Origin of the sequence: Lysinibacillus sp. FW12, assembly GCF_050817245.1 — a bacterium.
GTDB lineage: Bacteria > Bacillota > Bacilli > Bacillales_A > Planococcaceae > Lysinibacillus > Lysinibacillus irui.
The window spans coordinates 343186-400856 of the sequence record NZ_CP139094.1 but is presented as its reverse complement, the minus strand read 5'-3'; the positions used below and the strand labels follow the sequence as shown (position 1 = coordinate 400856).

Annotated in this window: 62 protein-coding genes (2 of these 62 only partly in view); 13 read left to right on the top strand and 49 right to left on the bottom strand. The window is 36.4% G+C overall.

Going from position 1 to position 57671, the window contains the following annotated elements:
- A protein-coding gene (locus tag SJW71_RS02105) for a MerR family transcriptional regulator (protein WP_274794859.1) crosses the window boundary here: on the bottom strand, positions 1–409 show its start. It extends 446 nt beyond the left edge of the window; only the first 409 of its 855 coding nucleotides appear in the window; its start codon is at positions 407–409; its stop codon lies beyond the left edge, outside the window.
- A gap of 86 nt (positions 410–495) precedes the next feature.
- Here SJW71_RS02105 and SJW71_RS02100 point away from each other — a divergent pair, with 86 nt between their 5' ends.
- Together SJW71_RS02100 and SJW71_RS02095 are read left to right on the top strand one after the other, a co-directional pair.
- Entirely contained in the window at positions 496–963 is a 468-nt protein-coding gene (locus tag SJW71_RS02100; protein ID WP_274794860.1) for a GNAT family N-acetyltransferase, read from the top strand.
- Positions 950–2296, top strand: coding sequence for an MATE family efflux transporter (locus SJW71_RS02095; RefSeq protein WP_431811696.1), 1347 nt, complete (start codon positions 950–952; stop codon positions 2294–2296). Before SJW71_RS02100 ends, SJW71_RS02095 begins: the two co-directional genes overlap by 14 nt.
- A gap of 229 nt (positions 2297–2525) precedes the next feature.
- Here SJW71_RS02095 and SJW71_RS02090 read toward each other — a convergent pair whose 3' ends face one another.
- Positions 2526–3578, bottom strand: a complete 1053-nt coding sequence (locus tag SJW71_RS02090) for an AI-2E family transporter (protein ID WP_274794862.1) — start codon at positions 3576–3578, stop codon at positions 2526–2528.
- Positions 3579–4008: 430 nt separating this feature from the next.
- Here SJW71_RS02090 and SJW71_RS02085 point away from each other — a divergent pair, with 430 nt between their 5' ends.
- A complete protein-coding gene (locus SJW71_RS02085; RefSeq protein ID WP_431811695.1) occupies positions 4009–4398 on the top strand; it encodes a RidA family protein in 390 nt (129 codons plus the stop codon).
- 113 nt (positions 4399–4511) lie between these two features.
- On the opposite strand, the gene SJW71_RS02080 is transcribed toward SJW71_RS02085, so the two are convergent.
- Positions 4512–5093: a TetR/AcrR family transcriptional regulator gene (locus SJW71_RS02080; RefSeq protein ID WP_274794864.1), complete on the bottom strand. Its 582-nt coding sequence runs from the start codon at positions 5091–5093 to the stop codon at positions 4512–4514.
- 305 nt (positions 5094–5398) lie between these two features.
- On the opposite strand from SJW71_RS02080, the gene SJW71_RS02075 reads away from it, so the two are divergent.
- Genes SJW71_RS02075 through SJW71_RS02065 form a run of 3 tightly spaced genes read left to right on the top strand, consistent with a single transcriptional unit; the run spans position 5399 to position 8627 of the window.
- Complete coding sequence (locus SJW71_RS02075) at positions 5399–6559, top strand: MFS transporter (protein ID WP_274797393.1); 1161 nt, start codon at positions 5399–5401, stop codon at positions 6557–6559.
- A gap of 21 nt (positions 6560–6580) precedes the next feature.
- Entirely contained in the window at positions 6581–7654 is a 1074-nt protein-coding gene (locus SJW71_RS02070) for an LLM class flavin-dependent oxidoreductase (protein ID WP_431811694.1), read from the top strand.
- A gap of 31 nt (positions 7655–7685) precedes the next feature.
- Positions 7686–8627 (top strand): alpha/beta hydrolase, encoded by a 942-nt coding sequence (locus SJW71_RS02065; protein WP_431811693.1) that lies wholly within the window; start codon positions 7686–7688, stop codon positions 8625–8627.
- 92 nt (positions 8628–8719) lie between these two features.
- Here the strand turns inward: SJW71_RS02065 and SJW71_RS02060 are convergent, their stop codons facing one another.
- The 6 genes from SJW71_RS02060 to SJW71_RS02035 all read right to left on the bottom strand — a co-directional run bounded on the left by SJW71_RS02060 (position 8720) and on the right by SJW71_RS02035 (position 12419).
- Positions 8720–9328, bottom strand: a complete 609-nt coding sequence (locus SJW71_RS02060; RefSeq protein WP_322605255.1) for a flavin reductase family protein — start codon at positions 9326–9328, stop codon at positions 8720–8722.
- Positions 9329–9342: 14 nt separating this feature from the next.
- Positions 9343–10281: a ring-cleaving dioxygenase gene (locus SJW71_RS02055; RefSeq protein ID WP_322605254.1), complete on the bottom strand. Its 939-nt coding sequence runs from the start codon at positions 10279–10281 to the stop codon at positions 9343–9345.
- Between the two features lie 76 nt (positions 10282–10357).
- The gene (locus SJW71_RS02050) at positions 10358–10951 is read right to left on the bottom strand and encodes an NADPH-dependent FMN reductase (RefSeq protein WP_274794869.1); all 594 of its coding nucleotides are present in this window, start codon (positions 10949–10951) and stop codon (positions 10358–10360) included.
- Between the two features lie 138 nt (positions 10952–11089).
- Positions 11090–11434: a YunG family protein gene (locus SJW71_RS02045; RefSeq protein WP_274794870.1), complete on the bottom strand. Its 345-nt coding sequence runs from the start codon at positions 11432–11434 to the stop codon at positions 11090–11092.
- A 23-nt stretch (positions 11435–11457) separates the two neighbouring features.
- On the bottom strand, positions 11458–11982 hold the full coding sequence (locus SJW71_RS02040) for a GNAT family N-acetyltransferase (RefSeq protein WP_312506568.1): 525 nt from the start codon (positions 11980–11982) through the stop codon (positions 11458–11460).
- 14 nt (positions 11983–11996) lie between these two features.
- Positions 11997–12419 carry an Lrp/AsnC family transcriptional regulator gene (locus SJW71_RS02035; RefSeq protein WP_431811692.1) on the bottom strand — a complete coding sequence of 141 codons (423 nt, stop codon included), beginning with the start codon at positions 12417–12419 and terminating at the stop codon, positions 11997–11999.
- A gap of 105 nt (positions 12420–12524) precedes the next feature.
- Here SJW71_RS02035 and SJW71_RS02030 point away from each other — a divergent pair, with 105 nt between their 5' ends.
- Positions 12525–12929 (top strand): carboxymuconolactone decarboxylase family protein, encoded by a 405-nt coding sequence (locus tag SJW71_RS02030; protein WP_274794873.1) that lies wholly within the window; start codon positions 12525–12527, stop codon positions 12927–12929.
- 115 nt (positions 12930–13044) lie between these two features.
- Here the strand turns inward: SJW71_RS02030 and SJW71_RS02025 are convergent, their stop codons facing one another.
- Positions 13045–13551 (bottom strand): cupin domain-containing protein, encoded by a 507-nt coding sequence (locus SJW71_RS02025; RefSeq protein ID WP_274794874.1) that lies wholly within the window; start codon positions 13549–13551, stop codon positions 13045–13047.
- A gap of 92 nt (positions 13552–13643) precedes the next feature.
- Between SJW71_RS02025 and SJW71_RS02020 the strand changes: the two genes are divergently transcribed.
- Positions 13644–13787: a hypothetical protein gene (locus tag SJW71_RS02020; protein ID WP_322605251.1), complete on the top strand. Its 144-nt coding sequence runs from the start codon at positions 13644–13646 to the stop codon at positions 13785–13787.
- Positions 13788–13806: 19 nt separating this feature from the next.
- Here SJW71_RS02020 and SJW71_RS02015 read toward each other — a convergent pair whose 3' ends face one another.
- The 4 genes from SJW71_RS02015 to SJW71_RS02000 form a co-directional block, all read right to left on the bottom strand.
- Positions 13807–14928, bottom strand: coding sequence for a serine hydrolase (locus SJW71_RS02015; RefSeq protein ID WP_431811691.1), 1122 nt, complete (start codon positions 14926–14928; stop codon positions 13807–13809).
- Positions 14929–15113: 185 nt separating this feature from the next.
- Positions 15114–15557 (bottom strand): SRPBCC domain-containing protein, encoded by a 444-nt coding sequence (locus SJW71_RS02010; protein WP_322605249.1) that lies wholly within the window; start codon positions 15555–15557, stop codon positions 15114–15116.
- A 124-nt stretch (positions 15558–15681) separates the two neighbouring features.
- Positions 15682–17130, bottom strand: a complete 1449-nt coding sequence (locus SJW71_RS02005; protein ID WP_322605248.1) for an Msr family ABC-F type ribosomal protection protein — start codon at positions 17128–17130, stop codon at positions 15682–15684.
- Between the two features lie 300 nt (positions 17131–17430).
- A complete protein-coding gene (locus tag SJW71_RS02000) occupies positions 17431–17475 on the bottom strand; it encodes an erythromycin resistance leader peptide (protein ID WP_112118014.1) in 45 nt (14 codons plus the stop codon).
- 203 nt (positions 17476–17678) lie between these two features.
- Between SJW71_RS02000 and SJW71_RS01995 the strand changes: the two genes are divergently transcribed.
- Complete coding sequence (locus SJW71_RS01995) at positions 17679–18518, top strand: YitT family protein (protein ID WP_274794879.1); 840 nt, start codon at positions 17679–17681, stop codon at positions 18516–18518.
- 51 nt (positions 18519–18569) lie between these two features.
- Here SJW71_RS01995 and SJW71_RS01990 read toward each other — a convergent pair whose 3' ends face one another.
- The 4 genes from SJW71_RS01990 to SJW71_RS01975 all read right to left on the bottom strand — a co-directional run bounded on the left by SJW71_RS01990 (position 18570) and on the right by SJW71_RS01975 (position 23539).
- Positions 18570–19478 (bottom strand): D-alanine--D-alanine ligase, encoded by a 909-nt coding sequence (locus tag SJW71_RS01990; RefSeq protein WP_274794880.1) that lies wholly within the window; start codon positions 19476–19478, stop codon positions 18570–18572.
- 4 nt (positions 19479–19482) lie between these two features.
- A complete protein-coding gene (locus SJW71_RS01985; RefSeq protein WP_274794881.1) occupies positions 19483–20934 on the bottom strand; it encodes a PLP-dependent aminotransferase family protein in 1452 nt (483 codons plus the stop codon).
- A 191-nt stretch (positions 20935–21125) separates the two neighbouring features.
- A complete protein-coding gene (locus SJW71_RS01980; RefSeq protein WP_274794882.1) occupies positions 21126–22571 on the bottom strand; it encodes a sodium/proline symporter in 1446 nt (481 codons plus the stop codon).
- Between the two features lie 86 nt (positions 22572–22657).
- Positions 22658–23539, bottom strand: coding sequence for a LysR family transcriptional regulator (locus SJW71_RS01975; protein WP_431811690.1), 882 nt, complete (start codon positions 23537–23539; stop codon positions 22658–22660).
- 139 nt (positions 23540–23678) lie between these two features.
- Here SJW71_RS01975 and SJW71_RS01970 point away from each other — a divergent pair, with 139 nt between their 5' ends.
- Together SJW71_RS01970 and SJW71_RS01965 are read left to right on the top strand one after the other, a co-directional pair.
- Complete coding sequence (locus tag SJW71_RS01970; RefSeq protein ID WP_274794884.1) at positions 23679–24374, top strand: L-2-amino-thiazoline-4-carboxylic acid hydrolase; 696 nt, start codon at positions 23679–23681, stop codon at positions 24372–24374.
- 5 nt (positions 24375–24379) lie between these two features.
- Positions 24380–25591 (top strand): Zn-dependent hydrolase, encoded by a 1212-nt coding sequence (locus SJW71_RS01965; protein WP_274794885.1) that lies wholly within the window; start codon positions 24380–24382, stop codon positions 25589–25591.
- A 46-nt stretch (positions 25592–25637) separates the two neighbouring features.
- Here SJW71_RS01965 and SJW71_RS01960 read toward each other — a convergent pair whose 3' ends face one another.
- From SJW71_RS01960 to SJW71_RS01940, 5 genes are all read right to left on the bottom strand, one after another.
- The gene (locus SJW71_RS01960; protein WP_431811689.1) at positions 25638–26159 is read right to left on the bottom strand and encodes a GrpB family protein; all 522 of its coding nucleotides are present in this window, start codon (positions 26157–26159) and stop codon (positions 25638–25640) included.
- Positions 26160–26165: 6 nt separating this feature from the next.
- Positions 26166–26360 (bottom strand): hypothetical protein, encoded by a 195-nt coding sequence (locus SJW71_RS01955; RefSeq protein ID WP_431811688.1) that lies wholly within the window; start codon positions 26358–26360, stop codon positions 26166–26168.
- Positions 26350–26862: a class I SAM-dependent methyltransferase gene (locus tag SJW71_RS01950; RefSeq protein ID WP_431811687.1), complete on the bottom strand. Its 513-nt coding sequence runs from the start codon at positions 26860–26862 to the stop codon at positions 26350–26352. Before SJW71_RS01950 ends, SJW71_RS01955 begins: the two co-directional genes overlap by 11 nt.
- 392 nt (positions 26863–27254) lie before the next feature.
- Positions 27255–28094 carry a hypothetical protein gene (locus SJW71_RS01945; RefSeq protein WP_274794888.1) on the bottom strand — a complete coding sequence of 280 codons (840 nt, stop codon included), beginning with the start codon at positions 28092–28094 and terminating at the stop codon, positions 27255–27257.
- Positions 28084–28608 (bottom strand): sigma-70 family RNA polymerase sigma factor, encoded by a 525-nt coding sequence (locus SJW71_RS01940; protein WP_274794889.1) that lies wholly within the window; start codon positions 28606–28608, stop codon positions 28084–28086. The genes SJW71_RS01945 and SJW71_RS01940 overlap by 11 nt, the downstream gene beginning before the upstream one ends.
- Positions 28609–28747: 139 nt before the next feature.
- Here SJW71_RS01940 and SJW71_RS01935 point away from each other — a divergent pair, with 139 nt between their 5' ends.
- The gene (locus tag SJW71_RS01935) at positions 28748–29530 is read left to right on the top strand and encodes an ABC transporter ATP-binding protein (protein ID WP_274794890.1); all 783 of its coding nucleotides are present in this window, start codon (positions 28748–28750) and stop codon (positions 29528–29530) included.
- The gene (locus SJW71_RS01930) at positions 29527–31149 is read left to right on the top strand and encodes a hypothetical protein (RefSeq protein ID WP_431811686.1); all 1623 of its coding nucleotides are present in this window, start codon (positions 29527–29529) and stop codon (positions 31147–31149) included. Before SJW71_RS01935 ends, SJW71_RS01930 begins: the two co-directional genes overlap by 4 nt.
- 58 nt (positions 31150–31207) lie before the next feature.
- Here the strand turns inward: SJW71_RS01930 and SJW71_RS01925 are convergent, their stop codons facing one another.
- The 26 genes from SJW71_RS01925 to SJW71_RS01800 all read right to left on the bottom strand — a co-directional run.
- Entirely contained in the window at positions 31208–31750 is a 543-nt protein-coding gene (locus SJW71_RS01925; RefSeq protein ID WP_431811685.1) for an AAA family ATPase, read from the bottom strand.
- A 41-nt stretch (positions 31751–31791) separates the two neighbouring features.
- A complete protein-coding gene (locus SJW71_RS01920) occupies positions 31792–32406 on the bottom strand; it encodes an ABC-2 transporter permease (RefSeq protein ID WP_274794893.1) in 615 nt (204 codons plus the stop codon).
- A 1-nt stretch (position 32407) separates the two neighbouring features.
- On the bottom strand, positions 32408–33265 hold the full coding sequence (locus tag SJW71_RS01915) for an ABC transporter ATP-binding protein (RefSeq protein WP_322610540.1): 858 nt from the start codon (positions 33263–33265) through the stop codon (positions 32408–32410).
- Positions 33265–33642, bottom strand: a complete 378-nt coding sequence (locus SJW71_RS01910; protein ID WP_274794895.1) for a GntR family transcriptional regulator — start codon at positions 33640–33642, stop codon at positions 33265–33267. The genes SJW71_RS01915 and SJW71_RS01910 overlap by 1 nt, the downstream gene beginning before the upstream one ends.
- A gap of 305 nt (positions 33643–33947) precedes the next feature.
- The gene (locus SJW71_RS01905) at positions 33948–34223 is read right to left on the bottom strand and encodes a transporter suffix domain-containing protein (RefSeq protein ID WP_274794896.1); all 276 of its coding nucleotides are present in this window, start codon (positions 34221–34223) and stop codon (positions 33948–33950) included.
- Positions 34224–34261: 38 nt separating this feature from the next.
- Complete coding sequence (locus SJW71_RS01900) at positions 34262–34963, bottom strand: YwqG family protein (protein ID WP_312506575.1); 702 nt, start codon at positions 34961–34963, stop codon at positions 34262–34264.
- 156 nt (positions 34964–35119) lie between these two features.
- Entirely contained in the window at positions 35120–36763 is a 1644-nt protein-coding gene (locus tag SJW71_RS01895; protein ID WP_431811684.1) for a DUF4179 domain-containing protein, read from the bottom strand.
- Positions 36750–37283 (bottom strand): RNA polymerase sigma factor, encoded by a 534-nt coding sequence (locus SJW71_RS01890; RefSeq protein ID WP_274794899.1) that lies wholly within the window; start codon positions 37281–37283, stop codon positions 36750–36752. Before SJW71_RS01890 ends, SJW71_RS01895 begins: the two co-directional genes overlap by 14 nt.
- 242 nt (positions 37284–37525) lie before the next feature.
- A complete protein-coding gene (gene tlp, locus SJW71_RS01885) occupies positions 37526–37762 on the bottom strand; it encodes a small acid-soluble spore protein Tlp (RefSeq protein ID WP_274794900.1) in 237 nt (78 codons plus the stop codon).
- A gap of 128 nt (positions 37763–37890) precedes the next feature.
- Positions 37891–39102, bottom strand: a complete 1212-nt coding sequence (locus SJW71_RS01880; RefSeq protein WP_274794901.1) for an MFS transporter — start codon at positions 39100–39102, stop codon at positions 37891–37893.
- 143 nt (positions 39103–39245) lie between these two features.
- Positions 39246–40244: a LacI family DNA-binding transcriptional regulator gene (locus tag SJW71_RS01875; RefSeq protein WP_274794902.1), complete on the bottom strand. Its 999-nt coding sequence runs from the start codon at positions 40242–40244 to the stop codon at positions 39246–39248.
- Between the two features lie 75 nt (positions 40245–40319).
- Positions 40320–41318, bottom strand: a complete 999-nt coding sequence (gene allD, locus SJW71_RS01870) for an ureidoglycolate dehydrogenase (protein ID WP_274794903.1) — start codon at positions 41316–41318, stop codon at positions 40320–40322.
- 15 nt (positions 41319–41333) lie between these two features.
- On the bottom strand, positions 41334–42341 hold the full coding sequence (locus SJW71_RS01865; protein ID WP_274794904.1) for a zinc-binding alcohol dehydrogenase family protein: 1008 nt from the start codon (positions 42339–42341) through the stop codon (positions 41334–41336).
- Positions 42329–43594, bottom strand: a complete 1266-nt coding sequence (locus SJW71_RS01860; protein ID WP_274794906.1) for a hypothetical protein — start codon at positions 43592–43594, stop codon at positions 42329–42331. The genes SJW71_RS01865 and SJW71_RS01860 overlap by 13 nt, the downstream gene beginning before the upstream one ends.
- A 13-nt stretch (positions 43595–43607) precedes the next feature.
- Positions 43608–45107 (bottom strand): UxaA family hydrolase, encoded by a 1500-nt coding sequence (locus tag SJW71_RS01855; RefSeq protein WP_274794907.1) that lies wholly within the window; start codon positions 45105–45107, stop codon positions 43608–43610.
- Between the two features lie 21 nt (positions 45108–45128).
- The gene (locus SJW71_RS01850; protein WP_431811683.1) at positions 45129–46394 is read right to left on the bottom strand and encodes an MFS transporter; all 1266 of its coding nucleotides are present in this window, start codon (positions 46392–46394) and stop codon (positions 45129–45131) included.
- 36 nt (positions 46395–46430) lie between these two features.
- A complete protein-coding gene (locus SJW71_RS01845) occupies positions 46431–47264 on the bottom strand; it encodes an SDR family oxidoreductase (RefSeq protein WP_431811682.1) in 834 nt (277 codons plus the stop codon).
- Positions 47248–48279 carry a zinc-binding alcohol dehydrogenase family protein gene (locus SJW71_RS01840; protein WP_431811681.1) on the bottom strand — a complete coding sequence of 344 codons (1032 nt, stop codon included), beginning with the start codon at positions 48277–48279 and terminating at the stop codon, positions 47248–47250. Before SJW71_RS01840 ends, SJW71_RS01845 begins: the two co-directional genes overlap by 17 nt.
- A gap of 9 nt (positions 48280–48288) precedes the next feature.
- Positions 48289–49353 (bottom strand): mannonate dehydratase, encoded by a 1065-nt coding sequence (uxuA, locus tag SJW71_RS01835; protein WP_274794911.1) that lies wholly within the window; start codon positions 49351–49353, stop codon positions 48289–48291.
- A gap of 12 nt (positions 49354–49365) precedes the next feature.
- Entirely contained in the window at positions 49366–49986 is a 621-nt protein-coding gene (locus tag SJW71_RS01830) for a bifunctional 2-keto-4-hydroxyglutarate aldolase/2-keto-3-deoxy-6-phosphogluconate aldolase (protein ID WP_274794912.1), read from the bottom strand.
- 12 nt (positions 49987–49998) lie between these two features.
- On the bottom strand, positions 49999–50952 hold the full coding sequence (locus tag SJW71_RS01825; protein ID WP_341387064.1) for a sugar kinase: 954 nt from the start codon (positions 50950–50952) through the stop codon (positions 49999–50001).
- 330 nt (positions 50953–51282) lie between these two features.
- Positions 51283–51975: a stalk domain-containing protein gene (locus SJW71_RS01820; protein WP_274794914.1), complete on the bottom strand. Its 693-nt coding sequence runs from the start codon at positions 51973–51975 to the stop codon at positions 51283–51285.
- Between the two features lie 743 nt (positions 51976–52718).
- Entirely contained in the window at positions 52719–54011 is a 1293-nt protein-coding gene (locus tag SJW71_RS01815; RefSeq protein ID WP_341387066.1) for a CitMHS family transporter, read from the bottom strand.
- 371 nt (positions 54012–54382) lie between these two features.
- On the bottom strand, positions 54383–55327 hold the full coding sequence (locus SJW71_RS01810) for a tripartite tricarboxylate transporter substrate binding protein (protein ID WP_431811680.1): 945 nt from the start codon (positions 55325–55327) through the stop codon (positions 54383–54385).
- Between the two features lie 48 nt (positions 55328–55375).
- Positions 55376–56053: a response regulator gene (locus SJW71_RS01805; RefSeq protein WP_274794917.1), complete on the bottom strand. Its 678-nt coding sequence runs from the start codon at positions 56051–56053 to the stop codon at positions 55376–55378.
- Positions 56054–56185: 132 nt separating this feature from the next.
- A protein-coding gene (locus tag SJW71_RS01800; protein ID WP_431811679.1) for an ATP-binding protein crosses the window boundary here: on the bottom strand, positions 56186–57671 show its 3' portion. The gene runs 113 nt beyond the window's last position; 1486 of the gene's 1599 nt are visible here — the last part of the coding sequence; its start codon lies off the right edge, out of view; its stop codon occupies positions 56186–56188.

Below are 57671 nucleotides of genomic sequence, written 5' to 3'. Positions count from 1 at the left end.
ATAGTGTTTCTTCAGGAAAATATTCAATTGTAATATCGTCAAAGTTAAGGTGAAGTGCTTCCTCGTTTGTTTTAATTTTGACATCAATGATATTTTCAATCATTTCTAGCTCTCGACGTTTCTTTGCTACGATTTCCTTTTGCTGATGCATTAATTCTAAAAAATTTTCTGGGGATTTCTCCGCCATATATTGCTGAATATCCTTTAATGACATACCAACTGCCTTTAATAATTCAATGACACCAAAAAAATCATATTGTGCAAGTGAATAATAACGATAATCTTTACTATCTTTCATGATGGGAGATAACAAACCAATTTGATCATAATAAATTAATGTTTGTTTATTAACCTTACATATTTTGGCAAATTCACCCGTTGTAAAATATTTTACATTTTTATTAAGCATTTTTTGAGTTTCCTCCCTTGACTATATAGTAACTATATACTTTAAATTGTACCTATTCACAATAAAAATAGAAAGGTTTTGACATTATGTTCACGGAGATTCGTGACATTACAGCTTTTAACAAGCAAGAAATTTTAGCATTACGTATCGCTGATAATCAGCAACATTTTATTGAATCAACAGACCAATGCTTAGCAGAGGCAGAATTGGATCAACGCTTTACCCCCTTAGGTCTGTATAAAGATAACATCGCAATCGGCTTCGCTATGTATGGTCTATTCCCCCACGAAGATCACAGTCAGCGTGTATGGCTAGATCGCTATTTAATTGATGAACGCTATCAACAGCAAGGATTAGGTAAACATTTTTTACAGCAACTTATTCAATACTTAGCGGTAAAGTTCAACTGTCGCCAAATCTATTTAAGTGTGTATGAAAATAACGCTGTAGCCATTCAACTATATAAACAATTTGGTTTTATGTTTAATGGTGAACTAGATGACAAAGGAGAAAAAGTAATGGTGCTGGAGGTATATGGACATGACAACCATTAATCCAATTGAAACAAGACCACTAAAACCATTGTTTTTATCGTACTTATTTCCAGCAATGATTGGTATGCTGTTGATGTCTGTTAATATTTTGGTGGATGGTATTTTCGTTAGTAATGGCGTGGGACCATCAGCATTAGCAGGGGTTAATATTGCCGTCCCCATTTTCTCAATTTTGCTATCGATTTCTCTGTGGATCGGTATGGGAGGAGCTACACTTTACTCGATTTCTCTTGGGGAGGGGAATAAACAACGAGCCCACCAACTCTTTACATTGGCGTTCACTACGATGCTAATGGTCGTGATCACGATTATTGGACTTCTTGCGTTCAATCTAAAGGAGATTTCCTATATATTTGGAGCAAGCGACGTTACATTTCCATATGTGCAACAATACCTACACGTCATTTTACTCTTTGGTGTGTTTTACACGATTGAAAATCTATTAAGTATTTTCATTCGAAACGATGGTAACCCGAGACTTGCTATGCTTGGCTTAATAACGACGTCAGTATTAAATATTATCTTAAATTATGTCTTTATCTTTGTACTAAATTATGGTGTCACAGGCTGTGCCTTAGCAACAGCCATAGCTACTATTATAGGTACGTCTGTACTATGTCTCCATTTTTTCCGCCCACAATCTGAATTAAAGTTTGTCCCTTCATTTTTTAATCTGTCAGATTTAAGAAAAATTTTTGCTATTGGACTACCTAGCTTTATCGTAGAAGCTTCGGTAGCTGTTATCGTTATTTTATATAATGTGACCTTCTTACACTATTTAGGGGCAAATGGCGTTACAGCCTATGCCATGGTCAACTATATCCATACTGTATTATTAACAATTTTCCTTGGGATCGGTATGGCCCTTCAACCATTAGTTAGTTATCATCATGGGGCAAGATTAATAGAAAGATTAGTAGCATTATTAAAAATCGGCTTAGCTACTGCTTTTATTTTAGGGTTAACGACAGCACTTATTGCCATGTTATTCCCTTCGCAGTTAATGGCATTATTCGGAGATAGCTCATTTGAAATTCGTAGCATGGCTGCTCAAGGCTTTATTCACTTTGCCATTGGCTATGTATTTTTAGGTATTAATATGGTGCTCGCAGAATTCTTTCAATCTATAGAGAAAATTCGAATTGCTACAACCATTATGTTACTACGTAGTATTATTTTATTTATACCGACACTTATCCTATTGCCTAAATTCCTTGGCCCACAGGCAATATGGTGGACCTTTCCAGTAGCGGAGGGAATTACAGCCTGCCTTATTTACTGGTACATTAAGAAAAATCCACGGACGATTTCAACTTCCAAAATGCTTAAATAGAAAGAGACCTCACGAGATCTCTTTCTGTTTCTCTTAACAAAATTGCATTTTCAGAGTACCCTTTCCATCTTCCACTACAACTTCACCTACTGCTCCATTAACTAAAATTAATTGGGGTGTACATGGCCAATATCTACATCAGACTTGTTGATCTTTTATCAATTTAAATCCCCCCTTGAACATTAAATAAGGAACCATCTTGTATATGTGGATGATTCCTTTGTTAGATCTATTCTATTTGTTTCTCATTGGGTACCACTACTGCTTTCTTGTGAGGATCTTCCGAGGATGTTACCCCCAGAATATCAAGAAGGAACATAAATAGTGGAATACCTATAATCAATCCCCATACACCAAGGAAATGCTCTGAGAAGAGAATGACCATGAATGTGTAGAAAATCGGTAAATCAGTCTTTGCGGACATTAGCTTTGGATTTAAAAAATAGGCTTCAATAGCATGTAATACCATGACAATCACTAATATATAGACAATATACATCAAACCACCGATACTATAGGCAATAATACTTAGTGGAATTAATGAAATGATGACACCTGCAACTGGTACTAAGCCTAAAATGAAGAGCATGATACCAAGGGCAATCAAATGTGGGAAGCCCATAATAGAAAGGGCAATTACTGATAGCACACAGTTAACCGCTGCAATAATGAACTGTGCCTCAATTACTTTACCAAATGAGCGAATGAATATTCTTGAGAAATAATGAAGTTCATCATAAAGTGGTCCAACCTTACTATCCTTAAACTTTGCTGTGAACTCAATAATGCGCTTCTTTTCTAACAGAATGAACAAACTCAATATAAGTGAAATCAATATTTGCATAATGATTTTACCAATATTCGTAATATTTTTAAGAGTTAAATCTACACCTTGCTCTAAATATTTCCCAAGTTCAATTTTCTCAAAGGTAGGAGCTAAGTACCTAGCAATTTCATTATCATCTGGATCGAGATTAAAACTCGCAATTAGATCAAAAAGCTGTGTAATTTGTTGGGTCACAATCGGCAAATATTTGTATATCACTGCAACTATACCTGCAACAAGTAAAAGGTATAACGTTACCGTAACAGCTTTTTCATTCATCGGTACATATTTTTTAATACCCTTCGTCGTCTTCGTAGTAAGCTGATTCATCAAATAGGTAATAATAAACGTTAGCAGAATTAGATTGATCATACTACGCATTAAATATAAGGCAATAGCAATACCAACTAGAATTATAAAACGTTTAAATCCATTACTCCGAAAGAAATTAGTCATTTATTCACTCCTTCTACAAAACGGCCTCGCTGTTTCTGCTACCTAGGGCTACACTATCAACTAAACACAATAAAAAATTGAATTATAACAATACGCATCATTCTTATGTAAAAATTTCCCTCTTATTAATTAAGTATAGCCAGCTACCTTCAAAATAAGACGAAATTTATGTTTCTAAAGAAGTGTCTATATAAAACCTAAGGCGTGGGTGAATTGTATGTCTTGTCAAATTAAAATGTCAATACTTTTATCCTTTGTGAAAGCTTTATCAGCGTATAAGCCTACATTCTATGAATCTATTATAACCCTTTATAACAGCATATCCAATTTGTATGTTCTTTTATAATGGTATTTGTAAGAATCTTTTAATTACCGATACCTTATGTTAACTTGATAAAAGTACAATTTAGAAATAGATAGGACTGATTCCATGAAAATTTCAAGAAACCCTGAGAATATTCATCAACCCGTCGCTCCTTATGTCCATCAAATCGAAGTCACTGGTCCACATAGATGGTTAACCTTATCTGGACAAATTGGCATGCAACCAGATGGAACTATACCTGAAGACGCGGTAGCTCAATTGAAGTTAGCGCTAGAAAATATTAGAAAAAATTTAGAAAATGCTAATATGGAGGTTCGTGATATTACAAAGCTCGTATTTTATTTAGTAGGAGATATGGAAGCTAGTCAACGAAAGGAAATAATAGGTGATTTTTTGGGAGATCATCTACCTTGCATGACATTAATTTACGTAGTAGCACTGGCTAATCCCTCCTTAAAGGTTGAGATAGACACATGGGCTTGTAAGGAATTATAAAATCATTCTATGTTAGATTTTAATAAAGTGTGCAGTTTTATGTATTCCCCCAAGTACCCCTTTACCACTCCTAAAGGGGCACCGCTTCTTCTGCCATTCCTTCATACATTGTTTTATTTAAGTAATGTAAGAGTCGTTGCAATTGCATTGTCAACAAATGATCTTTGGGGCTGTGATTTCAGCATGACCGTTAACCCTATTAACGCAACAATTAAAGCTTGTGCTAATGATTTGGCATCTGTGTCAGCATCCAACTCACCAGTCTGGATTCCTCGTTCTATCGTCTCTTGAAAAATGACAGCTAAATAAAGTTGATGCTCTCTAGTCAAGATTTCAAATCTTTCATCATGAGGTGCCAGTTCTACCATTGTATTTATACAAAAACACCCCTTACTAATATCACCTGTATATTCTCCAGCAATTACATCTTCGAAAAAAATAGTAAATGCCTTTTTTACAGATGAATGACTTTGAAGTCTTGCTCGTATATCAGCCGCTCGAGATGTCGTATATTTACGAAGTGCTGCTTCAAATAGCTCCCTTTTATCCCCAAAGGTTGAATAAATACTAGGACGCTGAATCTCCATTCTAGCAGTAAGATCACTTAAAGAAGTCGCTTCATATCCCTTTTCCCAGAATAATTGCATAGCAGCTTCTAATACCTTTTCCTCATCAAATTCACGGGTTCTTGCCATTCAAATTTCACCTCCGTTATTTAAGGATTCGAGAGTAGGTCTTATATCTTTAAATACCAAGCAGTATGTATTTATTGTATTACCTATTGTTATTATTGTCAATTTCCACTTTATAAATCAAACCATTTATACATTATTTTTAATAAACCTTGACATGATAAATACGACTAAGATATATTTACCAATAATTATATTATACCGAACGGTATGTTATGATGACAATTCATTATGAAAGGAGAATATACAGCGTGGACTATGATCCAAAACCACAAAAAGATGCACCCTCTTTAAGTCAACAACCTACGATGTCTCAAGCTGTAACATTATTATTTGCAACCGCCTGCGGAATGTCTGTCGCCAATATTTATTTTGCACAGCCGTTGCTTGATCAACTAGCTCTAGAGTTTGCTATTGATCATTCGATTATTGGTTTGATTATTACTATCACGCAAATTTTTTATGGTCTAGGCTTACTACTTCTAGTGCCACTTGGAGATTTACTAAACCAACGACGCTTGATTATTGGTCAAATGCTATTATCCACCGTGGCTTTGTTTATAGTCGGTACTGCCTCCTATATTGTAGTGCTATTCGCTGGTATGGCCCTAGTTGGTTTACTTGCCGTTGTGACACAGACACTGGTGGCATTTGCAGCAACCATGGCTTCTTCTACAAATCGTGGTCGTGTCGTTGGCATTGTCACAAGTGGCATCGTCATAGGTATACTGCTTGCTCGAACCTTTGCTGGTCTATTAACAGATCTTGCAGGCTGGCGTTCTGTCTATCTTGTCTCTGCCACCCTCATGCTTTTAATGGTCAGTCTGTTTCTCAAAGTGTTACCAAGAGTAGAGCGTGAAGTAAAATCACTATCCTATTGGCAGCTAATTAGCTCCGTGTTTACGCTGTTTATTCAAGAAAGAACATTACGTATTCGCTCTGTTGTAGCCATGCTAATTTTTGCTGATTTCAGTATTTTGTGGACGCCACTTGTTCTGCCACTTAGTGCGCCACCATTAGCTCTTTCACACAGTGTCATTGGAGCATTTGGCCTTGTTGGAGTGGCTGGTGCTTTAGCGGCTGCAAAGGCAGGGAAATTAGCAGATCAAGGTTTTGGACAAAAAACCACAGGTATTGCTTTAATGCTTTTACTCATTTCATGGTTGTTTATCAACTATTTAGAACAGTCGTTATGGGCATTAATTGTAGGTATCGTGTTGCTTGATTTGGCTGTACAGGCAGTTCATGTCACAAACCAGGCGATGATTCTTCCATTGCTTAGCGAAGCCCGCAGCCGTCTTACCGCTGGCTATATGGTGTTCTATTCTATCGGAAGCGCTGGCGGTTCAATCGCTTCTACACAGACGTATGCACTCTTCGGCTGGAAAGGCGTTTGCTTGCTTGGAGCTTCTATTAGCACGATCGCCCTTCTTTTTTGGGTAACGACAAAACGATTTACAAATTATTAATTTGATTAGGAGATATACAAAATGGAAATAGGAATTACTTCTTTCGTAGAAACAAAACCAGACATTCACAGTGGTGAAGTAATTAGTCATGCCCAGCGTTTACGTGAAGTAGTAGAAGAGATGATTCTTGCAGATCAAGTAGGATTAGATGTCTTTGGCATTGGCGAGCATCATCGAGAAGATTATGCCGCATCCTCTCCAGCAATGGTGCTAGCTGCTGCTGCTTCTCAAACGAAAAACATTCGACTCACAAGTGCCGTAACTGTCCTTTCTTCGGCTGATCCTGTGCGTGTCTTTCAGGTTTTTTCCACATTGGATGGACTATCGAATGGATGTGCAGAAATCATGGCAGGTCGTGGTTCCTTTATCGAATCCTTCCCCTTATTTGGCTACGATTTACATGATTACGATGAACTATTTGAGGAACATTTAGACTTACTACTTAACATTCGACAGTCCGAGAAAGTAGTTTGGGAAGGTAGACATCGACCAGCAATCAATAATTTAGGTGTGTATCCTAGACCAGTTCAGGAGTCTCTCCCAATCTGGGTGGCTAGCGGAGGAAATCAACAATCTGCTATGCGTGCTGGCCTTTTAGGATTACCGCTCATGCTAGCCATTATTGGTGGCAGCCCAATGCAGTTTGCACCGATTGTACAGCTGTATAAAAAGGCCGCGCTTCATGCAGGTCATGATTTATCAAAACTTCAAGTAGGTTCTCATTCAATAGGTTTTGTTGGGCCGAATAGGGAATGGGCAGCAGACACATTTTTCCCATCAACAATGGCTGGTATGAATAAATTAGGCAAAGAAAGAGGATGGCCTTATTATGATCGTTCTAGTTATGATGCTGCACGAAGTTTTGACGGAGCATTATATGTCGGAGATCCAGATACTGTTGCTGAAAAAATTATTCACCTTCGTAAACACGTCGGAATTACACGCTTTATGCTATACGTGCCATTAAGTACAATGCCACATGATCAAGTCATGCAAGCTATAGAACTACTTGGAACAGAAGTTGCCCCTCGTGTACGTGAGGAAGTCGCCAAATGGGAAGCTGAAATGGCTCTAGAAGGAGAGCCATTTCTTTAAGACTTCATTATTCAACAGGAGGAGTTTATTTATGACCATTATTAACCGAGTCTTACCAGAATTAAGGAAGGCTTACACAGAATTTCCTGGCTTTCGATTGGAGGAGGATTTAACTTGGAGTCGAAGTCTCCTGTCCCATCCACCTTCGAAAAGATCAGAACATGTACTTACTAGCAACCGGATGATTCCTAGAGATGACGGGAGCGAAATGTTGGTTAAAATCTATGAACCAGCTAAACGGAAGCAGGATAAACTTCCAGCTATGCTTTGGATACACGGTGGTGGCTTTGTCATGGGACACCCTGATATGGATGATGTTTTATGTGAACGCTTTGTTCAAGCAGCTAACTGCGTTGTCGTATCCATCGATTACCGACTGGCACCTGAACATCCTTATCCAGCAGCAATTGAAGATTGTTATGCTGGATTAGTTTGGATGACTTATAAGGAGCAATCACTTGGTATCGATGTCAGACGGGTGGCAATTGCTGGCGCAAGCGGTGGTGGAGGATTAACAGTAGCACTAGCATTAATGGCTCGCGATAAAGGAGGACCATCAATTATATTCCAGATGCCACTGTATCCGATGCTTAATAACCGAAACGAAACACATTCTAGCTATGAGATCATTGATGATCATGCAACATGGAATAGAACAAATAATATGACTGCCTGGCGTATGTATTTAGGAGAGGAAGAGAACATTAATGCCCTTTCTCCGTATGCAGTCCCTTCAAGAGCCGAAAACTTAGCAGGATTACCGCCAACCTATATATGTATTGGTCAACTTGATTTATTTCGTGATGAAACCCTTGATTATGTAACACGTCTTGCACAGGCAGGAGTTGAGGTTGAATTCCACCTCTACCCTGGCAGTTACCATTGTTTTGAGGTCTTTGTGCCAGAAGCGAAAATAAGTCAGCTGGCTATTCAGAACTATTTAGATGCCATGGCACGCGCACTCAATATTTGATTAGTCATTTCGCCTTCTAATCACCCATGAATCAAGAGATATAAAAATGCGAAAATGTTGATAACACAACATTTTCGCATTTATTTGTTCATCTATTGTGGACGTTCTATCGAGAAAATCTCGCCAACTTTAGCATAGTTTGATCCCGCAAGCCTGCTAACAGCATTTAGTTTTCTTGGATCGATTCTTCCTTCATGATAAATTGCTTCATCTATATGAAATTGAACAACTTCTCCAATAAATAAATCTCCTGTCTGTTCCTCCCCATTCATCAAAGGAACGGATTGTACTAGGCGACACTCCATACGAATCTTTGCTTCTTGAATGCCAGGAACGGCAATTTGCTGACTATCGACTAATGTAAAATTTGTTCGTGCAAGTTCGCTTTCTGTAACAGGCAATGAAGCTGCTGTTTCATTCACCTGCTCTACATTATCTTCATCGACAATATGAACTACAAATTGTTGCTGATGATGGATATGTCGAGCTGTGTCCTTTAAACGTCCATTTGGTCTTTGGATCGCTAAAGAAATCATCGGTGGATTGGATGACACGATATTAAAGTAACTAAATGGTGCTCCATTGATAACCCCTTGCTCTGACTTCGTCGTTACAAACGCGATTGGTCTTGGAATAATACTTCCAATCAATAACTTATAGTTTTCGCGCTCTGAATTATTCTTAGGATCAATCAAAATCAAGCGACTCACCCCTCTTAATCAAGCTCACGCACTTTAATCGGGATTAATGTTCTTTCTAATTGCTCTCGATGCTGCTCATACTGAGGTGGCAACATTAATTGGCTACCCATTGTTTCTGGTGTTTCATCATGAGCAAATCCAGGAGGATCTGTAGCGATTTCAAATAAAATTTCGCCAGGTTCACGGAAATAAATCGCATTAAAATAATTACGATCTTTTACTTCCGTTACATGTTGTCCATGATTCATAACATACTCTTGCCATTCTAAATGATCCGTATTATCTTGAGCTCTCCACGCAATATGGTGAACTGTCCCTACACCCATTTGACCACGTTGACCTGCAACTGTTTTTAAATCTACTGTATTGCCGATCTCTGCACTAGATTTATATCGAGTATAGTCACCTTCTGTCGCTACTTTTTCAAAACCCATTACCTCTGTTAAAACTTTTGCCGTTTCTTCAGGGTGGCTTGAATATAGAGTAGCTCCACCAAAGCCTTTAATGGCAACTTCAGGTGTGACTTCACCAAATGTCCATTCATTTAATTCACCTTCAGCACGTGCAACGAGTTCAATATGCAGACCATGCGGATCATCGAATTGAATGACTTGCTCACCAAAACGTTCAGCTTTTTGGAAAGGAACAGAGAACTTCGCTAAGCGATTCACCCAAAATGGTAGTGCCCCTTCTGGTACAACATACGTTGTGACACCGACCTGACCGTCACCAATACGTCCTTGATAAGCATTAGCCCAAGGGAAGAATGTAATGATTGTTCCCGGTTTCCCACCTTTATCACCGAAATATAAATGATATGTGCCTGGATCATCAAAGTTTACTGTTTGTTTTACTAAACGTAAGCCTAACACTCCTGCATAAAAATCAATATTTTCTTGCGGATGTCCTACGATCGCTGTGATATGGTGAATACCTGCTGTATGTTTTTTCATGTTAACAAGCCCCTTCATGACTAATTTATCTTACCTTTACTGTGCCCAATTACAACCTACCTCAAACTATATAAGCTTAGCGAATTGTATATAGCGCTTTAGACCAAGGGATTAATTGATCTAACATTTGATTTACTGAATCTGTTTGTACTTCTTTTGGTTTAAAGTCTGTTCCATTTTCAAAATCTGTGAATAATGATAGTGCTGGGTGAACACGTACATCTGCGATTAAAAGCTCGCCCATAATGCCACGTAAATGTTCTGCTGCACGAGCACCGCCAACAGAACCATAAGATACGATTCCAGCTGCTTTGTTATTCCACTCTACACGTAAATAATCTAGTGCATTTTTTAATGCTCCTGTAATAGAGTGATTGTATTCTTGTACGATGAATACAAAACCATCTTGTTTAGCAATAATTTCTGACCAACCTTGTGCTCCTGAAGCATCTTGTCCTGGTTCGCCTAATAAAGGTAATTTATAATCAGCAATATCAATTACTGTATAATTTGCGTCACCGCGTTGATCTGCAATTTCCTTTACCCATTGTGCTACTTGAGGGCTTACTCGCCCCTCACGAGTTGATCCAATAATAATACCAATATTTAATTCTGCCATTGTTTGTTCCTCCTCTTTTTTTGAACTAAATAATTTATTCAAAAAACCCATAATTGTACCTCCTTGCGAGAACTAAAGGTTTGAATTCATTTATCTTGAATTTATATATCTTGAATTCGAGATAATAATAACACGATATTTTATTAAACGTCAACACCTTTCTTTTTTAATTTTAAAAGGCAGAGAAATTTAGCTCTCTGCCTTACTTAAAATCTTATCCACTTGTGATTTTAAATAACTATATTGGTCATCATTCGTATCTTGAAAAGCCTCTGCTCTATTTGAATCGATATCTTGATAGTCAATTATGTATGAAAACTGTTCCTTCGTAAAATCCATTCTTTCCCCATTAATTACATTATAAAAGTGCCAACCTTCATCAAGAAATGTCTTCTTTATGTCGCCACCAAGGATATTCTGTACAACTAAAGAAGTGACTCCACATTGTCCTTTTGCAGGGTTATCTAAACTCCATTTAGAACTAGAATGAATCGACCAAGATTTTCTTAAGACACTTAATAACTCGTTGTTCATGTCAAAGCGCTCCTTACAAATATTTAAAATGGTACTTCATCTATTTTAATGGGTGTAGTTTCTCCTAAAACCCAATCATCTTTAATGGCACCATACAAAATACTATCTGTCACTGTACCATCTTCGTTTTCCCACGCATTTCTCAAATAGCCTTCTTTCACAAAACCAGCTTTACTAAAGCACTTGCGCATGCCAATATTATCAACCCTTGTATAGCCTTCAATACGGACCTTACCTTTTTCGCCAAATAAATAATCTTGTAGCCAACGTAGTGCTTGGACACCGTATCCTTTCCCTCTACATTTTGCATCTAAACGAATATCAAAAAGAGGGATAGTATCGCCTATATCATGAATAATCATAACCCCTATTTTTTCTTCATTTTCAAGTAACCAATATGTTTCACGATCGTCTTTAAAAAAGCCCTTTGCATACGCTGCTCGAACAGACTCTGCTTTTACATGCTGATCCGTGTGATAAAACCATTCATTTTGTGTTAAAAAATGTACTAATGCATCAATTTCATCTACAAATAATTTGATGTCCATCACTATCTCCTTCTTTAATAAATGTCGTCACATATATCAGAAAAGATAAAATTAGTTTTTGTATGTGCATATGGTTGTAATTCATCAATAAATTGTTCTACATCAGAAAAAGATTGAAAATGGGCTTTTAATAAAAAACAAGCTTCACCAGATATTCGATAACAAAAATCCATATTTGTATAATCCTTAATATAATCTTTAAAATCCGCATAGCGATTATTTTTGATTGTTGCTTCGATTATAGCTTCAATTGGAAAACCTAATGCCTTTTGATTTATATCTAGTGTATACCTCTTAATAACTTCTTGTTCCTCTAATTGCTTTACTCTTTCACGCACAGCTGGTGCAGATAAATGTACCCTTCTCCCTAATTCACTGATGGAAATCCGACTATCCTTTTTCAACTCTTTTAGTATCATTTCGTTAATGAAATCCATTTTGGAAATATCCCTTCTTTTTAAAAGAAAATAATAACATCTTCCTTCGAATGTGTATGTCAACTTCGTTATTCACATTTTACACTAATTAAAGGAGGGATGTTTATGACACTAATTCATTTACACGACAAAGGCTTAACGCCATTTCAACAACTTTTAGGCTATAACGAGGGCATACAGTTGCACTGGCAACAGTTGGGCGAGGTACTCGAAAAGGATGGGCATTTATCTGCTCCATTAAAAGAAGAGGTTCGCAAAACATTGGCTCAAAAAAATGGTTGTCAATATTGTAAGGCAAAGGGAAAACCCGATCCACAGCATTATGATGAGAAAACAGCGATATGTACAGGGTTTGCCGAAGCCTTCCTAGCCTCAAAAGGCCATACAGCTCCTAATGTCACGGCTGTTTTAAAAGACTATTTAACAGAGGCCGAAATTAGTGAGCTGCTAGCATTTATTTGCTTTACAACAGCACAGCAATATTTTGGCGCTCTCATGCAATTAAAATAAAACTGAACTAGGGTATTTCCCTAGTTCCTATCAGTTTATTTTTAGCATTCTATCCATCACTTTAAAAACTCTATTAGTTTGTTCAACTGCCCTAACTGTCACTTTTGCCATTCTATCATTCTGCTGCCATCGCATCTGCCTTTGTTATGTGAACAGTTCCAAATGGATGATTTGGTGGCGCATAAATCGAATAAAGCTTTAGCGGTTTATTGCCTGTATTCGTAAGATTATGCCAAGTTCCTGCAGGTACCATGATAGCCGTATCTTCTGAGACATATCGTTGATCATTTAAATAATCCTTTGTAGGACCCATTTGTACTACTCCATGTCCCTCCTCAATACATATAAATTGATCGACATGAGGATGAACTTCTAAGCCTATATCTTCACCTATATTGAGACTCATCACCGTTACTTGTAGGTTTTTACCTGTCCACAATGCTGTGCGATAATTTTTGTTTTGCTTTGTTACCTCTTCAATGTCTACAATGAATGGCTCAGGCCCATAGTCAGTTCTTACAATCTTTCTTTCCCCTTGCTCTATTTGATTTGGATAGGTCCAATAAACCGGATGATAGCCATAATAATACATTTGGTTATTTCCATAATAAGGGTGATACATTCAACTCAATCCTCTCACGCATAATAACATTAGTTTATGCAGTTGAATGAAAGAAGGTACACCTATAAAAAGAGTGGGCGAAGTTGTCATGTATGAGAGACTGGTCAAAAAGCTATCTATCTAGTAGTACTGCGATAAAATGGGTTCCTGAACAAGGAGTTGAAGATGATTGGAAACGAGATGCCGAAGCAGAGCTTGGATTTAGCTTGCACGATCCTACTGCTGGTGTACTATGAGTTCCCGGCTAAAGGCAACTTACGACTCAGACAACTCCTTTTTTAAACGCATCCGAAAGCCCTCATCTGTAAGAAATTTCATTTGAAAACTATTCATACTATTAGATAATTTCAGTTGTTCCATCGTATTTAAGTCGTTAGCAAAAAAGGCGATTTCCGTTTGATTCCCTTTTTTATCTTCCGCGTAGGCAGCTAAAGTTAACACAAAAGCTGTCGATCCCCCCTTTTGGCCTGCATGTTTGAGCCATTCTTGATTTTTGGGGTTAAGCATCAACTGCTCCATTACAGGATCTAAGTACTTATGTACATCTTCACTAAAATAATTTTTACTATTCAATTTTTCTAAAATAGAGATGTAATTGTCTGTGGAAGCCCTTATTAAACGATCAGACCATACCTTTTGAAAATCCCTATTGAGCATTTTTAGTGCTTTTGCTTTCTCTTCTTTTGTTAAAGGATGCTCTAGCCAATTCTCGTGAATAGCCACCGCCCTTTCTCGATATTCAGCCATATCCATATCTCTTAAAGCTGTTAATGTTTCTTTTTTCGTTAAACTCTTTTCTTCCATTAATTGAGTGGGAATATAGATAGCACTTACGATTGGATATAAGGGCTCATGCTCTTTTACAGCGAGTTGTGTAAGAACATCATTTACATATTGAAGACCGAGTATATGCATTAAGTAATCCGTATTCGCATTGGAACTATACGCAATCATACCGTTTGCTACCTCGCTCAAAGGGACACTTTCCATACCCTGAAGGTCTAATTGTGCTAACCATGCTTCATGTGCACCGCCATCTGTTTTAGGAATATAAAATGGCTCTAATTCCTTTAGATCGACCTGTTGCTGAGGATTAATACGACCATCTGCTGCCTGTTGCGCATAAGCGATGGCTACGATTATTTTAACCGTACTTGCAAGCGGTAACGGTTCCTTTGTATTGAGCTCCACCCAATGTTGTTGATTGTATTGAATTGCTACAGAAACATTTTTATCCTCTTTATGTTCCTTGATAAATTGCACAATATATTCAGGATCATCCTTCTTAATTTCCTTCTGAAACTTCCAAAAGACAATGCCTAGTACTGATACTGCACAAACTAAAACACTGCCAATCACCCAAATTAATTTTCTCACATTCTCCCCCCATCACTCTGCTACTTCCAGCAACCATCGCTGTAGACGATTGATTATTTAAGCGTAACGCTATTTTCTGTGCTTATTTCTTCTGGTAGCATCACTCCCACAAGGATACAAATAGAAGCTCTTGTTTGATTCAAGGCAAACTCCATCGCTGTTAGCCGTTGTCATACCCTTCCTCCTCAATGAATTAACGAAGCTCTTAAAGTACTAATTCCATTCTCTACATATCCTTTGAGGCATGTTAACGTATAAACCCATCCCTCTTTTTGACCCATCATTTTTGCCACAATTTCTGGGTCATGTGCATTAAATCCTGACTCCACTACAGTAATAATCGTTTCCTTTTCTGACTCTTCAAGGGTAATGGTAACCATTGTCACTTCTCCTTGCTCTTCGCCCCAAACAAACACAATTTTTTTACTGGCCTCCAATTCCAGTACGGTGATGACACCCTCGAACTGATATTCATCATATTTAAGCGTAATTCTTTTACCCTCTCCCCATCTTTCAGAGCTGCTAGAGAACCAATAGTTCCCGATCTCAGTGGGAGAAATAATGGCTTCAAATACTTTATGGGCTGGCTGATTAATTTTTAATTTTGTCGTCACACTCGTATTGATCATCGTCATCATCCCTTTTTATAATGTCTATCTTACACCTTCGCCAAATTTTCCCTTTTACCTCCTTCAAAATAAAAATTCAATAAAAAAGATGCGATTCTTCTAATAAAAGAATCGCACTTTTTATTTAAAATATCTTTTTATTTTCTATTACAAACTGGACATCCGCTACATTTTTGATGAACTTTTTATCATGCGTGACAAAGATGATTGTTCCTTCATAGGCAGCCATAAATTGCTCAAGCGCTTCTAATGCATGAATATCTAAGAAATTAGTCGGCTCATCCAATAGTAAAATATTATAGTTTCCCAAAAACAGCTGACAGAGCTGGAGGCGTATGGCTTCTCCACCACTTAAAAACTTTACGACTTTTTGTATATCGGTTCCTATAAACTGCATGGAATGAAGCATACTTCGTAATAGGCCTTCATCATATTCAGAGCGATTTTTCAAAAATTGCAGAACGGTCTCCTCGCTTTTAAATTGATAGCTCATCTGTAGGAAATGACCTATCTTAGCCTTAGGGGAGATGGTTAATCCTTCACCATTATTAGCGATATGTCGTAGTAAGGTACTTTTACCACAACCGTTACTACCTGTAAGCGCAATTTTTTTACCCAATGGTATTTGAAAGCTTACATTATCCAATAGTACCTTTTCCTGAACGTGTAAACAGAGCTGCTCGGCCATAATCGGAAATTTATTGTGTAGTTTTAAAGGCTTCGGTTGCCGGAAAACTATTTTTCTCTCTCCCTGTACAGCCTCTACTTTCCGGAGCTTTTCTATTCGATGCTCGATGGCTTTAGCTGCACGCTGCACAGCTTTTTGACTTGTGCCTTTGGACTTTGTCATAAACATACGATTCGGTTTTGCGTTAGCCTCTCTTTTCGACATACTACCTGCTTGAGCAATTTTTTCAGCTTTTTTCAGCTTTTCATCAACAGCTTTTTCAAGTCGGCTTTTTTCTTTCAAGTATTGGTCATATGCCTGACTTTGCTGATCTCGTTCTAATTGCTTTTGGTAAGCATAATCACTGTAATTGCCCGCATAAATTGTGATCTTACCATTTTCAACTTCCCATATGGTTGTAACCAGATCATCTAGTACAGCACGATCGTGACTTATTAGTATAAGTGCCCCATAATAATAGCGCAATTCATCAAGTAGAAAAGAAATACCCTTTTGATCCAAATGTGTTGTTGGCTCATCAATGAGCAAAGCTTCCTCATAAATAGAAAATAATTGTGCTAGCTTTAATCGTGTTTGCTCTCCACCACTAAGCTGGTCAGATTGCTTGGGTACGGCAAGTTTGCCCAATAAGGCTGGATCTGGTTTAGTGGATGTCGGTGCTTCCACTTGTTCAAAATACCCGAAATGAACATGGCTTTTTATCCTCCCGTTTGTTGGTCGAATCTTCCCAGCAAGTAATTTCATTAATGTACTTTTACCAGCACCATTTTTACCAACGATTCCTATTCGGTCAAATTGATGCACAGCTAATTTTTCTATATTCAATATCTCTTGATCTAAATAAGTCACGACTACATTCTCTAATTCAAAGCAAACCTTTTCCATGTTGCTACCTCCCGAAATTTAATTATTTCGTATCGATAGCTATGGTATCGATACGAGCTTCTATTAAAAGCTCGTATCAAAAGAATAATAGACTGTACATTACATTTCCCTCCCTATATTCAATAAAAAAACACAGACTTGGTTTTGTCTGTGTTGAAAAGTAAAAGAGATAGTGTAGATTTATTCTCACTAAAAAAGAAGCCCTTGCTTCCCTTTTCTTATACATATGAAGATGATTAAAAAAGGACAGACTATCCCGTTTACTCTGATTTCACAAACAGAGTTTTTGACCCTATTTAGTTATTGGTTCAACATTGGGAAACGTAGTCTCATAGCATGTGTCATTTTTTAATAATCCTCCTTGAATTGTTACGATTATTATAAATTCTATCTACAATATGTCAAGTTTCAATATTCCCTCTAAAGACAAACTAATTATTGTCGATATATCACAAATGAACATTCTAAAAAGTATATCATTTAGAGAAAACCTGATATAGTATGGAATTTAAGAAAAAAATAAACTTCGATATGGTGGTGTTATGTGAATGAAAAAATACGTTATTGATATTTTTATGATTATGCTTGGAGCTTTGCTTTTTGCCCTAGCGGTTAACTTATTTGTTATTCCGAATGATTTGGGTGAGGGTGGCGTAACAGGCTTAACAATTATAGCTTACTATTTGTTCGGATGGTCGCCAAGTATTGTCAGCTTTGTTATGAACGCAGTTTTACTGATCATCGGCTATAAATTTTTAAATAGGCAAACGACAATCTACACAATTATTGCGGTCTCCTTCCACTCGCTGTTCTTACATTTAACAGAATCTTGGTCTATTTCCTCAGATGAAATTATCGTCAATACGATTTTTGGTGGCGTTTTTGCCGGAGTCGGCATTGGCTTGATTATAAGAGTTGGTGGTACAACGGCAGGCTCTACGATTTTAGCTAGAATTACTAACAAATATCTTGGTTGGAGTATTAGCTATGGACTTCTATTCTTTGATTTAATTGTCGCTTTTTCATCTTACTTTATTATTGGGGCAGAGGCGTTAATGCTAACGATTATTATGCTCTATATCGGCACAAAGGTGATGGAGTTTGTCATTGAGGGGGTTAACCCTAAAAAGGCTGTTACAATTATCTCCAAAAAACCTGAAGAAATTGCTGGACAGGTGACTGCTTATATGAATCGTGGTGTTACAGTTCTTGCAGGCCATGGCTATTATACAAAGGAACAAAAGGAAATCCTGTATATTGTGATTAGTAAGCAAGAAGTTGTAAAGCTCAAAAAAATTGTCAAAGAGGTCGACAAAGACGCCTTTATTGCCATTCATGATGTAAGAGACGTTTTTGGAGAAGGTTTTATTGAATTAGCAAAATCTTAAAAAAGTCAAAAACACCTTTTGTTCGCAAAAACAAAAGGTGTTTTCTCTATTTTATCCATTTCTCTTAATCTGTAAGGAGCTTTCAATAATGCTATCCAATAATGCTGAATAGCTAATTCCAGCAGCCTGTGCACTTTTTGGTAGTAAGCTATTTGGTGTCATTCCAGGGAGTGTATTAACCTCCAGCACATAAGGAACGCCATCCTTAACCAACATATCCACTCTAGCATAAACGCTACATTTTAATGCCTTGTAACTAATCATAGCAGCCTTTGCTACTCGTTCATGAATAGCAGGCGGAAGTTCTATTGGCTCCTCTATCGTGGAAGCATCATCATATTTCGCCTTATAATCAAAAAATACTGCCGTATGTTTGATTGATAGGACAGGTAATAGCTCCTCATTCAGTATCCCGCATGTAATCTCGTCTCCGATCAAATACTCCTCGATAATAATTTCGTTATTCGATTTAAATACGTCCGTAACAGCAGCTAATAAGGCACTCCGATCGTGAACGATGTGAACACCTACACTTGAGCCATCCGCATTCGGTTTAACAACAAGTGGATAGCCCATAAGCTCTATATTCTGTAAAGGAAGCTCCTCGCCCTTAACAAAGTGCAGCCAATTAGGTGTAGCAACCCCTTCATAGCGTAGTATTTTTTTAGTCATATTTTTATCCATACACAAACTACTAGCTAACAGACCGCTCCCGGTATAAGGGATATCCAATGCTTCTAATACACCTTGAATCGTACCGTCCTCTCCAAACTTACCGTGTAGTGCCAGTAACGCCACATCAATGTCACGAACCTTATCTATTACCTCTTTGTTGTCATCCAACGTAATGGCAAAAACATCGTATTTGTGCTTATCTAATTGAGCGACCATTTCCTTACCAGTCATAATCGAAACTTGCTTTTCGGAGGAAGTGCCACCCATGATTACGCCAACCTTCATTTTCTCAACCCCTCATGTCATTTTTCAATGTATCACCGATGATTTGAATTCCACGAATTATATCCTCGTCTGATAATCGAGAAAATCCTAAACGAAATGTATTATTACCTCTTCCATTTGTGAAAAATACATCTCCCGGATAAAACACGACACCCTTGTTATAGCATTTCTCCAATAGTATCCGTGCATCTACACCCTCTTCTAGCTCTATAAAAAGATGGAGGCCCCCATCACCTGTTATTCTGCTAAAGGGAATATATTGCATACAAGCTTGACGAGCAAGCTCATATTTTTTCTTATAAACAGACCTTGCCTTCTTTAAATATTTTTCAAAATAGCCATCCTGCAAATATTGGTATAACACCGCCTGATCTAATGTCGATGTATGAATCGTTCGAGCTCTTTTCATGCTCTCTAAATAACTGATTAATTCTTTATCTGCTAAAATCCAGCCAACACGTAGGCCTGGAAATAGGATTTTAGAGAAGCTGCCAATATAGACAATGTTATTACCTGATCCGCTAAAGGCTATCAGTGGTGCCAAATGAGAACCTGTGTACCTTAATTCTTCGTTAAAGCCATCCTCTACAATGGGGATTTGGTATTTTGAAAAGAGCTGGAAAATAGCATTCCTTTTTTCAGAAGAAGTGACGATTCCAGTTGGATTATGATAGGACGGGATGAAATAGGCAAAATCAAATTGCTTTTCCGCTAAGTCTTGTTCCACCTGACCTATATCAACCCCATCATCACTCATATCGATCCCATGAATGTCTAATCCATGCATACGGAAAAGCTTCAATGCTGCATGATGCGTAGGGTTTTCACATAGAACACGCCCTGACTTTTTGGCGAAAGAGGACAATAATATATCTAGCCCCTCCGTAAAACCATTAGTAATCATAATATCTTTATTAGAAATATCTACACCCTTCATTTCCATATAACCAAGAAGGTAATCAATTAAAGGTTTATATCCCTTTGCATAGCCATAATTTAAAACAATATCTCCTTCAATGGACATTCTTGTGAGGAATGCCCTTTTGAAGTTTTCAACATCAAAAAGCTTTTCTTCTGGGGCTATACTAATAAAAGAAATCATGCCCTTTTGCCAGTGTATATCTTGTCTTATTAAATCAATTTCATCTGCTAATAAAGTCGTATCATTTAACCTCTTCTTCCAATCCATTTCAATAATAGACGATGTTTTTAATGTAGTAACCTTTCCAACAAAATGCCCTTTGCCCTTCACTGCATAGATAATGCCATCTTGCTCTAATTCGGCATATGCGTTCAACACTGTATTTCTACTGACTGTTAATAACTTACTAAGTTCACGGGTAGATGGAAGCTTTTGATGCTCCAATAGATGTCCCTTGACAATCATATCTTGAACATATTTCTTTAATTGCACATAAACAGGACCTTCATCTAAAACCTTAAAATCATTAAACAACTTCCTAACCCCCTTGCTTCATTTTTGCATATCCATCGTTAATCTAAAAGGTCCACACATTATGTAATTTCCTGTTAGAGTGGTTGCTCTTCCTTTTATCATATTTCCATTGTATAAAAAGAAAACTCCCATTTTGAGAAATATCTTCAAAACAGGAGTTCCATTTATTATTCTAAAATACTTTTAAACTTCTACACTTTTATTTGCTCTTGCTCTTTATCAGGACATACTAAAGACACGATAACCCCAACAATTAAGCAAATAAAGAATGTCGCTGCCTTAGCCGAAACAATGGCCTCCATAGGGGAGAGAGACCATGCAATTGCACTAATGAAACCTACAACAATTGTGGCAATGACCCCAATACCTGAAACACGTTTCCAGAAAAAGATTAAAAGAATGACAACAGAAAATGTATTACCAATCCCTGCCCATGCAAAGGAAACTAAATTATAAATGACTGAGCCTGATTTAAGTGAAATAATAATACCTACAATCCCACTAATCACTGCAACTAGACGAGAAAGGTGAACTAGTTTTTTACTAGAAACATTCCAACGTAATGTCTTGTGGATAATATCCTCACTTATAGACGTTGTAATCACTAATAATTGTGATGATGCTGTGGACATAATTGCTGCTAAAATACCTGCAACAATAATTCCCGCAACCCACGGTGGTAAGATTTCAAATACCATATGAGGTAAAATCATCTCTGGGTCTTCTATAGAGCCTTGTTTATACAAAGTGGATGCGAAAATAGCTGATAAGAAAGCACCTACATATACAATGAGCGTCCAAATGATGGCCATATTACGTCCTGTAATGCGCTCTTTTTCAGTTGTAATAGCCATAAAACGAGAGCTTAATTGAGGTTGTCCGCCTAGCCAACCAAAGAACCATGACAGATTTGTAAATAGCATAGCTCCTAAAGCAAGTCCATTTAAGCCGCCCACCCAGCTATCCGCACCATTGCCCATATTCGCAAGCTCTGTTGAAATGCTTAAACCCTGATGTTGGATTTCCATATAAGCCGCGATAGGGACAATAATAAATGAGATGAGCATTAAAAAACTTTGGATTGTATCTGTCCACACAACAGACATAAATCCTCCCATACATGAATAGGCAATTATTATTGCACCAATAATAATTGTACCCCAAGTAATGTTTAATCCTGAGAAGGAGTAAATCGTTTTGCCCATCCCTGAAAATTGAGCAGCTAAATAACAAACAAAGAATAACACCATAACCGCAGAAGCTAGCCAACGAATAATGTCAGCATGCTTTGGAAATTTGACAGCAATATAGTCTGTTAAACTATTCACCTTATATTTTTGTTGCTCAGTCATAAAACGTTTTGATAAAAATAACCATGAAGCAACTACCCCTAAGAGCATGCCTGATAAAATCCAAATGCCAGAAAGTCCTGCTACATAAATAAAGCCAATTGCCCCTAAAAACATGTAGGCTGACTCCCCAGTAGCTCGTTCTGAAAAGGCTAGCGCCCAGCCAGGTAGTTTATTGCCCCCTAGAAAGTAATCATTATGTGATAAATCTTTTTTGCTAAAGTAAATCCCAACTCCAAGCATTGCGAGTAAATAGATAAATATCTCAACATAAACAATCGTATGCATAACCCAAACGTCCTCCATCTGATTAAAGTAAACAATCCCAATTGGTTTTATCAGATAATAGTTCGGGTTATTTTAATTGTCAATAACTAAATTTGTAAAAAGGATGCAAAGTATTTCGATATTTCTACAAACTTTAAAGCCCCCGGAGAAAGATGAACACTGTGTTTGTATGCAATTCCAACCTGTCGAATATATGCTTGAGAAAATTTTTTTCTAATCAAACTACTTGGCGCATGTAGTAAGAGAGAATTCGGAACAATGGAAATACCTAAATTTTCATTAACCATTGTTAAAATGACCTGATCGACCGATAATTCATATACCACATTCGGGTGGATTTTATGTTTGGCTAAAACCCTTGATACATCTCGGTCAATAGTACGTTTAGGCATAATCCAACGTTCATCCTGTAATTGCTCAATGTTAAGTTCACTCTCTTTTGCTAATGGATGCTCCTTCGCCATGATGCAGACAAGTTCATCATCAAAAATCGCGTCAAATACAAGATGTTTAGAATGTGGTTGTACTAAAAATCCAATATCTACTACCCCATTATGTAACCAATCCTCTATTTGGTCATAATCCCCTTCCAACAAACGAATGTGTAAATCCGGATGATGCTGTTCAAAGTACGCTAAAACCTTTGGCAGTAAGACAAGTGAAACACTTGGTAGAATACCAACGGATAACGTACCACCAATTAGGTTTTTTAATTTAGCGACTGAGGTTTCTAGTTGCTGCTGTAGCTGCAATATCTTTGAGATATGCTCATAAATAATCTTTCCCTCACTCGTTAAAACAATATTGTTACGGTTTCGAATAATTAGTGACAAACCAAATTCTGCCTCTAAATTACTAATCGTGTGACTGATTGAAGACTGTGTAAGATTTAGCTTTAATCCTGTCTCTGTAAAATTCCCCGTATTGATCAGCGTATGGAAAGCAATATATTGTGCCAATGTTGCCATATTACCGCCATCTCCTTTTATGATTTTTTTTCATAATAAATTGTGTAAATATTCATTTGATTTCATTTACTAGCCACCTCTATAATAAAAATAAAATCCAAGTAAATCAATAAGATTTGTATTGAGGGGGCTCATACTAATGGCAGGGGAAAAATTAATGATGAAGGCTTTATCCATGGACGTAATTACGGCAAAAATGTTTACAGAGTTACATCTCTCCATTACAGAGCAATATGGGGAGTATGGTCGTGAATTAATACAAAAAGGTTTAGAGGCATTTGGTTTAAAGGACGCTGAAGCCATGGCTAAGAAGGCAACAGCAGAAGGCGAAAATCATACTTTCTTTGAATATTTACCATCGATCGTGGAAGGTGAAGAGAAATTTGCGGATTTAACAACGTTCGCCCGTTTTTCAAAAATGTTTGCACAAATTGCTAAGCCAGTTGTAGATGAGTTTGGTGAAGCGGGTGAACAGGTCATCATGCGCGCAGTCGAACGTTTCGGCCATAAACGGGGCCAAGGTATTGCTCAACGTGCACGCACAAACGGCCTAGAAAATTCAGTGGATAACTATTTAACAAACTATGATATGGGCCGTAGTGATTTATTTGAAATTGAAACCGTCTATAAAGAAAATGAGGTAGAACAAACATTTACTCACTGCCCACTAGGTCAACAATGGGCTGATGATGATATGGGCAAATACGGCATTTTATATTGCAAAGTGATCGACCCCTCTATTGCCAAAGGGTACAATAAAAATTTAGAGGTGGTTCATGACCAATTTGTCTTGCGTGAAGGTCAATGCCACTTCCAATTCCAAATGAAAGAGTGATTGTCATGATTAATGGAGATAGACTCTTACAGCATCTTCAAGACTTAAGCCAAATTGGCCGTAATGAAGCAACAGGTGGTATTAATCGTTTCTCGTTCACGCCGGAAGAAAAGCAAGCCATTGAGTTAGTCACAACTTATATGGAACAAGCAGGAATGCGTGTAACAGTCGATGCAGTTGGAAACCTTATTGGAACTTATGGTGAGGGTAATGAAACCATAATGCTAGGCTCTCATATTGATACAGTACCAGAAGGCGGTAAATATGATGGTGCATTAGGTGTGCTAGCGGCAATTGAAGTGGTACATACTATGCACGAGCAACAGTTACTACCTTCAAAAAAAATTCAAGTTGTCGCCTTTAAAGATGAGGAAGGTACGAGATTTGGCTTTGGTCTACTTGGCAGTAGCGCAATGGCTGGCCTATTAACAGAGGAACAATTACAGCATAAAGATGAAGTTGGCATCTCCATTGAAGAGGCAATGAAGGAATTCAACTTGACTCCTTATCCTTTAATAAATGCACAACGTAATGACATTACAGCTTATTTAGAAATGCATATTGAGCAAGGAAAAGTATTAGAGAATGAAGATCTACCCGTCGGTGTTGTAACAGGCATAGCAGCCCCATTATGGCTAGAGGTAACCGTAACAGGTGTCAGCGAACACGCTGGTGCAACACCTATGCCGCTTCGTCAGGATGCGCTAACTGCAGCAAGTGAAATGATTTTAACTATTGAGCAGCTATTAAATGACACAACTGAATCTGTCGCAACTGTCGGCAAGTTGACTGTCTCTCCAAATGGCACAAACGTTATTCCTGGCAAGGTCACATTCTCGATTGATCTACGGGATATTGACGAAAATAAAGTAAGTACATTAGAGGCTGCCATATTGCAACAACTGCAACTGATTGCTAAACGAAGACATGTCACATTGACTTCTAAAGTGTTACAGCGCATTAAACCTGCAAAAACAAATACAGCGCTACAACAACAATTAGCTACAAGCATTGAAAAACAGGGAATACGTCCTTACTCCCTCATCAGTGGTGCTGGGCATGACGCCATGAATATCGCGGAAATTGCACCGATTGGGATGTTATTCGTCCGTTCAAAGGACGGTATTAGTCACAATCCTTTAGAATACAGTTCAGATGAAGATATTATTGTAGCAACTAATATTTTTTATGATACCGTTGTCGAGCTTGCTAGATAGACTATTTATAAAAGAAAGCCATTCTCTATATTGTTGAGAATGGCTTTTATAGTAAGTCTTCAACTTTTGCCCTAGCAATAATTTTTTGAATGAACGGCCCTTTTTTCTTGGTATAGGTTTGGCGATCATACTGAAAGTGATTAGCAAGCTGTTCTTTTAACGTTTCATATTCTTTCGCTGCTTGAGGATTTATTCGGAGATAATCTCGGAACAGGCATTTATCATTCCACTCTTTACTGTTATATTCACATACATGTAAATGACATGTTCCTTGGCCCCATAACCCTTTTCTAAAAAATCTTCTATCCATTAGCTCTAGCTTCGGAACGTATTCATAGTCAATATTACTTAGCGCCTCTATTAATTCTGGCACCTCCTCTATACTTTTGACGGCTAGTAGAATATCAATAATGGGCTTGGCCTTCAAACCTTTGATAGATGTGCTACCGATGTGCTCAATCCCTAATAATGCATGTCCAATAACTTTTTGAATTCTTCTTTTCTCATATAAAAATTGTTCTTCCCAATTCAAGTCATACTCTGACAATACCACTTTAATTTTTCTCATCTTTGTTTACCTAGCTATTTCTTTTTTAAATAATCCTACAATAAATCCATCTAATCCGAAATATAGATCATCCGTAGACCTAGATAACATTTTTCTTATTTCTATCTCCTCTAAAAAGTGAAATATTTCTTTTAATTGATTTTGTGTATAGCCAAGTCCTCCCTCTAAACTTCGTTTTAAATATACTTCTTCATCCGTCATGGCAGAATGCACCATTTTCCTCAAACAAGCATAAAGCAAAGTAGCCACCTGGTTTTAATAATTTATCAATCATATCTATATAACTAACACGACGATGTGGCGCTATATGATGAAAACATCCTGAATCATAAATAAAGTCAAAACTATTCTGTTCATAATCCAACTCAAAAATATTAGCGCAGACGAATTCTATATTGACATTTTCTTCATTCATTCTTCTTTGAGCCCATTTCAGTGCGTTATCGGATATGTCCACTCCAACCACGGAACATCCATTTTTAGCTAAATAAATAGCATTTCGTCCAGCACCACAGCCAATTTCCAACACTTTACCAGGATTAATCATATTCTTCTCAAAGTAGTGTACAAGATTTTCGTCAGGCTTATTCACAAAGAAAGGAATATTTTGAAATGTATCATAAAAGTCATTCCAGAAATGTTGGGGCTCACGCAACAAACCGTCTAATAAAACAAGCAAATCTTCATTGGATTTAATTAACATTCCATACCTCCCAATCTTCCCTTTACAACATTAATTATATGGGAATTGCTAAATACAATACCAGCTTCAAAATACCCGAAATATCCCATGTACAATAAGTAGAGAAAATATGATTTTCTCTACTATTTATTAGTATCACCTAATCCTTCTTTCATCCGGATTCAACTTTTCTAATAGCTGATAAATCATATCTTCATAACTGTGGGCTTCTTTATAGGCCCGCACAACTATCTGCCCCCTCTTAAAACCCAATCAAAATTGAAAACCTTTATTTTTCTTTTTTAGAACGTCCAGACAAATGGTGATGAGCAATTTTATAAAGCCAAGAGAAAAAGAGACCGTATAAGAAAATTGATGAATTAAATTCGGAGAAATTAATTTAGTGGTCACGATTAAAAGATTTTGCCATTTTCATCACAGTAAAATTCAATGGTAAACCTCTTCTCGTATTGTATTGTATTTAGCTCAAATATCCCCTCTATTTGAATACTAAATGTTCGCCCATCGTCAATTAACGCTGTTTTATAGGAGGTTTGCTTCCACGTTCCTGATTGCGTTTTTATTAGGCTTGTAGAAACATTTTCAACAGAAGAAAACAGTTGGCGTTTGTGGGATGCATCATATTGCGTTTCAAAATCCCCTGTTACTTCAACAGTTCTTAAAATATCAGGGAAGTACATATAGGTTTTTTTAGTAGTACTACCATCGTCATTGGTAATTACAGGTTCTGGTGTAATCAGGTAGTTATTAATTCTTTCGCGTTCTGTGGCTAAATGTTGTTTTACCCAAGATTGAACATTCTTTTTAAATTCTTCAGGTGAAATCCAATATTCATCTTCGAAATCCTCCATTGGTCCAACAGCAATGTTTAAACCTGATTTCAGCGCCATAGCCTCCTCTATAATTTTTACATATTGCGCATAGTACTGTTTTTTTATTTCTTCTGTTAGAGGTGGAAGTGGCTTTATAGCAGTACTTTCTACTAATTGAGACTCATCACGCGTATCTGTAGTAGCTAAGGGAGAATCTATTGTAGTTTTCTCTACTGTTTGAAGAGTAGGTAAGAGACTAATTCCAATTAGGACAACTGCAAAAATAGAAACCACCAAAGGTTTCCACTGATATTTATAATTAGGAGATTGGTTTATTTTAGCCAAAATATCTGCTCTATCTTTCTTTGTAAATTTAATAGACGTAGGTATTGATTTCTCCAGTTCATTTTTAATACTCATATTCTAAATTACCCTCCTCTATCGTTATTTTTGCTAATTTCCGCCCTCTAGCTAACCTGGTTTTAACTGTGTTGGGAGAGCATTTTAACACTTCAGCCATTTCTGCTATTGATAATTCAACATAATAGTGGAGCCAAATTACTTCTCGATATTTGATGGGTAAAGAATTCACTATTTGCCCTATAGACTGATTTTGCTCTTGGCGTAAAACATCTAGTTCAATAGAGTCTCTTTTTAACCAATTTTTCACTCTTTCTGTCACTTCAAATTTTTTATAATGCCAGCTTTTTAAGTAATTTTGACATTCATTCACTGCTATTCGATATAAATATGTTTTAATAGTAGAACGTCCTTCAAAGACATCAAGGCTTTTATAAAATTTAATAAAAACTTCTTGTAAAAGATCCTCCGTCTTCTGAATTTCTTTTACATATGTATAAATTAATCTTTTTAAATAATCCCCATGTTGATTCATTACTTCATAAAGCAATTTTTCTTTGTCATCAGTTGTCATAATAAACCCTCCCTTCTTATAAAGTTAGACAAAGCTGGAAATGAACTGGTTTCATTTTACCAAAAGGAATTTTTCTACTTATAAGTATGCTATAGTGTAGTTATGGTAAAATTTCTAGAAATTAGAAAGGAGCTAGGAAATGGAGGAAATTTTAACGATTACGAATTTAACGAAGAGTTATGGGAACAAGGAAATCTTAAAGGGGATTGACCTTCATGTATCTAGAGGAGAAATTATTGGCTATATTGGCCCAAATGGCGCTGGGAAAAGTACAACTGTAAAATTAATTTTAGGGCTTGAGGGCGATTATGGCGGAGAAATCAAGCTTTTTGGAAAAACCATAGAGCAGGATCAAATTGATTATAAGCGGAAAATCGGGTATGTTCCTGAAATTGCGGATGTTTATGATAACTTAACAGGCTATGAATATTTAACATTTATTGGGCAGCTGTATGGACTGGAGCTTGAGGAGGCATCTGACAAATCGAAATCGCTAATGGAACTGTTTGGTGTGGGTGAAGCGTATCATTCTAGAATTTCTTCTTATTCAAAGGGTATGCGACAAAAACTACTAATCATTGCAAGCGTCATACATAATCCAGACCTACTATTTTTAGATGAACCGATTAACGGCTTAGACGCAAACAGTGTCATGATATTTAAAGAAATCTTAACTCAGCTAGCTGCCCAAGGAAAAACCATCTTCTACTCATCTCATATTATGGATGTCGTTGAAAAAATCAGTAGTCGTATCATCCTGCTGTATGATGGGAAAATTGCTGCGGACGGAACATTTGCCCAATTACAAGCTGATAACATGGAAGGAACGCTGGAAAGAATTTTTAACCAGTTAACTGGATTCCATGAACATCAGGAGATTGGAGAAAAGTTTGTCTCCATCGTACAAGGAGTGTCATTATGACGGATTTTAAAACACTTCAATTGCTTGATATATTTCGATGGCTTTTTGTAAAAATGGGCATTGATTATGACATGATGAGAAAAATTCTACAACTTAAACTAACGATGGATGAGCGTAAAGTACCCACACTATTTCAACAGAATAAAAAGAAAGACGATCAAAAATTTGGATATATTAAGTCTCTATGGATTTATGTCTTATTCGGACTTATACTCATCCCACTTATGGGATTTGGTCAAAACTTTCTTTTTCAAATGAGTATTGCCTTTGCAATGATTATATTTTTAATTATGACTTCTTTAATTTCTGACTTTTCTTCTGTGCTCTTAGATGTGCGAGATAAAAGTATACTTTCGACGAAGCCGATTTCTGCTAGAACTATTAATGCCGCAAAATTTATGCATATTTTTATTTATTTATCCTATTTAACAATGGCCTTAACAGCTATCCCCCTTGTTATCAGCCTCTTTACGCAAGGAATTGTATTTTTTATTTTAACAGGTTTTGAAATCATACTCATTAATTTATTTATCGTGGCGTTAACTGCCATTTTATATATCGTTATCTTACGTTTCTTTGATGGCGAAAAGTTGAAGGATATGATTAACTATGTACAAATTGCACTATCTCTGATGCTCATGATTGGTTATCAAGTGCTGATTCGATCATTTGAATTTGTTAACTTAGATATGGTGGTTTCGTTTCATTGGTGGAGCCTCTTCCTCATCCCGATGTGGTTCGCCGCTCCGTATGAATTAATACTTCATGGTGACACATCCTTATTTACAGTAATCTACAGTATCTTAGCAGTGATTATTCCTATCATCTCTATTTGGTTATATATCAAACTCATCCCAACGTTTGAACGCAATCTTCAAAAACTACTAAGTACAAGTAAATCTAAAAAAGAGAAGAACAATAGACTCAAATCATTGTTATTATCTCTTATTTGTAGAACACATGAAGAACGAGCCTTCTATCGTTTTTCCACTCTGATGATGAGGCAAGAGCGAGAGTTTAAGCTCAAAGTCTATCCTTCTTTAGGTTTTTCATTTATTATCCCATTTATTTTTATCTTTACCTTTAGCAGATCTGAGGAGATTGACTACTCGAGCAGTATGGGCTACTTAACGATTTATTTTAGTATGCTAATTATTCCTTCTGCAGTGCTTTTCCTTGGTCATTCTGCTAAATATAAGGCCGCTTGGATCTATAAAACACTTCCGATTAAAGATTATATAGGTTTACAAAAAGGTAGCTTAAAGGCCTTTTTAATTAAATTGTATATACCTTTATATATCGTACTAAGTATTGTATTTTGCTATATTTACGGCGTTCGAATTATCCCAGATTTGTTAGTGGTTTTAGTAACAAGCTGGCTATATACGGTCTTCTGTTTTGTTATGATGAGCAACAAAATACCCTTTACCAGACCCTATGATGAAATTGGAGATGCTCAAGGCTGGAAAACAATGTTGTTGTTTATCCCTTTAACTATGCTGGCAGGTTTACACTTTTTAATCGCTAGTCAGGTTACTTTCGGATCCACTGTTTATTTCATTATGCTTTTCTTTATCAATATGGTGATATGGAAAGTTGCTTTTAAATCTTCTTTGTAATTAAAAAACGGCTGGATTCCCTTTATTCAATGGGATTAGCCGTTTTTTCTTCTTAAAACTATCCGTTTAGCAAGTTTTTTAGTTCACTTAAAACAGAATCTACTTGAATTTCGTTTGTTACATAAAATTCTTTGTATGCATGTTCTACACTTTTCTTTAGCTGATAATCTTTTTGTGAGTTAAGAACATCCTTAAAAGTTTGAACGGTTCGCAAAATAGAGGTATCACGCCTCGCTTCATTAATTCTAGATTCCAGTATTTCTATAGGTAAATAAAATTTGACAATGATGATGTGAAATCCGCTATTATTAAACCTTTGTATAAGACGGTTTCTATTAAATTCGTTTAAATTAGAATTACATAACACAATATGAAACTTCGTATGATCTACCGCATATTGTACGAGTGTTTCTGTTAATTTATATTTAATCGTATTTTCCCCATTATTCGGGATTAGCTTAGAATAAGAATCATATAAAAATTGTGCTTGTTGATCTTGATCTATCACAATACAATTTTGGCACATCTGCTCTAAACTTCGTGCAAATGTAGATTTACCACTGTGTGTCTTACCAATAGTCAGCACACAAAATCTAGTCATGGTAACACCCCATTCACTTTTTTAGTACCTCATTGAAAGTTTTAAAAAGCTTTCCGCTCATAAATACGTATCGATAGCAACCATGAGCTAATAAATAAAAGAACAGTAATGATTGTGGCAAAAAGGTATAGTTGTAGTTCCTGTACAGTCATAAAATTTTGCACTAGGGTTCTTAACCTATCATTAAAGTTAGGAACAAAATAATTTATTACGACCATATACATTCCAACTAAAGCAATACAAATAATAGTTAGATACTTGGTTTTGAATTTATAGGATATCGGTAAAATAAATGATATGGCAATCATAACGAGACCCATATTAAGTAATATTTCTTTCCACAATATTAATACCACTGTTCCATTTAAAAGATAATTGGCTAAATACGTATAGCATATGAATAATCCTGTAAAAATTAACGCTCCAATATATTTTGAACTAACAATTTCTTTTCGTGTATAGGGTAATGAATTAAGTAAGATGTTGGCATTATCTTTTTCATCACTAGAGAAAGCATTTAAAATAAAAACAACACTATAAACAAATACTATAAATACCGGAGAAACATTAACCAGTAAATAAAGTAGAATAGTAGCTATGTAGATGATGAGCGTGTTTTTTTGGATTAAGATATCCTTTAGAATAAGATTCAGCATATTACCACCCCTTCTTTGTATAATACATAATATCTTCAAGCGTGGGTTTTTCTACAACAACGGTATCACCAAATATAGTTTTAATACGATGTTTCTCATTCGCTAACGCTTCAAATCCGCTGTTTGTTTTGCGAATGGACACGAACTCCTGCTCCGTTTCACGATCTAATAGATCAAGTGTCCCTTTGACGACGGCATAATCCTCTTCAATCTTATAAAACTCCTTCGTAAATATATGCTCACCTTGGTGAATAAAGGTTATATAGTCTGCAATGCGATCTAAATCTGTTGTAATATGTGTTGAGAAAAATATAGTTTTTTCTTCATCTTGCATTAATTCATGTAAAATATTTAGAAGCTCTCTGCGAAAAATAGGGTCAAGACCTGACGTTGGCTCATCCATAATAATTAATTCCGCATGGTGAGCTAAGGCAATCGCTAATGATGCCTTCATCTTCATCCCCTTTGAGAAGGTTTTCATATTTTTGTTCAGAGGTAACTCAAACTGTTCAATATACTGCTGAAATGCCTTGTCATCCCAGTTTTTATAAGCTGGTTTAATGATTCTTTTCATATCCTTTAGTGTGATATTTTCATAAAAAATATTCTCATCATAGACAAAACCGATTCGCTCTTTTATTTCTTTTTCGTGTTTCTTATAACTCTTACCGAAAATAGAAATGGTCCCACTATCCTGCTGTAATAAATTCATAATCATTTTAATTGTGGTCGATTTCCCTGCTCCATTCCCTCCTATAAACCCTGTGACAAAACCTTTCTTAACGTTAATCGAAAGATCTTTTATTTGAAAACCTTTAAAAGATTTTTGTATATGTTGTAATTCAATAACACTTTCCATCACTCATCCTCCGTATACAATAAAGTAAGCATTTCCTTTAACTCAACTAAGCTAATATCCATTTCCTTCGCATTTTGAATCGCCACTAATAACTTTTCCTCAATAGCCTTCATTTTTCTTTCCTTCATGATTTCTGTATTTTGTTCAGAGATAAACGAACCTTTTCCAACAATAGAGTAAATAAAGCCGTTTTTTTCAAGCTCTTCATAAGCTCGTTTCGTTGTAATGACACTAATTTCTAAATCCTTTGCTAGCTGGCGCATGGAAGGTAATGGATGCCCCTCTTGTAATTCACCTGTTAAGATCGATTTTTTAATCTGCGCATATATTTGTTCATAAATAGGCTCTTTTGAACTGTTTGAAATAATAATTTGCATGCAATTACCTCTTCGCGAAATATTGTATATATACTTTATATACAATATATACACATTAAACCAGATTTGCAACTATAATTTACTTTTATTTAGCAATTTTGTGTAACTATCCCCACTACGCGACCAAGACCCACAATAGGGATATAGTTACCGTGAAGAGAAAAAATAGAGCATATAGCCAAATTAATGACTATATGCTCTCAGTTTTTAAAATATAAATTTTTAACGAATTGATCCAGCCATATATGAACAGTCGCTTCAGGAGATGTAATGAAGCGATACAAAAATTCAAACAAGTGCTTTGATTATTGCTTCGATTTCGTGTCGTCTTTTTCTCGCCATTTTTTAGGGTTGAGGTAACTTTTAAATTTGTTAGCTACTTCCTTCCCAACAAGTAGAGCACCTAGCCAAAACATGATTTCAGCTACAATAATACTTCCTGGAATAAGCCCAGCCTTTACTTTTGTAGGTATGGGTGTGAATGGTGTAATGATTGGGACTAACCATAGCGAAAGAGAAAAAATAATAACGCCTATACCAAGCTTATAGGTAAAGGATTTTTTGTTTTCAGTAGAGGGCATAACATGAATCTCCTCATTTAATTTAAAATAGTTCTATTTTACAAACTATAAATATAATAATATAGCTTGGAGAAATCCTTAGCTTTTAGGGCTTCTCTTTCAATAAAGAATTGCATTGTACCTGAATCTAATATCATGGCATAGGTCTTTTTATCATTACCTTCCATATCTAATTGAAACAGCAATTCGGCATGGCTATTATGTTCATCAAAACTATTTTTATCCATGAACGCATAGCCCCCTATCTTTGTGCCACTACTATCCGTTTTATCAAAATACTTACCATACTCAGGATCCTCCATTGGTAATTCATAGTGAACTGAACGTGGATCAGTATAAGGTACTAACTCCTCCTGTAAAGTAGCTTTTAATGCATAAGGGCCACCAAAGATGATCGGTTCACATAGCTCATACTCCTCTTCTTCTTCAGAAAAAGGCTCAATATCAACGGAGGTTTCAATTTCCTCATAGTACCTACAATAATAGCCATCCTCATAAAGACCATAATCCTCATCTGCCAATACAAAAAACTGCAAAAGACCATGCTGTGGGTAATTTTCTAGCTTAGGTAGCTGTGAAAAATTAAGCTGTGCCAAAAACATATAAGGTGTTCCACTCTCATGGATGGGGAATTCATCACCCGGCTTACAATAAGGTTGACCACCTAGTTTACTGTCCGTGTATGTAACCGGCTCTTCTACTGCTTGCAAGACAATCGCTTTTTTCAAAGAATGTTCCATTTCAAATTTCCTTTCTTCCTCATACTAAGAGGTAAATCAAACTAATAATCGTGTGCAATTCTAATGTAACTTATTTAATTATACATGTGCGGTAACTCTATAAAAATAAAATCCCACTCATTTGAAGTATCCAAATAAGTGGGATTGGTAAGCCTTTTATTTCAAAGATTGTAGTGGCACACGTAGCTCTGCATCTGGGTGGTTCGTAGTATATTTCCAAACATATATATCAAGATCTTTACCTTTGAAATTCTTATACTCATCTATATTCTTATTATTATTATCACCGAGAAATCCTACTGTGAGAGGCATCCCATAATTTCGATCTTTATGGTCTAGGTAATAAGTTTGACTGACACCACCAAACGTTGGATCAGAGCTAAAGGATTCAACGTAAAGGTTATTGTCCTTCTTATAATACGTCCATGTAATTGGAAAATCCCCAATCGTAGATGTTTTAATTTGAGGTTTCTCTGATATGTCAGTCAAACGAATCGGTTTATAATCGCCATCTTCTACATCCACTCGGTGTTTGGCTACTAAGGTTATAGATTGTTTCGCCAACATCGACACATCAACCCCCGTCATTTCAAAGCGAAGTTCTACTTTATAGGGATCATTTTCTACATCCCATCTTCCTCCATCTAATAGTACTCCTCCAATATCCAGTTGATAATCCATATAAGGTTGATGAGCATATCTCTCTTCACTTGTCAGAATTAATCGAACTTGTGTTGGTGTAACTTTCATTTCATGAATTTTTGTTCCACCAGGGACATTTTCTAAAGGAATATTTACCACTTTTCTAAATGATCCTTTTTTCAGTTGCTCTTTGGTCAGATTCATCTCAATACTCCAAGTATCCTCTGCAACACCTAAAGTATGTTCATACGCCAGTTGAAAATTTGACCCTTTGGTTTTTAAGCTATCTTTAGTAAAAATTTGTTGACTCAAGTATTCATCTGTTGCTCCAGGAGTACCAAAAACAGGTGTTTCCGCTTCTTGTATAGGTTGATTCTTATCATCTAAAGCCTTGATACGTACCCACTTGTTCTTCATTTTAGCGTCTGTAAACGTAACGGCTGATTGAAGGAGTATTTTCCCCTCTGGTTGTTCAAAAGCTTGTATAGTTACATTATCAATTCCATCCTTTTGAATAGTGAAAACCTGCGTATTAGTATCATTAGGATTATAGTTAATTGACTTCTCTTCATTACCAATCGAATGAATATTTTTCATCGAGAAATTAATATTGGACTTCTGGTCATCAGCAACCCAGTCTGTCTCAAAATATCCTTGGAAGAGGCCGAGATCTTCATTCCAAAGATGTGCATAATTTCCTTTAATAAAATCTCCGTTAGAGTCTGTAAGACCAATTTGATCAAAACTAACATCCTTTCCTTTCCAAGAGGCGTCAGGTTTTAAACTATACAAAAGGAAGGTTCTGTTTTCATCAATAAACACCGTATGTACGGTTAGCATAAACCCACTCTTCGTAACAGATTGTTCAACTTTTTGGCCTAAGCCCTGTTCTAAAGCAGACTGAATTCCCTCTCTATACGAAAGTATGTTAGACCAGTCATAATTCAATGCTGCATAGACAGGGGTAGCCATTAGAGCCACAGCTAGGCCCGCTATTAAAGCAAATTTCTTCCTTCTACGAGGTCGAAGTTCGATTGGTTCTTCTAAAGTCTTTAACTCATCTTTCTGGATACTGCTCCACATTTGATCAAAATCAGGATACTGTACATTATTGGTTGTCTTCATCTTGCTTTTAAGCTTCTTCTCAATGCGTTCCAAATTGATTCTCTCCCTTCAACCAAAGGTTTTGATTTTGCTCCAGTTCTTTTCGCATGATTTTCAATGCTTTATGAAGCCTAGATTTTACTGTGCCTACTGGGATCTTTAATGTTTCTGCAATTTCTGCTAGCGATAATTCTCCGATATAGCGGAGAGTGATAACAGCCATCAGCTTTTCTGGTAGCTGCTTTAGAAGATCTTCCCACTCCTCCTCTGCTGCTTTTTCCAGTACAATGGTGTCGACAGATTTAACTGATGCCGTAGTCTGTTCGTGGAGCAATTGAATCTGACTCTGTTTTTTCAGGTGAGATTGCTTTCTTTTTAGTAGATTTAAGCATTGATTCATTGCAATACGCATAATCCAAGCTCTTATGTGTTCAACGCTTTTCCAATCCTGACGAAAGACGATGACAAAGACATCATGGCAAAGATCTTCTGCATCTTGGGTGTTCCGTAGCATGTAATAACAAGTACGGTATACATCTTTGTTGTATGAATCGAATAATTCACGTTCAGTCAATTTATGGCACTCCTTTCTGCTTGTTCTAACTTATAAACAAATGACTATTAAGAAAGGTTCATTTTTTTAGATTTTTCTATGTAATTTAATTATAAAAAGCCACCATAACATGAAGCATGTTGAAAATAAAAAAGCAGATGGCCATATAGAAATCCTGATAGGACATCTAAACCATCTGATCAATGATATCTTACCCTTATGGGAAGTCGATGTTTTATTTCTTTATTTCCAACAATACAGTACTACACTTCGCCATTTTTACGTGCTGCCATTTCATCTTTCATTTCATCTTTCAACGCTTCTATCGATTGTTTACGACGCTCATTTTTTTCTTTTACCATTTTACTTTGCATAGGATCTGCAAACTCCATACTAATTTCTGCTTCATGAAGTTTTTCTTCGGTATTTTTAATAATACCCTGAATTCGTTCAACATTATTGGATCGATCATCTGGTTTTCGTTGTCTTGAATTAGCCATGTTAACCTCCTAAAATTTTGACATAACATTATTCTGGGTTGTTTTTTTGATTATATGAGTGCTAACTTTTACTAAGAGAAATTCTCTTTAACATGACTAATACTAGCTAAAATTAGAGTGGTCCTACTTCAGACAATCTCTTCTTTCAAACCCTCATATGCTGATTTTGAATGCATAAATACATATAAAATAAGCGAGATAAAAATAGCGACCGCACCAAATACGATACAAACCATTTGTAGCGAAAACCATTCGGCTAGCAATCCTAAAGCTAAAGTAAAACCAATTTGCAGTACATTTATTACCATTGTTGAAACACTGCCAAACCGCCCCATGATAGCTGTTGGAACACTTAATTGATAAAATGTACTATAGCCTGCATTACAAAATGACATACATATCCCTAAGGCAATAAAACTAATAATTGCTAATGTAACATTCGGTGATGAGTAAAATAATGTGTAGCAGATCATTGTCAGGAGCAGACCATAAACAATATATTGTCTTGTCGAAAACTTTTTAGCATATCGTGCAGCCATTGCTCCTCCAATAATGGCACCAATTCCTGCAATACTGACAATTACACCATATAGACCATCTGAAGCTTGTAAGTTCTGTTTAATAAATGTAGCTTCTTGTGAGTCTAATGCAAAAGCAATCATTAAAGCACCTTGAAAATAGAGAAAAACTTTTGCAAAAGCGCCCTCTTTCTTTGTAAATGAATAGACAACACCATAATCCTCTTTTAGCATTTGCCAAGTAATGCGCTGTCGATGCATGTTCTGATGATCTTCTACTGCTGGAAGCTTAAAAATCGAGAAAGCACAGACAAAGAACGTCAAGGCGTTAAACCAAATCGCAACAGATACACTGGATATTGCAATAATAAACCCAGCCAATGCAGGTCCAATTAAAAACGAGCCAGAGCTAAACATTCCTAAAATTGCATTAAAGGATTGTTTATCTTCGTCTGGAATATATTTTGAAATATAATAGGTACTACTCGGTCCAAAAAAGCTACTTACTATATTAGATAAAAATAATACGCAATAAATAAGCCAAATCGAGGATGTAAACGGTAACAATAAAATCAATATGCCACGAACAATATCACTATAAATCATCAATTTTTGTTTATTGGATCGATCAATAATAGAACCTGCAAAAAAGCTCGTTATAATACGCGCAATTGGCCCCACAATAAAGATACTAGCCATAGCTGCTGGGGACTCTGTTAAGTGCCAAACTAATAAATTAAGGGCAACTAAATTCACCCAATTTCCCAAATATGAGAAACCAAAGCCAAACAGAATGAGACGATACTTCCTAATGGTGCTCATAAGTCTCCTTTCTATCATCCAAGAATGAATTATTGGTCTTTTTTTACATAAAAGTATTCCTTTAGATAATCATATCTATCTATGAATTACAGTGCAACTAAAACAAGCAACCCTAGCTAAATGCATAGCTTTGGGTTGCTTGTTTAGTTTGTTGAATCTCGCTGAATTAAAATCGGTTTAAAGCGATATAATTTTTGTTCATCAGCTAGTGGTTCTTTTTTGATTTTTGCTAGGAGCAACGAAGCCGCCTTCTGAGCCATTGGTAAAATGGGCTGCTTCAAGGTTGTAATGGAAGGTGTTAAAAAATTTGCATATGGTACATCATCAACAGCGATTACTTGTACATTATTTGGCACATGTAAGTTTCTTTTTTTAATATAAAGCATTAATTCCTGAAAAATACGATCATTTGCCGCAATAATTCCCTTTGGTGGTTGTTCCAATGTAAATAATTGATTGAATATCTCTGTCATCTCAGCTGGCTCACCATTTTTTATATAGCGCTCATCAATCAACAGATTCCTATTTCTGAGCGCTTGTCGAAATCCTTCTAAACGTTCTACACGAGGAGTAATCGGTAAGGCTAAAGAAGTAGTGATAATGGCTAATGGTTGTTTTTGGAACGTCTCTACCGCCATATCCATTGCAGAAAAATTATCAAGCAACACAGCAGGAATATCTACTCCCTCAATAAATCGGTCAATAAAAACGATTGGCATTGCTTGTTGATGAAGTCTTATATAGAGATTTTTATTTTCTCCCGTTGGAAAAACGATTAAGCCATCCACCTGTTTTTCTAGTAAGGTTTCGATATGCTTTTTCTCTTTTTTAGGGTTATCCGCCGAGTTACATACAATCATATGGAAGCCTTCTTTATCGAACTCTGCTTCCAATGCATTAATAATTTTTGTTGAAAAGTCATGGATTATATTCGCTACTATAATACCTATCGTAAAGGTGGATTTCTGTTTTAAGCTACGAGCCATTAAATTTGGACGATATTGCAAAGTTTCAATAGCTTCTTCAATTTTCTTACGGGTCTCTACACTCATATATTCATATCGCTTATTTAAAAATTGAGAGACGGTACTATTTGAAACATTTGCATATTGCGCAACATCGGCAATTGTTGTTTTTTTCACTAAAATCAATCTCCTACCTATAAATATGAAAACTCTCCTTGGTATTATGTAGCATAGCATACTTTACTAGTTAAATTAACTATTCAAATAGTTATACACTTGTTCAGGTAAATCAATGCCCTTTTCCATTGTTTCCGCACTTCGTTTCTGTTCAATTTCGCCTGGTACCAGTACTTGATCAAAATTTGGTGCCGTTGGAGCATCATGTAATTCATTAATCATTTGTGAGATATTTGCTTTGAATTGATCAATATCTCCAAAAATATTTGGATCTAATACATATAAATATTGTCCTAGATTACGCTTTTGTTCGTAATCACCATACATTTTTGAAATATGTGGACCAAAAGCTGCACTTGCTAAAATTCCGGAGAGAACATCTACTACAAGTGCCATACCATATCCTTTTGCCCCTGCAAACGGTGTTAAAGATTTTACTTGATGAGGATCTGTAGTTGGCGCCCCTTGTACGTCAACTCCCCATGTATTAGGGATTGTCTCTCCTTTTTCACGTGCATATAAAATTTTCCCGAGGGCCACATTACTTGTTGCCATATCCAAAATGATTGGTTTATCGTCTGTTGGAAAACCGTAAGCTATCGGATTCGTGCCAAAATAAGGCTCTTTTCCTCCAAAAGGGACAACTGCTGAGTCGGTTTGAGAGCACATGATAGCAATTAAATTTTCGCTCGTAGCCTGTTCAAGGAAATAGCCGAGTGCCCCACAATGGCTGCTTTCTTGAATAATCGTTGTACATGAGCCATGTTCCTTTGCTATTTTAATCGTTTCATCCATTGCTTCCTTACAAATAACATGTCCAAAACCATTATCCCCCTTAAATAGAAGGTGATTTGTGCCACGCTTTTCAACTGAAAAATTTGGGTTTTTCGTTATGCCCCCTGCCTTTAAACGTGTTATATAATGTTCCACACGCATAACGCCATGAGAACTGACACCACGTAAATCTGCATAAATCAAAACATCTGCTACTTGCGCCGCAGTTTCAGCGTCAACACCATGAGCTGTGAATTTTTGAGCAACTAATTCTTTTAATGCTGATACAGAAATATTCATTGAAAGTCCTCCCCATTATTTAAAATAAATTTGCGCTTTGTTCGTGTTATATTGTTTTGCCTCAAAGTAAGAAATCGCTTCGTCAAATGCAATATTTTTCGTAACATAGCCTTGCTTTATCGCTCCTGACTGCATATAGTTCATCACTGTCTCAAAATCTTCTAAAGTAGCATTTCTACTACTCTTTAACGTTAATTCCTTTGAATGAAATTCAGGATCATTAAATGTAATGGTCTTCTTCATTAAACCAATAAATACTAATGTGCCGCTATTTTCTACGTATTGGAATGAAGATTCCATTGATTGTTGATTACCTGTTGCATCAAAGACAACTGTAGGAAGTTCACCATTAAATTTTTCATGTAACTGCGCCATTATGTCATGGCTACCAACAATCACACCATCCGCTTCCGACCATGCCTGTCCTTCTTTTAAACGTTCTTCGTTCAAATCCATTAATACTGTTTTTGCACCGCGTAACTTAGCAAAACGTGCTGCTCCTAATCCAATTGGCCCTGCACCGATAACAAGTACCGTATCATTTTCTGTTAGTTCCGAACGACGTACTGCATGGGCACCAATAGCTAATGGTTCCACAATGGCTAATTGGTCACCTGATACAGCATTATCTGTAATGACAATACTGTCATCAACTACGATATATTCGCCCATACCACCATCCATATGTACACCTAATACTTTCAAAGATTTACAGCAGTTTGTTTGACCTCGACGACATGCAACACACTCTCCACAATGAATGTATGGAATAACTGTTGCACGATCTCCTACGTAGATGTCCTTAACTGCTTCACCGACTTCCTCCACGATAGCAGCTAGTTCATGGCCTAACACTCGTGGATAACTAAAGAATGGCTGTTCACCTGCAAAAGCATGTGTATCTGTCCCACACACGCCAATATGTGTGATTTTTAATAGAACATCATGACTTTTTTTAATAATTGGCTTGTCTACCTCACGTTCCACCATTTGAAATGGTTCATTAATGATCAATTGTCGCATGCTATTTCCTCCAATAATCTATGAATTGTGGATAATTGCTGAATAACCTTAGTTGCATCACACTGGAAATGTTCTTCAATAAATTGTTGCATTGGCTCTGTTTGACCTTGTTCAAAATGGTTATGGATTTCAGTCAGTATTTCAATAATCTGATCCGATTCACGCATGGAAAAGCGTCTTGGATTCATTGCATAGATTCCTAACGCTAAAGCTTGATAGTATATTTCTGTTTCGGCGTATGGTGCAATTCGCGTTTGCCACTTTGATAACTCATTTAATTGAATATCATATAGCTGATGCTCAATAAATGGATTTAAAAAACGTTCAAAAACATCTTGCTGATAGTGTTCATCCACTTGAAATCGTTTGGTAAAATCATTTGTTACTTTTTCAATAAATGCTCGAATACCTGTGTTAGAAAATGCATCTCTTACAGTTGTATATTGAAAAATTTTCCCAAATGCTGAAAGCAAAATATGACTACCATTTAAAATGGCAACTTTGCGTTTCCGATACATGTCTAAATCATCAAATACAAAAGGTAAATCATTATTTGTTGGCCAATGTTTAAACGGCTCTTTCTGATCAATTACAAAAAGGAAATAGGGTTCACAAACTGTATAAAGGGCATCTTCACCGTGATAATCTTGTGGATAACCTGTTACAATACGGTCTACTAGTGTATTACAAAAAGTTAAAGTAGCAAGCCATTCATTAAATGCTGTAGGCAGGTTCCAGTCTTTAGCATGCTGTAGGCAAATAATTTTTAGGGTAGAACCATTCTGTTCTATTAATTCCAGAGGCACAATGGCCAGTTGTTTTTCACCTTGAAAATGATTGAAATATTGTTCTAGGAAGACTGTTAACTTTGCTGCATAGCTTGTTGGACAGGCAGTTGGATAAGGGATATTTTCGTAATAAATTCCGGCCTCTGTTGTATTTGACACAATCATTTCAAGTGTTTCTGACTGCGCATATTGCAAAAATGAATGCCAGTTCACATATGGATGAATAGTATCTTGAATAACCTTAACGGTGGTTTCTTCTTCTACAACCTCACCATTTTTTAACCCTCGTTCCATCACAGTGAATTGCAACTGTTGTTCTTCTAGTTGTTTGACCGTTTTTCCTCTTGCTGTCGCTGCAACGGAAACGATACTGCAAGGAACTTGAAGTTTTTCAACCGCTAGGTCAAAAAAGCCTCTAATAAAATTCCCATCACCTATTTGCATAATTTTAATAGGATGCTTCATGTCATTTTCTCTCCTACATCGTCACGCCATCTTTAAAAATGGCGATTTCTTTGAAACCATACTTCTCATTATTCGTTTGTACTTCACCTGAAGCTAACGCTAATATATACTCCATAAATCCATCGACTACTTCATCCATAGGCTTACCATCCACTAACTGCCCTGCGTTAAAGTCAATCCAATTTTTTTTGCGTTCATAAAGTGGAGTATTTGTTGAAATTTTAACTGTAGGTGTAGGTCCTCCAAACGGTGTTCCCCTACCTGTTGAGAAAAGAACAATTTGGCAGCCTGTTGCGGCAAGTGCTGTTGTTGATACAAGATCATTTCCTGGGCCATTTAGTAGATGTAGCCCCTTTGTTGACATACGGTCGCCGTAATCAAGCACCTCTTTTATTTCTTGGAATCCACCTTTTTGAATACAGCCAAGTGACTTTTCTTCCAATGTTGTTATTCCACCCGCTTTGTTTCCTGGAGAGGGATTTTCATATACAGGTTGATTATATTTCATAAAATACTGTTTAAAATCATTTACTAAATGCACAATATCCTCGAAAACAGCGGCATCTTTTGCACGTTCCATTAAAATCTGTTCAGCACCAAACATTTCTGGAACTTCCGTTAACACCGTTGATCCACCTGCTGAGATTAATTGGTCAGAGAATAGGCCAATCATCGGATTAGCTGTAATGCCAGAGAAACCATCACTACCACCACATTTCAAACCAATTTTCAGTTCTGAAATAGGTAATGCTTGTCTTTTAAATGTCGTCACATAGTCAAAGGCCTTTTCCAGCAATTGTTGACCCTCTTCCATTTCATCTGCTGACTCTTGAACATTTAAAAAGGCTACGCGTTGTTCGTCATAATGCCCGACTGTTTTCTTAAATAACTCAATATAATTGTTCTCACATCCAAGCCCTAATACAATGACCGCCCCTGCATTAGGGTGGTGAACCAAATTAGCTAAAATTTTTTGTGTATACGTTAAATCATCACCCAGTTGTGAGCAACCATATGGATGCGCGAAATGCTGTACACCATCAAAATTGTCAGCCTTTAATAATTGATTGCCTAACTTCGCCAAATTTTCAGCTACCTTGTTAATACAACCAACCGTATTAATAATCCAGATTTCATTCCGCACGCCAACCTGACCATCTGTTCTACGATAGCCCTTAAACGTGCGCTGTACATGACGAGGCTCTGCTATGGGATGTGTTTTGGGTTTAAATTCATAGCTTAATTCTCCTGATAAATTGGTTTTCATATTATGTGAATGAACCCAACTACCTAATGGGATTTCTTCTGTCGCATGACCAATTGGAAAACCATATTTTGTGATATGTGTATCTTTAGAAAGAGTTGTGATGGCAATCTTATGCCCACGTTGTACTGGTTGCTGTAACGTTATTTCTATCCCATCCAATGGAAGTAAAAAGCCTTGAGGAAGATCACTCAAGGCTATGACAATATTGTCCATCGGATGGATTTTAATAACTGACTGATTGTTCATTTGAATCCATCCTTTCTATTTCTAAGCTATTTCTTTATGAACTATTGGTGTAACAAATTTAATAACTGCTAATGAAGCGATGACTGCTAAGCCACCTGCAAGTAGGAAAGCAGCAGAGAACGTTCCTGTTTTATCTACTAGGAAACCTGTTAAAGTTGGTCCAATAATCCCCGCCGTGTTTGCAAGAAAATGCATAAATCCACCAACAGATCCAACATACTTAGATTCCACCACATCATTAATAATGGCCCAGTAAATAGCCCCTGTTAAATATAAGAAGAAAACGGAAGTGGCAACAAGCGCAACAGCACTAATTGTTGTTGTTACAATACCTGCACAGCCAATAGAGACAGCAGCTAAGAATAAGCATGTAACTAGCACGACTTTACGAGAGAATAAAACACCCTTACGCATAAAGCGTTTATAAATGAAATCTGATACAATCCCACTCAATGCTAAACCTAGGAATCCTAAAATCCATGGGATAACTGTTACGATACTCATATCTTTAACAGCCATGCCACGAGCTTCCACTAAGTAGCTTGGGAACCAAGTCAAGAAAAAGAACAGAATATAGTTATAGGCAAAAAATGAGAAGGCTGTAAATAATACTGTAGGCTGTTTTAAATAATAAGACAGGCCACGACTATGATTGATATCTTCTGCTGCAATTTCTAATTGTGCCATTGATTCTACACTGTCTTCTTTGTTCGGCTTTTCTTTTACTACTTTAAACCATACAATTGCCCAAATAAATCCAAGGATCATGATCGCAATAAATGAATACTTCCAGCCATATGCTAATGCTATATAACCAACAATTGGACCAGCGATCGCACCACCGAGTGGCGTACCACTATTGGCTAGCCCTACTACAGAGGCACGTTTATCCGCTGGGAACCAGTTATTCACCATTTTATTTATGGTTGAGGATAGTGGCCCTTCCGCCATACCAAATACAATACGAACAATAATTAATGAAGCAAACCCTACTACTAATACCATTGCTCCACTGAATAAAGACCATACAATCATTGCTACAAATAGCGTTAACTTGGCACCAAATTTATCGGAAGCTATTCCACCTAAGAAATTGAAAATGGCATACCCAACAGAGAAGCTACTAAAGATAATCCCTAATTGTGTTGACGTTAGATGAATATCTTCTTGAATAAATGGTGCTGCAATTGATAATGCTGAACGGTCTAAATAGTTAATGACACCCGCTAAAAATAGCATGACAATAACAACCGTTTTGCCATCTCCAAAAATACCTTGTTGTTTCATATCATTCACCCCTAAATTTGAAATAAATCCCCTCTGTTAAACGCCGGAGTAAGCCATAAATCCACCATCAACAGGAATCGTTACGCCAGTGACAAATGCTGAGTATGTATCATCAGCTAAAAATAATAATGTTCCTAATAAATCTTGTGGTTTTCCAAAACGCTTTTGTGGTGTAGCTGTAATAATTTTTTCTGAACGGGTTGTTAGTGATCCATCTTCAGTCAGCAATAAATTACGGTTTTGTTCAGTAATAAAAAATCCAGGTGCGATGGCATTAACTCGTAGACCTGCTTCTGCAAAATGCACAGCCATCCATTGCGTAAAGTTATTAATCGCTGCTTTTGCCGCGCTATATGCAGGCACTTTTGTCATAGGGGCATAGGAACTCATGGATGAAATATTAATAATCGTCCCCTTCGTTTTCAGCAATGCTTCTCCAAAAACTTGAGAAGCTATAAACGTACCTGTAAAATTATTCGAGAATACGCTTTCAAAACCGTTTGCCGTTAATTCAAAGAAATTGGGTGTAATTGATTCTTCTTTATATACTTCATCAGCCGTAATAGCATCTGGATGATTGCCACCCGCTCCGTTAATAAGAACATCAATTTGACCATAACGCTGTAAAATTGCTTGTCTCGATGCTATTAATGATTCTTTGTTTAAAACATCCACAGTAAAATTAATAGCTTCTCCACCATTTTCTTTAATCGATTGGACGACTGCTTCTCCTTTTTGTGCTGTACGATTTAAAATGGCAACTCGCATACCTTGCCTAGCCAATTCCCTTGCCATCTCTGAGCAAAGAACACCACTACCACCTGTTACAACGGCAACTTTATTTTGTAATGCTTCATGCACCTTTCTCACCTACTTTTAAAATAACTTTACGTACTTCATTTGGGTTTTTTTCTATATATTCAAAGGCTTCTTTTGCTTCATGTAATGAGAAAGTATGTGTAATTAAACCTTGTTGCTGTAGCATCCCAGCATCAACAAGCTTCACTACGTTTTCAAATTGGAATGTTTGTAAACGTGATCCCTTTATCGATAATTCCTTTTTCGTGATTGGTAGGGGGGCAAGCTCAATGGCTTCCTCTCCAAAGCTAAGAACTACCACTCTTCCAGCAACTGAAACAGCATCGATCGATTGCTTAAATGTTAGTGGAATACATACCGCATCAATAGATACATTGACACCTACTCCATCTGTCCATTGATTAACAGCCTCTAATAAATCTTGTTCCTTTACATTGACAACTTCATCCGCTCCAAGTTCTTTTGCGTATGAAAGCTTAGCTGGATCCAAATCAGAAATCATTACACGAGCATCCATTAATTTAGCCATCTTTAAAATACAAATGCCAATCGGTCCTGCACCTTGAATTAATAGGGTTTCACCTTTCTGTAGTTCACCACGATATACGGCTTGTGCGCCAATTGTGTAAGGTTCGATTAAGACAGCCTCTTCAAAAGGTGTGTGATCTGCTACTTTATGCAATTGCTTTTCTGCAACTACAAAACGCTCACGCATACCTCCATCTTCATGAACACCAAAAACAGAAAGCTGTTCACAGACGTTTGGTTGTCCTTTACGGCAAGCGTAGCACTCACCACAATAACGAATTGGTTCGACAACAACTTTGTCACCCACTTTTAATCCTTGCACCTCTTGGCCAACCTCTAATACACGTCCAACAACTTCATGCCCAGGTATACGAGGTAATGTCGCTAATGGATTCGAACCATGATAAATATGCATATCTGAGCCACATATTCCAACATATGCTGTTTGTACAAGCACGTCTGTTGAATTTGTTATCACTGGTTCTGCTACATCAATTAAAGCCATTTCAAAAGGTTTCATTACTTGTAGTGCTTTCATACATGTCACCTATTTCTTTAGATTTTCATAAGCATCCCAAAGACCATTTAAATACATAATGCCAAGTGCACGATCATATAAGCCGTAGCCTGGACGACATTGTTCGCCCCAAATATGACGACCATGATCTGGACGAACATAGCCTTCATAGTTTTGGTCATTTAATGTACGGACAATATTTTTAATATCGATTGAGCCATCCGATGTAAAATGCGATGTTTCAAAGAAACTACCATTTTCCTTGATTTTCACATTACGGATATGGGCAAACGGAGCACGATGTGCGTATTTTTCAGCGATTGCTACCATATCATTTTGTGGGTCTGCTCCCATTGAACCTGAGCAAAACGTAAAGCCATTCGCATTTGAATCAGATATTTTAATTAATTTTTCATAGCTTTCTGATCCTGTAATAATGCGCGGTAAGCCAAAGATTGAATACGGTGGATCATCTGGATGAATCGCCATTTGAATACCTACTTCTTCTGCAACTGGTAAAATAGCTTGTAAGAAGTAAGCTAAGTTATCCCAAAGTTTAACTTCATCAACTTCTTTGTACTGCTCAAATAATTCTGAAAGTCGAGCTAATCGTTCTGGTTCCCATCCTGGAAGGGTTAAATCCGAAGAAGCACTTACTTCATTCACCAGTTCTTGTGGATCTAAATTCATTACCTTCTCCTTGTCGAAGTAGAGAGCCGTTGAGCCATCTTCTAATGGATGGAATAAGTCTGTACGTGTCCAATCAAATACTGGCATGAAATTATAGCAAATAACTTTAACACCTACTTCACCAAGGTTCCGAATAGATTGTTTATAGTTCTCAATATATTGATCACGTGTTGGCAATCCTAGTTTAATATCTTCATGGACATTGACACTTTCTACGACATCTGTATGGAATCCAAAAGACTGAATATAATCAACTTCATCTTGAATAGCTTCTTTAGACCATACTTCCCCTGCTGGTAGGTGATGGAGTGCCCAAACAATCCCCTTTACATTAGGTATTTGCTTCACATCTTCTAGTTTCACTGTATCATTGCCACGACCATACCATCTAAAAGTCATATTCATACTTGTTACCTCCTAGTTTGATAGATTTTCCATATAAGCTTTTGCTTGAGCTACAACACCTTCATAGCCATCTGTTGCAAATGCTTTATTTAAATCACTTCCAATACCAACCGCTACCGCACCAGCATCTAACCATTTATTCATATTAGTTAAACCCACACCGCCTGTAGGCATAATTGTGATATTTGGGAGAGGGCCTTTAACAGTTTTAATAAAGCTTGGTTCATATTGATTTCCCGGGAATAATTTTATAATGTCACTACCACCTTCAAGGGCTGTCACCATCTCTGTAATAGTCATACACCCAGGTAAATACGGTATGCTATAACGATTACAAAGCTTCGCAATCGCAGCATTATAGCTAGGACTAACCACAAATTTTGCACCGTTTAATATGGCGTGACGTGCAGTCTCAACATCCAATACTGTGCCAGCTCCAATTATTGCATCACAATCGCGTAATGCTTTAAAGGTTTCTTCAACAAAAGGTGTTGTATACGTTATTTCAATTGCTCGAATGCCACCTGTAATGGCACCTTTTGAAATTTCCGTCGCTTCTTCGGGTGAACGTCCCCGAATAACAGCGACAACTTTTGCATCTGACAACGCTTTCAAAATTTCAATTTTTTGCACTCCTGACAACCCCTAACGTTCAATTAATTTTTCGTCGCCGATAAATTGTCTTAACTCTTGCAATGATGGAAGACCCTCATTATCTCCTTTAATCGTTGCTACCAATGCACCTGCGCCATTGGCTAAACGGAGACGTTCTTCGATATCATCACCATTTAAATAGCTATAGACATAGGCCGCATCAAATGCATCCCCTGCTCCAACTGTGTCAATAGCACGAATAGTAAAAGCCTCTCGATCATACTGCTCAGTGGCTGTATAAACCGTTGCACCTTGCTCACCTTTTTTTACAATAATTTCATCTATTTTATAACTCTCTTGAACGTCCTTAACTGTTCGCCCTTCAAATAAAAGTTCAAATTCATCCTGTCCTGTTAGCAGAAGATTGATAGATGGGTACACTTTTTCATAAACCTCTCTGGCATCTTCTATAGACCATAGTTTTAAACGTAAATTTGGATCAAAGGATATAGGAATACTTTTTGCCTGTGCTAAGGCAATTAATTTCAATGCAACTTGAATGTTATGTTCACATACTGCTAAATACACTCCGCTAATATGTAATAAATCCACATCATCAAGTACTGACTCATCTATACGATTTTCTGTCAACTCAAGTAGAGGTGATGGGTTACGGTAATAAAACGATTTACCTGCCCCGTCTTCCCGAATTTCTTTAAAGTAGATAGACGTTGGAATATGGGGTGTTCGTAAAACATGTGATACATCGATTCCTTCACCACGCGCAAAGTTATAAATTAACTTGCCAAATTCATCGTCTCCAATACAACTAATCCATTTTGCTTCCATATCTAAACGTGTAACACCTATTGCAAAATTTAATTCTGCACCACCAACAGCTCGCTCAAAGGAAGGAACGAAACGTAGAGGACCTGTCTTAGATGGATTAAAAACGACCATTGCATCCCCAATCGTTGCAATTCGTTTATTTCTCAATATGTTCATCCCCTTCACAAGTAAAACGTTTTAGTAAAACGTTTTACTAATATTATCATGATTTTTTTAGTGTTGCAACAATAATCCGACTATTTAGATTGTTGGAAATAAAATACTATTTACTAGGCATGCATAAAAAAAACTCGCAAAAGTTAGAAAGTAATCTAACTTTTACGAGAAAAATTCACTTTTAATAAGACGGCTTTACATCATCCACGTCTTACTCTAAATGATATTAAATACTTTTACCCGCTTATTTTGTAACTTAGCATTTAATAAATAGATACCAATACTAGGACGATGACAACATGTCATCTTCTCTGTTTATAAACGTAACGATTATTGAACAAATTTAGGATTTAATATACCTAATCCACTTCCTACAATTTCAAATTTCACTTTTGTAGCTCCCTCTAAATTAATATTTACCTTCACCTTGTCTTTTATTGAGCCACTATCGTAAATCAATTTATTATCCGCATAAATCTTCAAGGACCCTATACCTGAAGAACCAGCTACTAACTTTTTAACTGGCGCCAAATATGTTTCGAATCCTTTATAATTTCCGTTAGCTAAATATTCAACGGTATGATCTTGTACAGCTCCTCCGCCATGATAACCACCAAGCTGATAGGATTGTTCAAACTTCTCTCCTGTACTAATAACGACAGTGCTTGGATTGTGGAAGAAGTGGTCTTCCTCACTTCCAATAGGCTTTACATCTTTTAAAGAGATAAATTTTGGAACATCACCAATATAAACTGATTTAGTTTTCCCATCCCATGTCACCTTTTCTCCTAAAGACTCAGCAACAAAGCGCATTGGAACATATGTAGTGCCTTGATAGATAAATCCAGATTGACCTTCAGGGGGTACTTTTTCAACTTTATCTACATAATAACTAATCTTATCCTGAACTACTTCGATCTTTTTCGTAATGCTAGCCGCTTCAGATGTTGAGAAGTACGTAAAAGTCAAACCTCCTAATAGAAAAAACCCTAAATAACTTGTTATAATCAATAGCTTTTTCATAAAAACACTCCTTTGTATAAGTTATACATAACTATTTCTTAATTAGTTGAAAACCCACCCACATTATCTTAAAAATATAAACACCTTTTGATTACTTGGCTTACTATATTAAACGTTTTACTATTTTAAAAGGTTACATCTTTATATAAAAAATAATAAATTATGGAAATTAATCTAATAAAAAAATCATTTCACTACTAAGAAAAATAGAGGTAAATGATTTTATTTTCTACTAAGCTACAATCGGTATAGATTAATTTTGGATAGTCCCAAAACCTCTAACCACCCTAAAACTAGTTAAGGAGCCCTTTATTATATTCAATCCATTTTTCCATTTCTCTTTCAACTGCTCTATTTTGCCACTCAAACCAAATACCTGAACATTCGCTACAATGGCTGTCTACCCCAATTTTGTTATGCATATCTTTACAGGTAAATATAGTTTTTTTTCGACAGCTAAAACAATAGATTTCTTTCTCTTTATAAAATTCCATAACTAGTTCCTTTCAATTTTTTTATATTTATATCCGGTTCTAAAATTATCTATTCAAACCTAATGCAATAATCTTAAATGGGTGGGGATGACGCTTGATTGTACATATTAAAGCGTAATAAAAACGCTCAGATTATACTCTGGGCGTTTTTAGATTGAAATGTTTAATTATGTTGATTATCCAAATAAAAACAGATTGATTTGCCGATTCTGTTTTTATGGATAAGAGATATTGCGTAACGATAATTCATTAAAGAGGAAAAATTCCTAATACTACACAAACAATAATCATGACAATTGTAGAGCCGAATGCCCACTTTAAGAAGATACGTTGTAATGTGCCGAAATCTTCTCCAACCATACCGACTAATAAATAAGTAGATGGAACAAGTGGACTTAAAAGGTGGACTGGCATCCCCAAAAGGGAAGCCCTACCGATTAAGGCTGGATCAATGCCATATACTGCTCCTGCCTTAGCAAGTAGCGGCAGTACTCCATAGTAAAAGGCATCATTTGACATAAAGAATGTAAATGGTGCACTAAGGATCGCTGTAACAACAGCAAAATGTGAACCCATAGCATCTGGAATATAATCAATAACTGAGTTTGCCATCGCATCTACCATTGATGTACCTGAAAGAATTCCTGTAAAAATCCCTGCTGCAAAAACCATTGAAACAACAGATAATGCATTGTCAGCATAATTCGCAATACGTTCCTTTTGATCTTTTAATTTTGGATAGTTTACAGTAATCGCAATCGCAAAACCAAGCATGAATAATGTAACCGGTGGTAATAACTCCATAATTAATGCTACTAAAAGGACGATTGTTAGAGCATAATTAAAGACAATTAATTTTGGACGTTTTAAATGGTCATCTTCTACTGTTGCAGCAAGCTGAGCTGTAGCTTCAAAATCATATTCTATAACGCCAATTCGCTTTCTTTCTTCTCTTCCGAACATAAATGCCATAAACAGAACAAAGATAGCGCCGCCAATCATTGCAGGAATTACGGGTGTAAAAACCTCTGACATTTCAAGATTCAAAGCTGTCATAACCCTTGCCGTTGGTCCCCCCCAAGGTAGAAGATTCATTACACCTGAAGCTGAAACGGCAATACCAGCTAATACAATTGGTCGCATGCCAATTCTTTTATAAAGCGGCAGAAATGCAGAAATAGTAATCATGTATGTTGTCGTACCATCACCATCTAAAGAAATCAAAAGAGCTAAAACTGCTGTTCCAATGGCAATTTTTACAGGATCACCTTTTACTAACCTTAGAATTGTTTTAATGATTGGATCAAATACACCAGCATCAATCAAAATACCAAAGAATAGAATTGCAAATAAAATCATAATCCCTGTTGGAGCGACACTTTTAATTCCATCCAACATCATCGGACCCATTTCACTTCCGAATCCACCTATAACTGCAAACGTAATTGGAACTACAATTAATGCAATCATTGCTGTAAGACGACCCGTCATAATCAAAATCATAAATACTAATATCATTAAAAAGCCTAAAATTGCTAGCATAATTCTCCCCCCAATTGCTCTACTAAATTATTTACCAATTCGATAAATAACTAATTTTTCGAATATTTACCCTATAATAAAATAATTTCGATCAAATGTAATCGTTTACAAATTAATGTTTATTAATTTCTTTTTATCTATTTCGTACATTTTGTTCACGGTAAATTTAAGATTTACGCCACCTAATGTCTTCCCTAACACAAAACAAAAAAGGCTAACCTAGGACTATGCATGATCTCTCTACCACATGTATGAAATGGTAGAAATACAAAAACATAGGTCTCATAAGTCAACCTTGTAAGTCATATCTGAATATAATAAAGAAGAAAAAACCATTAATTTTCCATTAAAATATTAAAGAGTAGCTCTTCTTAATAAATTTCTAATAATTTCTCATATTTCTTATTTTCCTCATCAAGAAATTTTGAGGTTTCACTACTGTTCATATAAAAATCTTCCCACATATATTTCTTTAAAGTTTGTTTCCATTCTTCAGTTCTTACCATTTTTGCAAATGTCATCTCCCAAAATTCGATTTCCCTTTTTGACATATTAGGCGGTCCCATAATGCCGCGCCAATGTTTAAAAACTAAATCAATTCCTTCTTCTGTCCATGTAGGAATTTCGGGAAGCTCCTTTAATCGTTTCTCTGATGAAATGACGAGCAGTTGCACCTGATTCAAATCATAATATTTTTTAGCCTCGGATAAAGTCATCGTTGCAACATCTATTTGCTTTTTTAATAATGCATCCACTACTTGATTGCTATTTTCATATACAAAAAAATCTAGTTTTTCAGGTTCTACTTTTGCCTGTTTACTCGCTAATACAAAAGAAATCTGATCATCATTGCCTAATCTCGGGGAGACACCTATTTTATATGCTTGAGGTGTTTCTTTCAGCTTCTCCATTAAATTTTTTGCACTTTTTATTTCTGAATCCTTTGAAACAATGACAACATCCCATTCAGTAGCTAGGGTGGCAATCGGTGTAAAATCTTTATAAGTTAACTTACTTTGTCCCAATAAATGATTGGTAATGAGTAGGCTTGAATTCATTGCCAGCACATGATCTTTTTGCTGCTTTGTATATTTCCATCCTAGCTCTCCACCAGCACCTATTTTATTCAGTACATGAATGTCTTCGTCAACCAAATTGTTATTCACTAAAATGTCCCGTATAGCTCTTGCTGTTTTGTCCCAACCTCCACCTATAGAGCTTGGAGCAATGATTGTTACTGTATCTGTTATAGCTTCTTGCCCCTCATCTTGTGAACAACCACAGCAAAGTATGACAATAAGCGTGAAAATACTCATTATTTTTCTCATTGTTCATTCCTTGTCCATATTATTGATCGAACCTTGTTATCCTTTATAGTAATATTTCCTCTCAGGCCTACCGACGACTCCATATTCATGTTTTGCCGTACAAACATCAATTGAAACGAGAAACTCTAAATACCTTCTTGCAGTGGTACGTGATGCTCCAATTTGTTCACCCATTTCCTCAATGGAAATACCGCCTTTTAGTTCTTTCATTACTTTTTTCACTTTGTCCAAAGTATGACGATCTACACCTGAAGGTAAATCTTTTTGATTGACGGAGGTTTGATTAGCAACCCCAAAATATCGATCAATCAATACTTGGTTCACCTCATCACTATGGCTTAGTAGTCTTTTCTTCTTTTTATATTCTTCAACTGCTTCAACAAACTTCTCCAAGGTCACTGGCTTCAATAAATAATTACTAACACCATATCTCACAGCCGCTTCAAGCATTATTTTTTCTGTTGCAGCAGTCACCATAATAATATCAATTGAAGGATAATTTTCTCGAATCTTTGATAACAAATTTGTTCCAAGATCATCAGGCATATAGATATCTAAAAAAAGCAAATCAACTTCGTAATTCTCTAGTATTTCCATTGTTTCCTTTGCATTCAGTGCCTTCTGAACGACCTTTACATCTGGTACCTTTTGCAAAAACTGTTCTTGTACTTGTGCAATTCGAAAATCATCTTCCGCTATGACAACCTTAATCATTTTTCTCCTCTCCTTCTTTTATCTCGCTTTGCTGGTATATAAACACCAACCCGTTTAACGTCTTAGATGGGAGTAAACCCTTAATTTCAACATCAGTGGAGCTCTAGAAAATTTCACTGAGTAGGTTTCATTTTATCCCTTAATTTTTTTCGGAAGGAATACCGTGAAAATGGCCCCTCCTTCTTTGTCATTATTTACTTCTACTGTTCCACCTAAAGAATCTACAATTTGTTTAACATTAAATAAGCCGTACCCTCTGTTTTTACCTTTAGATGAGCTGTGTAAATCAAATATAGAATCTAATACGTCTTCAGCAATCCCCTTTCCGTTATCTGCTACTTCAATAATGATATCATTCCCAATTCCTGTAATTGAAAAGATCACCTTTCGCTCTTCTTGGTTGGCTACTGCATCAAAAGCATTATCAATAAGGTTTCCAATGATTGTAACGATATCAGTGATTCCTATATGACTTGGTAAGAGGTCTACATAACTATCGGGATCAATTTCAAAAGTAATTTTCTTTTCCGATGCTTTACCTAGTTTCCCTAATAGTATAGCTTGAACATTTATATCATGAATTTGATTAAAAAGTATACGGTTCTGTTGCTGATGATTAGTTGACTCCTTTTGTATAAATTCAAATGCATCTTGGTATCTCTCTAATTGAATTAACCCTGATAATAAGTAAAGTTTATTAGCGTACTCATGAGTTTGGGCACGAAGTCCCTCTGAATATTCGCGAACCTCCGTGATCGTATCAATAAGCTTTTTCAGCTCTGTTTTATCTCGGAAACTAGAAACTACACCCACAATCTGTTCATTTTCAATGATTGGAATAAAGTTAAAAATAAATACTTTCTCATTTATTATTATCTCTACATTATGAATTGGCTTACCCTTCTGCAGGACATAGTCGATATTAATGGATGGTAATACAAATTTAATATGTTGGCCAATCGAGGAATCATCAATAAGGTTCAACATTGACCTTGCAGAATGATTAATTAAAGTTAAGAATCCATTATGATCTATTGCTATGATCCCTTCCTTGACCGATAACAAAATGGCGCTTCTTTCCCTATATAATGACGAGATTTCATGCGGTTCCAGGCCCATAGTATCTTTTCTAATACTTTTGGTTAAAAAAATACCACCAATGATTCCTAAAATTAAAACAATTAAAGATGCAATGAGAATAGACTTAACACGCTTGTAAATATTTTGATAGATGTCTTTTTCCGCGTATTCAACTGCTACGGTTCCAATTACACGAGTGTACTCTCCATTGTCTGCAATGATAGGAACCTTCCCTATTAAAACAGAATCACTCTCGCGTTCCACTTCAAAATTATTAGAGCCACCAAATATTAATCCATGATTATTTGTATGGTCAAAACTCTTCTTACCGACCTGACTTGGGTTTCTATGCGAATAAATAATCTTCTCTCGATCTTCAATAATAATATTTTCCGCATTTACCTGATCTATTACCTGATCAGCAATTGGACGAAAACTTAGCTCTAAATCGCTTTTCCCAATAGATTCTTTAAGTTCCGGCATGAGAGAAATAGTCATAGCCGATTGCAATGCTAATTGTTTTACTTGCGTCCTAGCA

Excerpts from the sequence above, each read along its gene's own strand:
- SJW71_RS01980 (WP_274794882.1), bottom strand. The coding sequence starts at position 22,571 with ATGCATACGATTGTTTATGTTGAGATATTTATCTATTTACTCGCAATG.
- SJW71_RS01975 (WP_431811690.1), bottom strand. The coding sequence starts at position 23,539 with ATGGCAACATTGGCACAATATATTGCTTTCCATACGCTGATCAATACG.
- SJW71_RS01965 (WP_274794885.1), top strand. The coding sequence starts at position 24,380 with ATGATTAATGGAGATAGACTCTTACAGCATCTTCAAGACTTAAGCCAA.
- SJW71_RS01850 (WP_431811683.1), bottom strand. The coding sequence starts at position 46,394 with ATGAAACAACAAGGTATTTTTGGAGATGGCAAAACGGTTGTTATTGTC.
- SJW71_RS02075 (WP_274797393.1), top strand. The coding sequence starts at position 5,399 with ATGTCTCAAGCTGTAACATTATTATTTGCAACCGCCTGCGGAATGTCT.
- SJW71_RS02090 (WP_274794862.1), bottom strand. The coding sequence starts at position 3,578 with ATGACTAATTTCTTTCGGAGTAATGGATTTAAACGTTTTATAATTCTA.
- SJW71_RS01805 (WP_274794917.1), bottom strand. The coding sequence starts at position 56,053 with ATGATTAAGGTTGTCATAGCGGAAGATGATTTTCGAATTGCACAAGTA.
- uxuA (WP_274794911.1), bottom strand. The coding sequence starts at position 49,353 with ATGAATATGACTTTTAGATGGTATGGTCGTGGCAATGATACAGTGAAA.
- SJW71_RS02020 (WP_322605251.1), top strand. The coding sequence starts at position 13,644 with ATGAGAGACTGGTCAAAAAGCTATCTATCTAGTAGTACTGCGATAAAA.
- tlp (WP_274794900.1), bottom strand. The coding sequence starts at position 37,762 with ATGGCTAATTCAAGACAACGAAAACCAGATGATCGATCCAATAATGTT.
- SJW71_RS02085 (WP_431811695.1), top strand. The coding sequence starts at position 4,009 with ATGAAAATTTCAAGAAACCCTGAGAATATTCATCAACCCGTCGCTCCT.
- SJW71_RS01920 (WP_274794893.1), bottom strand. The coding sequence starts at position 32,406 with ATGCTGAATCTTATTCTAAAGGATATCTTAATCCAAAAAAACACGCTC.
- SJW71_RS02010 (WP_322605249.1), bottom strand. The coding sequence starts at position 15,557 with ATGATCAATACGAGTGTGACGACAAAATTAAAAATTAATCAGCCAGCC.
- SJW71_RS01915 (WP_322610540.1), bottom strand. The coding sequence starts at position 33,265 with ATGGAAAGTGTTATTGAATTACAACATATACAAAAATCTTTTAAAGGT.
- SJW71_RS02065 (WP_431811693.1), top strand. The coding sequence starts at position 7,686 with ATGACCATTATTAACCGAGTCTTACCAGAATTAAGGAAGGCTTACACA.
- SJW71_RS01970 (WP_274794884.1), top strand. The coding sequence starts at position 23,679 with ATGGCAGGGGAAAAATTAATGATGAAGGCTTTATCCATGGACGTAATT.
- SJW71_RS01995 (WP_274794879.1), top strand. The coding sequence starts at position 17,679 with ATGAAAAAATACGTTATTGATATTTTTATGATTATGCTTGGAGCTTTG.
- SJW71_RS01960 (WP_431811689.1), bottom strand. The coding sequence starts at position 26,159 with ATGAGAAAAATTAAAGTGGTATTGTCAGAGTATGACTTGAATTGGGAA.
- SJW71_RS02040 (WP_312506568.1), bottom strand. The coding sequence starts at position 11,982 with ATGGACATCAAATTATTTGTAGATGAAATTGATGCATTAGTACATTTT.
- SJW71_RS02070 (WP_431811694.1), top strand. The coding sequence starts at position 6,581 with ATGGAAATAGGAATTACTTCTTTCGTAGAAACAAAACCAGACATTCAC.
- SJW71_RS01840 (WP_431811681.1), bottom strand. The coding sequence starts at position 48,279 with ATGAAAGCACTACAAGTAATGAAACCTTTTGAAATGGCTTTAATTGAT.
- SJW71_RS01905 (WP_274794896.1), bottom strand. The coding sequence starts at position 34,223 with ATGCCCTCTACTGAAAACAAAAAATCCTTTACCTATAAGCTTGGTATA.
- SJW71_RS02095 (WP_431811696.1), top strand. The coding sequence starts at position 950 with ATGACAACCATTAATCCAATTGAAACAAGACCACTAAAACCATTGTTT.
- SJW71_RS02035 (WP_431811692.1), bottom strand. The coding sequence starts at position 12,419 with ATGGATTTCATTAACGAAATGATACTAAAAGAGTTGAAAAAGGATAGT.
- SJW71_RS01955 (WP_431811688.1), bottom strand. The coding sequence starts at position 26,360 with ATGACGGATGAAGAAGTATATTTAAAACGAAGTTTAGAGGGAGGACTT.
- SJW71_RS01855 (WP_274794907.1), bottom strand. The coding sequence starts at position 45,107 with ATGAACAATCAGTCAGTTATTAAAATCCATCCGATGGACAATATTGTC.
- SJW71_RS02050 (WP_274794869.1), bottom strand. The coding sequence starts at position 10,951 with ATGGGTTTTTTGAATAAATTATTTAGTTCAAAAAAAGAGGAGGAACAA.
- SJW71_RS02055 (WP_322605254.1), bottom strand. The coding sequence starts at position 10,281 with ATGAAAAAACATACAGCAGGTATTCACCATATCACAGCGATCGTAGGA.
- SJW71_RS01935 (WP_274794890.1), top strand. The coding sequence starts at position 28,748 with ATGGAGGAAATTTTAACGATTACGAATTTAACGAAGAGTTATGGGAAC.
- SJW71_RS01910 (WP_274794895.1), bottom strand. The coding sequence starts at position 33,642 with ATGCAAATTATTATTTCAAACAGTTCAAAAGAGCCTATTTATGAACAA.
- SJW71_RS02045 (WP_274794870.1), bottom strand. The coding sequence starts at position 11,434 with ATGAACAACGAGTTATTAAGTGTCTTAAGAAAATCTTGGTCGATTCAT.
- SJW71_RS01860 (WP_274794906.1), bottom strand. The coding sequence starts at position 43,594 with ATGAAGCATCCTATTAAAATTATGCAAATAGGTGATGGGAATTTTATT.
- SJW71_RS02030 (WP_274794873.1), top strand. The coding sequence starts at position 12,525 with ATGACACTAATTCATTTACACGACAAAGGCTTAACGCCATTTCAACAA.
- SJW71_RS01880 (WP_274794901.1), bottom strand. The coding sequence starts at position 39,102 with ATGAGCACCATTAGGAAGTATCGTCTCATTCTGTTTGGCTTTGGTTTC.
- SJW71_RS01940 (WP_274794889.1), bottom strand. The coding sequence starts at position 28,608 with ATGACAACTGATGACAAAGAAAAATTGCTTTATGAAGTAATGAATCAA.
- SJW71_RS01925 (WP_431811685.1), bottom strand. The coding sequence starts at position 31,750 with ATGACTAGATTTTGTGTGCTGACTATTGGTAAGACACACAGTGGTAAA.
- allD (WP_274794903.1), bottom strand. The coding sequence starts at position 41,318 with ATGAATATTTCTGTATCAGCATTAAAAGAATTAGTTGCTCAAAAATTC.
- SJW71_RS01810 (WP_431811680.1), bottom strand. The coding sequence starts at position 55,327 with ATGAGTATTTTCACGCTTATTGTCATACTTTGCTGTGGTTGTTCACAA.
- SJW71_RS02080 (WP_274794864.1), bottom strand. The coding sequence starts at position 5,093 with ATGGCAAGAACCCGTGAATTTGATGAGGAAAAGGTATTAGAAGCTGCT.
- SJW71_RS01815 (WP_341387066.1), bottom strand. The coding sequence starts at position 54,011 with ATGCTAGCAATTTTAGGCTTTTTAATGATATTAGTATTTATGATTTTG.
- SJW71_RS02100 (WP_274794860.1), top strand. The coding sequence starts at position 496 with ATGTTCACGGAGATTCGTGACATTACAGCTTTTAACAAGCAAGAAATT.
- SJW71_RS02005 (WP_322605248.1), bottom strand. The coding sequence starts at position 17,130 with ATGGAAAAGGTTTGCTTTGAATTAGAGAATGTAGTCGTGACTTATTTA.
- SJW71_RS01990 (WP_274794880.1), bottom strand. The coding sequence starts at position 19,478 with ATGAAGGTTGGCGTAATCATGGGTGGCACTTCCTCCGAAAAGCAAGTT.
- SJW71_RS01820 (WP_274794914.1), bottom strand. The coding sequence starts at position 51,975 with ATGAAAAAGCTATTGATTATAACAAGTTATTTAGGGTTTTTTCTATTA.
- SJW71_RS02025 (WP_274794874.1), bottom strand. The coding sequence starts at position 13,551 with ATGTATCACCCTTATTATGGAAATAACCAAATGTATTATTATGGCTAT.
- SJW71_RS01945 (WP_274794888.1), bottom strand. The coding sequence starts at position 28,094 with ATGAGTATTAAAAATGAACTGGAGAAATCAATACCTACGTCTATTAAA.
- SJW71_RS01825 (WP_341387064.1), bottom strand. The coding sequence starts at position 50,952 with ATGAACATATTGAGAAATAAACGAATTGCAACGATTGGGGATGCAATG.
- SJW71_RS01865 (WP_274794904.1), bottom strand. The coding sequence starts at position 42,341 with ATGCGACAATTGATCATTAATGAACCATTTCAAATGGTGGAACGTGAG.
- SJW71_RS01950 (WP_431811687.1), bottom strand. The coding sequence starts at position 26,862 with ATGTTAATTAAATCCAATGAAGATTTGCTTGTTTTATTAGACGGTTTG.
- SJW71_RS01930 (WP_431811686.1), top strand. The coding sequence starts at position 29,527 with ATGACGGATTTTAAAACACTTCAATTGCTTGATATATTTCGATGGCTT.
- SJW71_RS01900 (WP_312506575.1), bottom strand. The coding sequence starts at position 34,963 with ATGGAACATTCTTTGAAAAAAGCGATTGTCTTGCAAGCAGTAGAAGAG.